We start from the raw sequence: 55,847 nt of genomic DNA, 5'->3' as shown, positions 1-55,847 counted from the left end.
CCGGCACTTCACCTTAAGACACCCGTCGCAGGCGACGCAGGACGGGCCTTCGCCCGGCCGCCGCCCGGAACCCGCGGCCTCTCCGCCCGGCCGGGCCCCTCGCCCGGATGCCGAGACCGGCGCTCCGCCGGTTCTCCGAAGCGATCGGACCCTCGCGGAACCGACGGGACACGTTCATGGACCTTTCTTCCCCCACCTTCTGGCTCTCGCTGCTGCAGATCATCTGGATCGACCTGCTGCTCTCCGGCGACAATGCCGTGGTGATCGCCCTCGCGTGCCGCTCGCTGCCGAAGGCGCAGCGCAAGTGGGGCATCCTGCTGGGCGCTGCCGCCGCGGTGGTGCTGCGCATCGTGTTCGCGCTCGCCGTCTCCGTGCTGCTGGGCGTGCCGCTGCTGAAGGTGCTGGGCGCGCTGCTCCTGTTCTGGATCGCCATCAAGCTCGCCACCGGCGAGGAGGACGACGGCCAGGAGGTGGAGGCCGCCGACACCCTGTTCAAGGCGGTGCGCACCATCGCCATCGCCGATGCGGTGATGAGCCTCGACAATGTGGTGGCTGTGGCCGCCGCCGCGCGCGGGCATGCGGAGCTGTTCGTGTTCGGCCTGCTTCTCACCATCCCGCTCATCGTGTTCGGGGCGCAGGTGCTGCTCGGCCTGCTGCAGCGCTTCCCGCTGCTCATCTGGGCCGGCGCGGCACTGCTCGGCTGGATCGCCGGCGACATGATGATGCGCGACGTGCTGGTGCTCGATGCCCTCGCTCGCCTCGATCCGGCCCTGGTGGTGGAGAACGAGCACGGCCTGCATCCGGCGGCGCTCCCTCATTATGTGGCGGGCATCGCGGGCGCCGCGCTGGTGGTGGCGGCGGGCCTCCTCCTGCGCCGCCGGGCAGCCTCCCGCGAAGCGGCCTGAACACGCTCGCGCGGTCTCAAGGCTTTGCGGCGGCGCGTGAAAAAGGGGCTCTTCCGGGTGCGCTGGGGACGCCTTCCGCTCGCATCGGCGTGCGGCCATCACTTCCGGTAATAGGCGCACGCATTTTCTTGATGCGCGTGAGTATCCGCTTCGCTTGAAAATGCTCCAGGGCTAAAGTTCAAGCCATGAACACCCGCGTCGCCCCGCTGTCCGCCCCGTCTCCGGCTCGTCCCCAGGTCCGCGCCTCCGCCTGCCCGCATGATTGCCCCTCCACCTGCGCGCTGGAGGTGGAGATAGAGCCTTCGGGCCGCATCGGGCGCGTCCGGGGCGCGAAGGACAACAGCTACACGGCGGGCGTTGTCTGCGCCAAGGTCGCCCGCTACGCCGAGCGCGCCAACCATCCCGACCGGCTCACCACCCCGCTCCTGCGCACGGGCCCCAAGGGCTCCGGCCAGTTCCGGCCCGTCTCCTGGGACGAGGCGCTGGACCGGGTGGCGCAGGCGCTGCTGGCGGCCGAGCAGGCGCACGGCGCGCAATCGGTGTGGCCCTATTACTACGCCGGCACCATGGGCCTCGTGATGCGCGACGGCATCAACCGCCTCACCCATGCCAAGGGGTATTCGCGCTTCTTCTCCACCATCTGCGTGAACCCGGCCTGGAGCGGCTATCTCGCCGGCGCTGGCCGCATCTCCGGTGCCGACGCGCGCGAGATGGCGGTGTCAGATCTCGTGACCCTGTGGGGCACCAACGCGGTGGCGACCCAGGTGAACGTGATGACCCACGCCGTGCGCGCCCGCAAGGAACGGGGCGCGAAGATCGCGGTGGTGGACGTCTATCGCACGCCCACCATGGAACAGGCGGATATTCCCCTCCTCATCCGGCCCGGTACCGATGGGGCGCTCGCCTGCGCGGTGATGCATGTGCTGTTCCGCGACGGGCTCGCCGACCGTGCCTATCTGGAGCGCTACGCCCGCGACACCGATGCGCTGGAGGCGCACCTGAAGGCGCGCGGCCCCACCTGGGCCGCAGCGCTCACCGGCCTTCCGGAGGCGGAGATCGAGGCTTACGCGCGGCTGGTGGGCACCACGCCGCGCGCCTTCTTCCGCATCGGCTACGGCGTCTCGCGCACGCGCAACGGCGCGGTGAACATGCACGCGGTGGCTTCCATCCCGGTGGTGAGCGGGGCGTGGCAGCACGAGGGTGGCGGCGCGGTGCATTCCATGTCCGGCATCTACGGCTGGAACAAGACTATGATCGAAGGGCTCGACGCGCGCGATGCCGCCGTGCGGGCGCTCGATCAGTCCCGTATCGGGCCGATCCTGACGGGGGATGGCGAGGCGCTCGCGGGCGGACCGCCAGTGAAGGCCATGCTGATCCAGAACACCAATCCCCTGGCGGTGGCGCCCGACCAGGAGAAGGTGCGCGCCGGCTTTGCCCGCGAGGACCTGTTCGTGGCCGTGCACGAGCATTTCCTCACCGACACCGCGCGCATGGCGGATATCGTTCTACCCGCCACCATGTTCACCGAGCATGACGACCTCTACCAGGCCGGCGGGCACCCCCACATCCTGCTCGGGCCGAAGCTGGTGGAGCCGCCGGGCGAATGCCGCTCCAACCATGAGGTGATCGGTGCGCTGGCGGCGCGGGTGGGCGCGGCCCACCCCGGCTTCGGCATGAGCCCGCGGGAGCTGATCGACTGGACCCTGCGGGCGAGCGGGCGCGGCACGCTCGATGCGCTGGAAACGGCGCGCTTCCTGGACGTGGCGCCGCCGTTCGCGCAGGCCCATTTCCTCGAGGGCTTCGGCCATGCGGACGGGCGCTTCCACTTCGCGGCCGACTGGGCGGGGCTGAATTTCGCGGCGCCGGGCAAGTTCGGGCCGGTGGCGGACATGCCAGCCCTGCCCGACCATTGGGCGGTGACCGAGGAGGCGACCCTTGAGCATCCCTACCGGCTGGTGACGGCGCCGGCCCGCAACTTCCTGAACTCCACCTTCACGGAGACCGCGACCTCGGCCGGGCGGGAGGGCGCGCCCTCCCTGCTCATCCACCCCGGGGATGCGGAGGCGGAGGGGATCGCGGAAGGCGACATGGTGATGGTGGAAAGCGCCCGCGGCCGGGTGCTGCTGCGCGCCCGCCTGTTCGACGGGCTGCGGCGGGGCGTGGTGGTATCCGAGCAGATCCAGCCCAACCGCGCCCACCGGGAGGGACGCGGCATCAACACCCTCACCGGCGCGGACCCGGTGGCGCCGGTGGGCGGCGCCGCCTTCCATGACAACCGCGTGCGCCTCGCCCGGGTGGAGCGCGAGGCCGGGGCGCAATAGGCCGGCGGCCGGCTGCGGGCCCTCAGCGCCGCGATCCGCGCCGGACAGGTCCGGCCCCCGCGCGCGGGGCGCGGGGGCCTTCTGGGCGGCCGGCGCGAAAAGATCGCCCGGCTGTCAGACCTTCGGCGCGATCAGCGGCTTCAGGCCGCTCTCGACCCCGGCGATCTCCACCCGCTCGCCGGCCACGTGGAGGCGGCCGGCGGCCAGCAGCTCCAGGCCCTTGGGGTAGATCACGTGCTCCTGGGTCAGCACCCGGTCGGCCAGCAGGTCCGGCGTATCGCCGGGCTCGATGGGCACCACCGCCTGGAGGATGATGGGGCCCTCGTCCATCTCCGCGCGCACGAAGTGGACGGTGCAGCCGTGCACCCGTACCCCCGCCTCCAGCGCCCGCTCATGGGTGTGGAGGCCCTTGAAGCTGGGCAGCAGCGAGGGATGGACGTTGATCATCCGGTCGCGCCAGCGTTCCACCAGCCAGGGCGTGAGCAGGCGCATGAAGCCGGCGAGGCACACGATCTCGATGCCTTCCTCCCGCAGCGTGCCGTCGAGGGCGGCATCGAAGGCGAGGCGGTCGGCGAAACCCTTGTGGTTCAGCACGCGGGTGGGGATGCCGTGGGCCTTGGCGAAGTCAAGGCCGGCGGCGTCAGCGCGGTTGGAGAGCACCAGGGCGATCTCGGCCGGGAAGTCCGGCGCGGCGGCGGCGCGCACCAGCGCCGCCATGTTGGAGCCGCGACCGGAGATCAGCACCGCCGCGCGCCTGCGGGCAGGGGCGGCGCGTTCCTGCATGGTCATGCGGTGAATCCGAAATCGGCGGCGCCGTCATAGACCACGCGGGGCGCATCGTCCGGGTGGGCCGCGGGCTCGATGGCGCCGAGGCGGAGCACGGTCTCGCCGGCATCGGCGAAGGTGTCCGCCACTTTTTCTTCCAGCTCCGCCGGCACCACCACGGCCATGCCGACGCCGCAGTTGAAGGCGCGCAGCATTTCCTCGCTCTCCACCGCGCCGGCGGTGGCGAGCCAGCGGAACACCGGCGGCACGATGAGGTTGGCAAGGTCGATGCGGGCGAGTGTGCCCTTGGGCAGCACGCGCGGCAGGTTCTCGGTGATGCCGCCGCCGGTGATGTGGGCGAGCGCCTTCACCGCCCCGGTGGCGCGGATGGCCTGCAGGGTGCTCTTCACATAGAGCCGGGTGGGGGTGAGCAGGGCCTTGCCCAGGCTCGCCTCGGGGGCGAACGGCGCCGGCGCGTCCCAGGCGAGGCCGGTGCGCTCGACGATGCGGCGCACCAGCGAATAGCCGTTGGAATGCACGCCCGCCGAAGCGAGGCCGAGGATCATGTCCCCGGGCGCGACGTTGGGCCGGGGCAGGAGGCCGTGGCGCTCCACCGCGCCCACCGCGAAGCCGGCGAGGTCGTAGTCGCCGTCGGCATACATGCCGGGCATCTCGGCGGTCTCTCCGCCCACCAGCGCGCAGCCCGATTCCCGGCAACCGCGGGCGACGCCGGCCACGATGTTCGCGCCCACGTCGGGCGCCAGCCGACCGGTGGCGAAATAGTCCAGGAAGAAGAGGGGCTCGGCGCCCTGCACCACCAGGTCGTTCACGCACATGGCCACGAGGTCGATGCCGATGGTGTCGTGCACCCCGGTCTCGATGGCGATCTTCAGCTTGGTGCCCACGCCATCGGTGGCGGCCACCAGCAGCGGGTCGGCATAGCCGGCGGCCTTCAGGTCGAAGATGCCGCCGAACCCGCCGATGTCGGCGTCCGCGCCGGGGCGGGCGGTGGCCTTCACCAGCGGCTTGATGAGATCGACGAGGCGATTGCCGGCGTCGATGTCGACACCCGCGTCGCGATAGGAAAGTCCGTCCTGAGCCATCGGGTCCTCACGGCGGGGCGGCGCCTCGGCGCGTGAGGCGGCCGCGCCCCGACCTGTTGGGCGGCAGGCGCATCTTCGCCCGCCCCCGGCGGATTAGCCGCGAACGGCCCTCAAGGCAAGGCGGCGCGCGGCGCGCACACCCGCTCCGGCGGAAAACGGCGCCAGAGGCGGCTTCGGCGGGGCGGTCCATGGAGAGCTGCCTGGCAGGCAGGGAAGGGCACTGCAGGCCCCCCGCGGCCGTTCTTCGTTACCTCCGCGCGGAGGCCCGCCCGGGAACGGTCCACCGCCTTCTCCCGCGCTGCGCGGATGACGGCGCGCTCAGGCTTTGGCTCTTCCCGCAGTGCGCCAATTCCGGTACGAAAGCACAGGCTTCCGGCGACCGCGCGGAAGGGGACCGGCCGCAGAGCCGCGGGCAAGGAGGGGCTTGTGACGGACGAGGGATCCCATCATGGCCACGAGCACCCCGAAGGGCAGGGGTGCCGTGACATTTCCCATCTCATCGAGGGTGTCCGCCACTTCAAGACGCGCTTCTACGAGGACGATCCGGAGCTGATGGCGCGCCTCGCCCAGAAGGGCCAGAGCCCGGCCACGCTCATGATCTCCTGCTCGGATTCCCGTGTCGACCCCGCGCTTTTGTCGGGCGCGCTGCCGGGCGAGCTGTTCGTGGTGCGCAACGTGGCCAATCTCGTGCCGGCCTACGCGCCGGACGATGGCCTGCACGGCACCGGCGCGGCCCTGGAATATGCGGTGCGCGACCTCGGCGTGGACCATATCGTGGTGCTCGGCCATGCCCGCTGCGGCGGCATCCAGGCCATGCTCGCCACCGCCGGCGGTGCGCGCCCGCCGCGCGAGTTCGTCGGCCCCTGGGTGGAGATGGCGCTGGCAGCGAGCCGGCTCCACATCCCCGACGAGGCGGCGGAGGGCGGCACGCGCGAGATGTCCCTCGAGCACCTGAAGCAGGTGCCCTATCTCGCCGAGCGCGCCTCGGTCCTGGGCTCGCTGGACAACCTCATGACCTATCCCTGGGTGCGCGAGCGGGTGGAGGCCGGCACGCTCCGGCTGCACGGCTGGTGGTTCGACCTCGACAGCGGCGACCTGTGGGCGACCGACGCGCCGGGCACGCCGATGCTCCCCGTCACCTAGGTCGCTTCCGCGCTTCTTCGAAGCGCGCCAGCGATCCCAGGTTCTTGGTTTGTCGCAATTCCCTTCGCGAAACCGCGCGGGGACTTGCTCTGAAGCGGCGGCGGCCCCATGCGTAAGCCGGAAAACCTCGTCTACGGCGTCAACGACGTGCCGCCGGTGCGGTTTGCGCTGCTGTCGGCGCTGCAGCAGATGGCGTTCCTCGTGGCCCTGCTGGGCGTGCCTGGCCTTGCGGCCACGCGGCTCGGCCTGAGCACCCAGCAGTTCCTGGACCTTTCTGCGACGACGCTGCTCTGCGGCGGCATCGTGGTGATTCTCCAGGGGCTCGGCCGGTTCGGGCTCGGCGCGGGGCTGTTCTATCCGCTCCAGTGCACCACCGCCGCCATCCCGGCGCTGATCTACGCCTCCTCGGCCGGGCTCAACCTCGCCCAGAACTTCACCATGGTGGCGGTGGTGGGCGTGACGCAGATCCTGTTCTCGTTCGTGATCGTGCGCCTGCGGGGCATCTTCACCATCGAGGTGGCGGGGTTCGCGGTGTTCCTGATCGGCGTGGGCCTCGGCCAACAGGGCCTGGTGCTGATCTTCAACACCCCGGTGGGGCATCCCATCGCCCATGTCGGAATCGCGGTGCTGACGCTCGCGACCCTCGTCATCCTGCATGTCTACGTGCGCAGCTGGCTGCGGCTGTTCACCAATCTCATCGGCCTCGCCGTGGGCTTCCTCGTGTCCGCGGCGACCGGCATGCTCGATCCGCAGGAGATCGAGGTGGTCCGGGACGCCTCCTGGGTGAGCTTCCCGCGCCTGCCCCTGTTCGGCTGGGACTTCCAGCTTGGCCCCATCGTTCCGTTCGTGGTCACCGGCTTCGTCTTCGCCCTGACCTCGATCGGCGTGCAGACCATCGCCCAGCGCAACAACGACCGCGACTGGAAGGGGCCGGACCTCGTCTCCATCGGCCGGGGCATCCGCGCCGAAGGGGTGATGCATGTGCTCGCCGGTGCGCTCAACGCCTTGCCCATGGTGGCCTCGGGCGGCGCGGTGGCGCTCGCTTCCGCCTCCGGCTGCACCGCCCGCACCCTCGCCTTCTGGACCGGCGGCCTGCTGATCCTGTGCTCGGTGCTGCCGAAGATCGTCGGCTTCTGGATCGTGCTGCCTGATGCCGTGACCGGCGCGCTGTTCCTGTTCCTCGCCACCTTCACCACGGTGAACGGCCTCCAGCTGGTGGCGAGCCGGGTTCTTGACGCGCGCAAGGTGCTCGCCATCGGCATGGGCTTCGTCACCGCCATGGCCTACGAGCCGCTGCGGGCGCTGATCGAGGGGCACTTTCCCGAGCTGCGCCTCATCACCTTCTCCGCCTTCGCGGTGTCGGTCCTGGTGACCGTGACGCTCATCGCCATTTTCCGCATCGGCAACAGGCGCCGGGTGGTGCGCCACTTTCCGGCCAGCGCCACCACCCACGACGAAGTGGCGGAGTTCCTGGAATCCGAGGGCGGGCGCTGGGGTGCGCGGGTCGATGTGGTCCGGCACGCGGCCCATGTGGCATGGCAGGCGATCGACCTCATCGGGCGGGATTTCGTCGATCGCGAGCACCCCATGATCGAGGTGGCCACCAGCTACAACGACGTCATCTTCGACGTGATGCTGCGCTACCAGGGTATGGCCCCGCCGCTGGCGAACCGCCCGCCCTCCGCCGAGGACCTGCTGGAAAACCCCGACCTCACCACGCAGCTTGCGGGCTACCTCCTCACCCAGCTCGCGCCCGACCTGCGCGTCCAGCGTGTCGACGGGTGCTGGGAGCTGCATTTCCGCCTGCCGGCCTGAACCTGACGTGGCGGCGCCAAGCGGGCGCCGTTTCACACCCCTCTCGCGGGCGCACGGGCCGCACCGCAGAAGGAACGTCCGTGGCGGGCTTCAATCTCGGGGACGATCGCTTCGCGGTTCGGTCCATAGCTCTCGCGCGGGCGTCCGGTGCCGCACCCGCTCACCGCGCCACGTGCTCCATCACGGGAATCTGACCCGGCGAGAGCGTGCGATCGGATTATCTTCCGGTCACTGCCCTGCAATCTGGTTTGTCCTTATCTTGGAACCAAGCCATGTTGGCCCCCGATCCCAGCCCGACGCCCCACGGGCCCGAAGCGAGGAGAGACGCATGAGCCGACCGACCCTCACCACCACCGCCGGCGCCCCTGTCGCCGACAACCAGAACGCCCTCACCGCCGGTGCCCGCGGCCCGGTGTTGATGCAGGACTACCAGCTCGTCGAGAAGCTCGCGCACCAGAACCGCGAGCGCATTCCCGAGCGCGTGGTGCACGCCAAGGGGTGGGGTGCCCACGGCACCCTCACCATCACCGGCGACATCTCCCGCTTCACCAAGGCCAAGGCGCTCCAGCCCGGCGCGCAGACGCCCATGATCGCCCGCTTCTCCACGGTCGCCGGCGAGCTGGGCGCGGCGGACGCCGAGCGCGACGTGCGCGGCTTCGCGCTGAAGTTCTACACACCGGAGGGCAACTGGGACCTCGTGGGCAACAACACGCCGGTGTTCTTCGTCCGCGACCCCTACAAGTTCCCGGACTTCATCCACACCCAGAAGCGCCACCCCCAGACCAACCTGCGCTCGCCGACCGCCATGTGGGACTTCTGGTCGCTCTCGCCGGAGAGCCTGCACCAGGTGACCATCCTGTTCTCGGACCGCGGCCTGCCGGTGGGCGTGCGGAACATGAACGGCTACGGCTCGCACACCTATTCGTTCATCAATGCCGAGAATGAGCGCTTCTGGGTGAAGTTCCACTTCAAGACCCGGCAGGGCCACCGCCACTGGACCAATGCCGAGGCCGCCGGGGTGGTGGGCAAGACCCGCGAATCCACCCAGGAAGACCTGTTCGGCGCCATCGCCCGCGGCGACTTCCCCAAGTGGACGGTACAGGTGCAGGTGATGCCCGAGCTCGATGCGGAGAAGACCTCCTACAATCCGTTCGACCTCACCAAGGTGTGGCCGCACAAGGACTATCCGGTGATCGACATCGGCGTCCTCGAGCTGAACCGCAACCCGGAGAACTATTTCAACGAGATCGAGCAGGTCGCCTTCTCGCCCTCCAATATCGTGCCCGGCGTGTCCTTCTCGCCGGACAAGATGCTCCAGGCGCGGGTGTTCTCCTATGCGGACGCCCATCGCTACCGGCTCGGCACCCATTACGAGCACCTGCCGGTGAACGCGCCCAAGTGCCCGGTGCACAATTATCATAAGGACGGCGCCATGCGCTTCTTCCCGCAGGCGAGCGGGAGCACGGACGCCTATTACGAGCCCAACTCCTTCAACGGCGCCAAGGAGGACCCCGCCTTCGCCGAGCCGCCGCTGAAGATCTCGGGCGATGCGGCCCGCTACGACCATCGCGCCGGCAATGACGACTTCAGCCAGCCGCGGGCGCTGTTCGAGCTGTTCGACGCGGCAGAGCGCGCGCGCCTGTTCTCCAATCTCGCGGACGCCATGGCGGGCATCCCCGAGGAGATCGCGGCGCGGCAGATCGCCTTGTTCGACAAGGTGCACCCGGAGTATGGCGCGGGGGTGCGCGCCGCCCGCGCCGCCAAGGCCGCGACGGCCGCCGCGGCGGAGTGATGCCGAAGGCCCCTGAGGCAGCCTCGCGGGCCTTCGGCCAAGCCAGCGCGGCGCGTGAGCGAGACCCTTCTGGCGCCGGTCGACGACCGGGGCCGAGGGTGTGAGATCACGGCCGACCATCACAGGGGATGCGCCCAGGGCGCATCCCCTTTTTCATGCCCGGAGGGTTCAGTCCTCCAGAACCTTCAGCTTGAACAGCAGGCCGGCGAGGAGCGCGCCCACGAGCGGCACCACGATGAACAGCCACAGCTGGCTCAGGGCCTTGCCGCCCACGAACAGCGCCGGGCCGATGGAGCGGGCGGGGTTCACGGACACGCCGGTCACCGGAATGAAGACGATGTGGATCATCACCAGCGACAGGCCGATGGCGAGGCCGGCGGCCTGGGTGATGCCGGCCTTGGAGGTGGAGCCGAGGATCACCACCAGGAACACGAAGGTGCCCACCAGCTCGGCCACGATGGCGGCCCCGAGCCCGTAGCCTCCGCCGTAGCCCTCGCCCCAGCCGTTCTGGCCGAGGCCGGCGGTGGCGGCATCGAAGCCGGCGAGCTTGCCCGAAGCGACGATGTAGAGAATGCCGGCGCCGGCAATGCCGCCCAGCACCTGGGCGAGCCAGTAGAGCGGCACCTCCGACGCGGGGATGCGCCCCGCCGCCCATACGCCGACGGTGACCGCCGGATTGATGTGGCAGCCGGACACGTGACCGATGCCGTAAGCCATGGACGTCACCGCCAGGCCGAAGGCAAAGGCGATGGCGAGCATGCCGATCGGCGCGCTCACATAGCCTGTCAGCACCGCCGAGCCGCAGCCGAACAGCACCAGAACCGCAGTGCCGATGAACTCGGCGACATACTTGTTCATGTCATTCCCCATGATTGCGTGGCGCATGCGATGGGTACAACGCCAAGTTGGGAGGTAAACTGAATTTGCATTGCACCGCAAGGGACCCAAAGGGGGCGCGCGGTGTCATGTCAAAACGGCTTCACCGGCCATCTTTGGGAATGAAATTGTGCTGCCTTCTCCCAGCTTGGCGGCAGACGAGAACGGACGAACATGGTACGCCTGCGCGCCCTGCGATCCGGGGTGAAGAGGACAGATCCATGACCTGGTCACCAACCCGCGGCCTGGGTGCCGCACGTGCCCGCAGCCGTCGCCCTGAGTGGCCGGTCCTGGTCGCCGCTGCCATGTTCACACTGCTCGGCGCACCGCAGGCGGGCGCCCAGCAGCCCGCCGCGGCGCCCGCCGCGAGCGCGAACGACGCCAGCGCCCCGACCCCCTGGCCGCGGACCTACGCGACCTCTGACAACGACCAGATCCAGCTCTACCAGCCCCAGATCGATGCGTGGGACGGGGACCAGATGAGCGGTCGCGCCGCCGTGGCCATCGGCTCCAAGGCGGGTGCTCCCACCTATGGCATGGTGCGCTTCACCAGCCGCGTGGCGGTGGATAAGCCCGCCGGCCTCGTCCACATCGCCAGCTTCGCCATCACCGGGGTGGAGGTGCCCACCGACCCCGGCAAGGCTGATCTTATCCGCAGCACCCTCCAGGCCCACCTGCCTCCGGAAGGGCTCACCGTGCCGCTCGACCAGCTGCAGGCGAGCTATGCCGTGAACAAGGAGCTGGCGCAGCTGAAGACCCAGCCGGTGGACAACACGCCGCCGCAGATCCTGTTCACCACCTCCAACACCGTCCAGGTGCCCGTCGCCGGGCAGCCGGTGCTGCGGCCGATCACCGGCGTGACGGGCTTCCAGCGGGTCATCAACACCCGCCCGCTCCTGCTGCTGGATCAGGCCGGCACCTACCACCTGCAGGCCGCCGGCACCTGGTATGAGGCGACCGGCCTCGACAGCAGCTGGGTGGTCACGCCCAAGCCCTCCGACGCGCTCGTCGCCGCCGCCAAGAAGGCCACGGACGAGCTGGCCGCCGCCCCCCTCCTGGGGCAGGACGGCAAGCCCGTGACGCCGCCGCCGGCCATTCTGGTGACCAGCGTGCCCACCGAGCTGATCCAGACCGAGGGCCAGCCGCAGATGCTGCCGGTGGTGGGCACCAACCTGCTCACCATGAACAATGCCGACCATGCGGTGTTCCTGGAGACCAGCACCAACACTTATTACGTCCTCATCGCCGGCCGCTGGTTCAAGGCCGCCGACCTCAAGGGGCCGTGGGCGTTCGTGCCCTCCAACGCGCTTCCGAAGGACTTCGCGAAGATCAACCCCAACGATCCGAAGGCCAACGTGCTGGTCTCGGTGGCCGGCACGCCGCAGGCGAAGGAGGCGCTCATCGCCTCCACCATCCCGCAGACGGCGACCGTGAAGCGCGACGTGCCGCTTAACGTCGTCTATGAGGGCGCCGCGCGCTTCGAGCCCATCTCCGGCACCGCGCTCGCCTATGCGGTGAACACCCCGGTGCCGGTGATCCGCTTCAACAGCCAGCGCTATTACGCGGTGGCCAACGGCATCTGGTTCGTCGCCACCTCGCCCCAGGGGCCGTGGAAGGTCACGGACGTGGTGCCGGACGCCATCTACACCATCCCCGTCTCCTCGCCGGTGCACTATGTCACCTACGTGCGCATCTACGGCAGCACGCCGGACGCGGTGGTGGTGGGCTACACGCCCGGCTACATGGGCGTGGTGCTGGGGCCCGAGGGCACCGTGGTCTACGGCACCGGCTATTCCTGCCCCGGCTATGTGGGCAGCTACTGGATCTCCTGCCCGGTCACCTACGGCCTCGGCGCCGGCTTCGCCCTCGGCGCGGCGGAAGGCTTCGCCTTCGGCTTCGCGGCCGGCTGGCCCTGGAGCACGGCGGTGGGCCCGTATTGGGGGCCCTACTGGCATCCCTGGGGCGCGGGCCCGTGGGGCGCCGCGGCGTGGGGCGCGGCGGGTGCCTGGGGGCCCGGCCCCTGGGGCGGCCACTGGGGCTACACCAACGTGAACCAGACCAACGTCTACGGCCGCTGGGGCGGCTCCGCCACGGTGAACCACGCCTGGGGCACCACCTGGAACGGCACCGACTGGGCCGGGCGTGACTGGCGCGGCACCACCGCCGGCGGCACCTCCTTCGCCGGCCGCTCGGCGGCGGCGTTCAATCCCTATTCGGGCAATTGGGCGGCGGGCCGCGAGGGGGCGCACGCCAACCCCTACACCGGCAACGAGGGCGCCTCGCGCGCCGGGGCGGTGGGCAACGCCTATACGGGCAACTGGGCGGCCGGCCGCGAGAACGTGCATGGCAACGCCTATACCGGCGCGGAGGGCGCCTCGCGCGCCGGGGCCGTCGGCAACGCCTATACGGGCAATGCCGCAGCCGGCCGTGAATCGGCGGGCTACAACCCCACCGCCGGCACCGCCCACGCCTCGCAGACCGCCGTCACCGACAACAATGGCCATGTGAACGTGGACAGCCGTGGCGTCGCCGTGGACACCCACACCAACACCGCCGCCGCCTGGAACAACGGCAACGTGATGGTGGACCATGACGGCAACGTCTACAGCCACAACGACACCGGCTGGAACCGCAACACCGGCACCGGCTGGAACCGCGTCGACAACAATGTCGACACCTCCAACCTGGACAACGAGGCGCGCGCGCGCTCCTGGGGCCAGCAGCGGGTGGACAATTTCGGCGGCGGCCAGCGTCTCGGTGGCGACGACTTCGGGGGCGGCGACCGCTTCGGCAGTGGCGGCTTCGACCGGGGCTTCGGCGGCTTTGGCGGGGGTGATCGCTTCGGCGGTGGCGGCTTCCGGGGTGGCGGCGGCTTCCGCCGCTGAGCTCCGGGCGCTGATCAAGGCACTGCCCGAGGGCATCGCCCCACCCGTGGTGCCCTGCAATCCCAGCCCGCCGCGCGGCTTAAGCCGCGCGACGGGGATCTCGCGAAGCGGCGGCGCGCATGACCGCCGTGCGGTGGCCGGCGATGCGAACCGCGTCCGCGTGCCGGCCTCTGCTTATCTGCCTGAACTTCCAGACCTCATCGTCGCCCCGGAGAGCGCGTCATGCACGAGGACCGGCCACAGGCGGATGCGGCGCAGCCCACCCTCCGCAGCTACCGGCAGCTCGCCGCCTACAACGCCTGGGCCAACGCCCGCCTCTACGATGGAGCGGCTGCGATCGGCGCGGATCTGCTTGCACGGCCCATGGGTGCGTTCTTCGGCTCCCTGATGGGCACCTTGAACCATTTGGTGGTGACGGATCGTATCTGGCTGTCCCGCCTCCTCGCCACCGGCGAGCCCCAGCCGCCGCTCGATACGGTGCTGGAGACGGACCTTTCCGCCCTGCGCGCGCTCCGCATGGCGGAGGATGCGCGCTTGGAGGCCTTCGTCGCGGGGCTCGATGCGGCGGGTCTGGACGTTCCGGTCACCTATGCCAACAGCAGCGGCCGCACTTTCACGCAGGACCGCGCCAGCGTGCTCGACCACCTGTTCAATCACCAGACCCACCACCGCGGGCAGGCGCACACGCTGCTCACCCAGCTCGGCGGGCGCGAGGCCGCGCCGTCCCTGGACCTGATCGTGTTCCAGCGAGAGCTGGCGGCGGAGCGGCTGCAGGGCCGCTGAGGCCGGGGCGGTACGCGTGCCGCAGCGGCGGCGCTTTTCCGGGAGCGGACGCGCACCTGTGGGAAGGGCGCATCGCGTCAACCTGTCGCCGGCTCAACGATCCCTGATTTATTGATCTAGATCAAAAACGCGGCCAGGATCGCGCCCATGGTCATCGTTTCCGGATGACGATTCAACATATCTTGCAAGTGGATAGTGCCATGCAGGCGGTCGCGCGCGCGTTCCTTCACGTTCCCGTAGTCGGTTGGTTCCTGAAGGACGCGATCTACGGCTTGCCGGATGCGAAATTCTATTTCGTGTTCAACCTGCTCGTCGCTTTCGGCGCTCTCGTCTACCTGTTCGGCTACCCGTTCCTCATCGTGTCCGCGCTCACCGCCACCGCCGGCATGCTGGTGTCCCTCGTGATCCTCACGGCATCGGACATGATCGGCCGCATGGGGAAGGGCCGCGCCGTCGTGGAGGCCCCCAGGGCGCGCTGAGCGCCGGGAGCATTCGGCATCCGCCGGACAGGGCGGCGTGCGCCGAGAGTTCGGGTGCAGGGCGTGGCACCATGCCTCGGCCTGAAGCCCACGCCTGAGAGGGATATCGAAAGCCCATGAGCCATGCTCATGGGCTTTCTCATGTCAGGCTTCTTCCGCGGGGGGGGGGAATGCCACCCGCGCACCCCCGAGGTCGCGGTCGCGGCGAAACGGCCCGCGCTGTCGCCGGCATCGGTCCTTGCGGGGCGCGGCGCTGCTCCGGATCTCAGTCCAGCCCGGCGATGGCGCGGGCGAAGTCACGCGCGGTGAAGGGCTGGAGGTCGTCCGCCCCCTCGCCGACGCCGATGAGGTGCACCGGCAGGCGGTGCTTGGCGGCGATGGCCACCAGGATGCCGCCGCGCGCCGTGCCGTCGAGCTTGGTCATCACGAGGCCGGTGACGCCGGCGATGCGGGTGAAGGCCTCCACCTGGGACAGGGCGTTCTGGCCCACGGTGGCGTCGAGCACCAGCAGCACCGCGTGGGGCGCGGAGGGCTCCAGCTTCTTCACCACGCGCACGATCTTCTCCAGCTCGGCCATCAGCTCGGTGCGGTTCTGCAGCCGGCCGGCGGTGTCGATGAGCAGGATGTCCGCGCCCTCGGCCCGCGCCTCGGTGAGGGCGTCGTGGGCGACGCCGGCGGCGTCCGCCCCCGGTTCCTTGGCGATGACGCGGGTGCCGGTGCGCTGGCCCCACACCTTGAGCTGGTCGATGGCTGCGGCGCGGAAGGTGTCGCCGGCGGCCAGCACCACCTTCTTGCCCTCGTGCCGCCACTGGGCGGCGAGCTTGCCGATGGTGGTGGTCTTGCCCGATCCGTTCACCCCCACCATGAGCACCACGAACGGGCGGTGCTTGTGGTCCACCACCAGGGGCTTGGCCACCGGCTCCAGGATGCGCTCCACCTCGGCCGCGATGAGGCCCTTGACCTCGTCGGGGGAGATCATCTTGTCGTGCCGGCCCTTGCCCACGGCCTCCACGATCCGCATGGCGGTCTCCACGCCCAGGTCGGCGCGGATGAGCACGTCCTCCAGATCCTCCAGCGTCTCGGCGTCCAGCTTGCGCTTGGAGACGAGGTCGGTGATGCCCTGGCCGAGGCTCGATGCCGTGCGCGCCAGCCCGGAGGCGAGGCGGGACCAGAAGCCCTTGCGAGGCGCGGGCGCGGCGGGTTCCGCCTGGGCCGGAAGCGCGGCCAGGTCTTCCACGACCTCGGGCTCCGGGCCGCTTTCCTCGGACGGTGGCGCCGGTGTCGTGGAAGCCGGGAGCACAGCTTCGGGGGAGGGGGCTCCGGCGGCCGCGGGCTCCATCGTGGGGGGCGACGCCGTGGCCGCTGATGCGTCCGGCGGGGCGATGTCGGTGTCTTGTGACGCCAGCGTCCCTGTCACGGTGGCTTCAAGCACCGGCTCCGCCGCGGAGGCTGGCTGCCTTGCCGCCTCGGCCTCCTGTTGACGCTCCGTCGCAGCGGGTGTCGCGGGGGTCGGCGCCGTGGCGGCGGCCGCTTCCGGCGGCACGAGGCCGGCGTCCCGCGAGGCCCGCGGCTCTGTCGCGGGACTTTCACGCGCCGGTTCCGCCGCGGGAGCCGGCTGGGCCTCATCCCGCGGCTCCACCGCGGCGGGCGCCGTCGGGGGTTCGGAATGTGGTTCGGGGGTGGCGGAGACGGGTTGTGCCGCGGGCGTCGCTGCGTCGTCCCAGGCGCCCGTCGCGGCGAATTGGGTTTCGTCCGCCGCTGCAGCTGCCGTCGAGGGTTCCGCCGGTGTGGGGGCTTCGCCCGCAGTTTCCCCGCTTGTGGCCTGGCCGGGCTCGGACGGCGCCATCGGCGTGTCCGCGCCGGGAGCGCCCTCGGGCGCGGCCGCTTGGTCCGGGGTCGTTCCGGCCTCGTCCGGGCGGCCCCTCAGCCAGCCCCAGAAGCCGCGCTTCTTCTTCGGCGCGTCCGGGCCCTGCGCCGGGTTCGGGTCGTTGGAGTCCTGCGGGGGGGCCTCTTGGCTCATGGGGTAACGCCGTTCCTTCGGATGGGATCAGGCCGCGAGCAGGCGCGTGCCGTCGTGGCCGGCGATGCGCACCTCCGCCAGCGTGCCGCGCGTGAGCGGCCGGGCGAGGCGCACCGGGGTGAAATGCTCCGTATGCCCGCGCCCGCCGGCTTCCACCAGCACGGCGCGTCGGCGGCCCACCTCGCCGGCGAGGTGGCCATGCAGCAGGCGGGCGCCGAGGGCGCGCAGGCGCGCGGCGCGCTCCGCCACCTCGGCGCCGGGCACCTGGGGCATGCGCGCCGCCGGCGTGCCGGGGCGGGCGGAGTAGGGGAAGGCGTGGACGAAGGCGATGCCCGCCTCTTCCAGGAACGCGAGGGTGTTGCGGAACTGGCCCTCGGTCTCGGTGGGGAAGCCGGCGATGATGTCGGCCCCCAGAACCACGTCCGGCCGCAGCCGGCGCAGGGTGGCGATGAAGGCGAGCGCCTCGGCGCCGGTGTGGCGGCGCTTCATGCGCTTCAGCACCAGGTCATCTCCGGACTGGAGCGAGAGGTGCAGGTGGGGCATCAGGCGCGGCTCCTCCGCGAGGGCGGACAGCAGATCGGCGTCCGCCTCCACCGCGTCGAGGGAGGACAGGCGCAGCCGCTCCAGCCGGGGCACCTCGCGCAGCACCGCGCGCACCAGCCGGCCGAGGCCGGGGCGCCCCGGCAGGCCGGCGCCGTAGGAGGTGAGGTCCACTCCCGTGAGCACCACCTCGCGGTGGCCGCTCTCCACCAGCCGGCGCACCTGCGCCACCACGGCGCCCATGGGCACCGAGCGCGAGGGGCCCCGGCCGAAAGGGATGATGCAGAAGGTGCAGCGATGGTCGCAGCCGTTCTGCACCTCCACGAAGGCGCGGGTGTGCCCGGCGAAGGCGTCGGCGAGATGGGGGGTCGCCTCCCGCACGGCCGAGATGTCCTGCACCTGCACCCGCGCCTCGGCGGCAAGGCCGAAGTCGAGCGTGGCGCGGGTCGCGCTCCAGGTGGCGGGCGCGGCCTTGGCGGCATTGCCGAGCACGAGGTCCACCTCGGCCATGTCGGCGAAGGTCTCGGGCTCGGTCTGGGCGGCGCAGCCGGTGACCACGATGCGCAGGTCCGGGTCGGCGCGGCGGGCGCGGCGGATGGCCTGGCGCGCCTGGCGTACGGCCTCCCCGGTCACGGCGCAGGTATTCACCACCAGCGTGCGCGAGAGGCCGGCGTCGGTGGCGGCGCGCAGCAGGCCGTCGCTTTCCAGGGCATTGAGCCGGCAGCCGAAGGTCTCGACCCGCACGGGCCCGTCGCCCTGCGCCATCAGCCGGCCTCCCCGAGCATGGCGGGGGTGAGGGCGCCTTCGAACTCGAATTCCACCGGCCCGGTCATCAGCACGTGGTCGTCGCCCGCGCGCCAGGAGATGGAGAGGTCGCCGCCGGGCAGGCGCACCCGCGCCGCGCGCCCCGTGCGCCCGGTGCGGGCGGCGCTGACGGCGGTGGCGCAGCCGGCCGTTCCGCAGGCGCGCGTGCGGCCGGCGCCGCGCTCCCACACATGGAGCAGGATGTCGTCCGGTCCCTTCAGGCTGGCGAAGGAGATGTTGGCGCGCTCGGGAAACAGGGGGTGGCGCTCCAGCGCGGCGCCGAGACCCTCCACGTCCACCGCGTCCGCGTCGGGCACGAAGAAGACAGCGTGGGGATTGCCCATGCTCACGAGGCTCGCCGGGCCGAGCGCCTCGAAGCCGGGCACCATGACGGCGGCGGTGTCGCCCACGTCGTGGGAGAGGGGGATCTCCTTCCAGCCGAGGCGCGGGGGGCCCATGTCCACGGTCACGGTGCCGTCTTCATGCACCCGGCAGTCCAGCAGGCCGGCCTCGCTCTCGAACAGGATGTGGCGGGCGCCGGTGCGCCGGGCCTCGTGGGCGGCGATGCAGCGGGTGCCGTTGCCGCAGGCGGCGGAGAGGGAGCCGTCGCTGTTGAGGATGCGCACGAAGGCGGCGGTGTCGTCCCGGCGGGGCGGGTGGAGCACCATGGCCTGGTCGAACGGCAGCACGCCGGGGCGCGCCAGCGCGCGGGCCTCGGCGGCGGTCACCTCCGCCGCGGTGTCGCGCAGGTCGAGCACCAGGATCTCGTTGCCGAGACCGTTCATCTTGACGAAGGGGCGATGGGCGAGCGCGGGCATGGGCTTTCGGCCGCCCGTCCGGGGCCGGCGGGCATCAGGGAGTGTCGACCGCACGTATATGGCGCCGAACGGCGCCGGGCGCCACCCCCCGCGCGCCGCAGGCCGGCCGCACTGTGGCCTCCAAGATGCCGAGGATCATGGTAGAAACTGCACCGTTGCCGGGCGTTCGCTGCCGGCACGGAGGACGGATGATGTCGGCTCGCGCGGCGCAGGGCGCCCCTGTTACCAAGATGATGTTCGGCGCCCTCCGGCGCCCGGCGGCCCTGCTGGCGCTCGCCCTCGCGGCGCTGCCGCTCGTCCTCGCGCCGCCGGCGCAGGCCCAGCAGCCCGCTCCGGCCCAGCCCGCCGCGCCTGCGCCCGCGCAGCCGAAGGATGATGCCCTCACCCCGCCGCCCGTGGTGGACCCCAAGCCGGTGGAGACGACGCCGATCGCGCCGCCCTCCGCGGCCTTCATTCCCGAGGAGCTGACCCTCGCCCCGGTGCCGGTGCTCGCCCTCTCCGGCCACGCCACCTGGGAGGAGGCTTACGACAAGCTCGTGGCCACCATGAAGGCCCTGGACAAGGAACTTTCCCGCCTCGGCCTCGCCCGCGCCGGCGACGCCATGGTGGTCTACACCGCCAGCGACGACCTCGGCTTCGATTTCGAGGCCCAGCTGCCGTTCTCCGGCACGACCACGCAGAAGCCGGACGGCAGCATGAAGCTCGGCGGCTCCTATGCCGGCAAGGTTTTGCAGTTTTCCCATTCCGGCTCCTTCGCCGACATGGACAACACCTACGAGCAGATCGCCAACTATCTCGACGAGAAGAACATCACCGCGGACGAGCTCTATGTGGAACGTTACCGCACCGACCTTGCCGCGACCGCACCCGACGCGCTGAAGATCGACATCCTCGTGCCGGTGCCGAAGTAGGGCCGGGGGGCGCCGCCTCCCGGCTCGCCGGCCGCGATGTGCATGGCGCATGGCGGCCGCATTCTCGCGCTTTCCTCGCGGGCGCGAATCTCCTTTGATGCGCGTAGGGTCGTACCCAGGTAAAAGCGGAGGCCATCGTGCCGCGCCTGTTCACCGCCATCGAGATCCCGCCGGACGTGGGCCAGGGCCTCTCCTTCCTGAGGGGCGGCCTTTCCGGGGCGCGCTGGATCGATCCTGAAAACTACCACGTGACGCTGCGCTTCATCGGTGACGTGGACGACGCCACCGGCCGCGACATCATGGAGATGCTCGCCGCCGTGCGGCGACCGGCCTTCGACCTGATGCTCCAGGGGCTTGACCAGTTCGGCGGGCGCAAGCCGCGCTCGCTGTTCGCGGCGGTGAAGGCTACGCCCGCCCTGGTGGAGCTGCAGGCCGAGCAGGAGCGCATCCTCCAGCGCCTGGGCCTGGGCGCCGAGGGCCGCAACTTCCGCCCGCATGTCACCCTCGCCCGCCTGCGCGACGCCTCCAGCCGGCAGGTGGCGGACTATCTCGCCCTGCGCGGGCCCTATCGCAGCGCGGTGTTCCACGTGCCGCGCTTCGTCCTGTTCTCGTCGCGGGATTCGGTGGGCGGCGGGCCTTACCTCGTGGAGGCGGCCTATCCTCTCCTCGTGTGAGGCGGGGAGAGTCCCAGTTTGGAAATGCTATTAATTGGCCGTCGCAACGCATGTTGATGTTGCGCCGCGGCGCAGAATTCATTTTCCTGACACAGGACAAGTTTCAAATGTCATCAGGTCGTCGGCGCAGTGGAGCGCGCGGTGTCCGCGCTGAATCTTGCGAGACCGATGGCCGTGACCGGGTTGCGAGCCATGACGACGTCTTCCAATACCGCTCAGTTCGCCGCTCTTGAATGGAGCATCCTGAATGGTGCCGACGGGGCGGGCGCGACGAAGAATGAGGCCCGTGTCCGCCACGGCTTCTGGAAGAAGCTGAAGCGGCAGGCCACCTACGTGCCTTTTGCCGAGGAGGCGACCGCGGCCTATTTCGCCGCCCTCGACCGCAACACGCCCATGAAGGTGCGGGCCACCCTGCTGGCCGCGCTCGCCTATTTCGTGCTGCCGGTGGATGCGTTGCCGGACGTATTCCCCGTCATCGGCTTCACCGATGACGCGGCGGTGCTGATGGCGGCCATGCGCCTCATCTCCGACCACATCAAGCCGCACCACCACGTGGCCGCCCGAGACGCGCTCGACGACATGCGCGGCCGGGCCTGACGCACGGGGTGCCGCCCGGCCCCGCGCAGTTGCCGGGCTCAGCGGGTGGTAAGCACCACCTTGCCCTTCACCCGACGGCCGGCGATCTCGCCGATGGCATCGGCGCAGCGCTGCAGCGGGAAGGTCTGGTCCACATGGGCCGAGATGCGCCCGTCGCGCGCGTGGCCGACCAGATCCTGGATGGTGTCCCTCAGCCATTTCGGATCGGCATTGGCCTTGGCGCCGAAGGCGACGCCGCGGGCATCGCAATTCTTCAGCAGCAGCAGGTTGAACGGGATCTTCGGGATGGCGCCGGCGGCGAAGCCCACCACCATGAAGCGCCCCTCCCAGCCCAGCGCCCGCAGCGCCGGTTCCGCATAGTCGCCGCCCACGGGGTCATAGACCATGTCGAGCCCGCGCGGGCCGGCGAAGGCTTTCAGGCCAGCCTTGAGGTCTTCCGCGCTGTAGTCGAGCCCCGCGTCCGCCCCGTGGGCGCGGGCGAAGGCCACCTTTTCCGGAGAGGAGGCGCAGGCGATGACGCGGGCGCCGAGGATCTTGCCGAGTTCCACCGCCGCCAGCCCCACCCCGCCGGAGGCGCCGAGCACGGCGAGGGTCTCTCCGGCCTTCAAATTTCCGCGATCCTGCAGGGCGTAGGCGGCGGTCCCGTAGGTCACGATGAGGCCGGCCGCCTTCACGAGGTCAAGATCATCGGGCACACGGGCGAGGAACTCGGCCGCCACCTTCACTTTCTCGCGCGCGGCGCCGGAGGTCATGTAGCCGCACACGCGGTCGCCGATGGAAAAGCCCTCGACGCCCGCGCCCAGGGCCGCCACATGGCCGGCGAACTCGGCGCCCGGCGAGAACGGCAGCGGCGGCTTCACCTGGTAGAGATCGCGGATGATCAGCGTGTCGAAGAAGTTGAGGCCGATGGCCGCGACCTCCACCACCACTTCGCCCGGTCCCGGCACGGGATCGGGCAGGTCCACCACCTCGAGGGCTTCCGGTGGCCCATGACGCACGCACAGAACCGCCTTCATGGCTCACGCCTCCCGCATCGGCCGCGCCCGCTCACCATTGCTTTACCCTTTCGCAAAGGGCGGACGGATAGTGTGGCCCGCCGCAGCATGTGGCGCCTGAGCGCGGGACGTTTCTGGTCTTGCTGGATTGGCGCCATGAAGTGGCGGGACACGCAAGGTCCCCGTGCCCTGATTCCCGGGACCAGGTTCGAGTTTTGCACACATTGAGGTGAGCGCGGCCGTCGGTTTAAGAAAAGGCAAGGCATGCCTGCCATCCTTGCCGGGACCGCCTCGATCGCTCACGCGGCACACAGGCTCACCCCTCAGTTTCGCCAGCCCGCACCGCCAGGAGGGATGCGGGCCGCAACGACAAGGAGAAGCTATGGCACCCCGTCGTGTCCGTCCGACGCGCCTTTCCACGCGCTCCCTGGCGCTTTTCGGCGCCTTCCTCTGCGCGGCCGTCGCGACCCCCGCTTTGGCGCAGGGGCAGTCGAAGCCCATCGCCCAGTTCGGCGACTGGAGCGTCTATGCGTCCACCTCGACGCCCAAGGTCTGCTATGCCATCTCCCAGCCCAAGACCCGCCTGCCGGTGGGGCTGAGCCGTGATCCCGCCTATTTCTTCGTCTCCACCCGGCCGGGCGAGAACGTGAAGAACGAGGTGAGCATCACCATGGGCTTCCCGCTGAAGGACGGCTCGGACGCGACCCTCTCCGTGGGCTCGTTCACGCTCCAGCTCTACACCAAGGACAAGGGCGCCTGGGTGCGCAACGTGGCCGACGAGACCAAGCTCGTGGACGCCATGCGCAAGGGCAAGGACCTCACCGTGGTGAGCACCTCGGTGAAGGGCAACCAGACCACCGACAAATACTCCCTCTCCGGCATCGGCCAGGCGCTGGACCGCGCCACCCAGGAGTGCAAGTAGCCGGCGCTCCGCCGCGGCGGCGCCCCAATCGGCTGGTTGAAGACGTCTCCCGCCCGCCGTGCCTGTGGAAAGGCGCGGCGGGAACGCTTATGTGTGACGTCATGACCAGCGCTTCCGACACCGTATCCGCCCCTGCCGCCCCCTGCGCCCCTTCCGGTGCCGACGAGGGCCGGCCGGCGCTGCCCTCGCTCGTGGGTCTCGACCGGGCGAAGCTCGCCGGGGCGCTGGCCGCCATCGGCGTGCCCGAGCGCGAGCAGCGCATGCGCGTCAACCAGCTCTGGCACTGGATCTACCTGCGCGGCGCCACCCATTTCGAGGAGATGACCAACGTCTCCAAGCACCTGCGCGCCCGCCTCGAGGAGCGCTTCACGCTGGCGCGGCCCGAGATCGTGATGGAGCAGGTCTCTCAGGACGGCACCCGCAAGTGGCTGCTGCGCTTCCCCGCCGACCAGCCCGGCGAGAAGCCCCACGACATCGAGACCGTCTACATCCCCGAGAGCGACCGCGGCACGCTCTGCGTCTCCAGCCAGGTGGGCTGCACCCTCAATTGCGCCTTCTGCCACACCGGTACCCAGCGTCTGGTACGTAACCTTACCGCCGCCGAGATCGTGTCCCAGGTGATGGTGGCGCGCGACCGGCTGGGCGACTATCCCGGCCGTGATCGCGCGGTGGCCCCCGGCCTGCCCACCGAGGGCGACCGCCTCGTCACCAACATCGTCTTCATGGGCATGGGCGAGCCGCTCTATGCCTATGACAGCGTGAAGGAAGCCATCGAGATCCTGTCCGACGGCGACGGGCTCGGCCTCGGCAAGCGGCGCATCACGGTGTCCACCTCGGGCGTGGTGCCGGAGATCGAGCGGCTGGGCGCGGAGGTGGGGCCCATGCTCGCCATCTCCCTCCACGCTGTGCGCGACGACCTGCGCGACGTGCTGGTGCCCATCAACAAGAAGTATCCCATCAAGGTGCTGATGGAGGCCTGCCGCACCTATCCGGCCGCCTCCAACGCCAAGCGCATCACCTTCGAGTACGTGATGCTGAAGGGCGTGAACGATTCGCCCGCCGATGCGCGCGCCCTGGTGAAGCTGCTGGAAGGGGTGCCGGCCAAGATCAACCTCATCCCCTTCAACCCCTGGCCGGGCACGCAATACGAATGCTCCGACTGGGACACCATCGAGCGCTTCTCGGACATCGTGTTCCGCGCCGGCTACGCGAGCCCGGTGCGCACCCCGCGCGGGCGGGACATCCTGGCCGCCTGCGGGCAGCTCAAGAGCGAGAGCGAGAAGCTCTCCGCCCGTGAGCGCCTCGCCTACCGCGCCATGGCCGCCTCCGCCGAAGCGGCGGAATAAGCCGGGCCGCGCCGAAGCGGCGAAGTCATCCAGGTGCGCCGCGCGTCTGCGGTGCGGCCGAAGGAGGGGCACATGCTGGACCATGTGGGCATCACCGTCGCCGACCTGGAGCGCGCGCGCTCTTTCTATCGCGCCGCCCTGGCGCCGCTGGGGCTCTCCATCGCCATGGAGGTGAGCGCGGCCGAAACCGGCGGCCACGCCGCCATCGGCTTCGGCGCCGGCAAGCCGGAGTTCTGGATCTCCGGCGGAGCGGGGCGTGCCGTGCCCCTGCACGTGGCCTTCACCGCGCCGGACCGGGCGGCGGTGGACGCGTTCCATCGGGCGGCGCTCGCTGCCGGCGGGCGCGACAATGGCGCGCCGGGCCTGCGGCCCCATTACCACTCCGACTATTACGCCGCCTTCGTGCTGGGCCCCGACGGCACCAATGTGGAAGCCGTCTGCCACCGGCCGGCATGAGGCGCCATGGATCCCGTGGATTCCCTCGTCCGCCTTCTCCTGCGCCTGATCCTGGTGCCGCTCGGCTATCTCTGCGCGGTGCTGGCGGGTGCGGCGGTGATCCTCGTCGGCGAATGGCGCATCGGCACCCTGTTCGATACGCCGCAGCCGGAGGAGGCGGCGCTGGGGCTGGTGGTGGCCGTGGTGGCGGCGGGCACGCTGGTGGCGCTGCTGGTGTCGGCCATGTGGCTGGTGGCGGCGGCGGGCATCCTGTTCTCCGAGCTGTTCGCGGTGCGCTCCTGGATGTTCCATGCCGCCAACGGCGCGGTTTCCGCCTGGATCGGCGCGCAGATGCTCGCATCGGACGCTCAGGCGAACGCGGTGGTGCACGATCCCTTCTACGTGGCGGCTGCGGGCCTTGCCGGGGGGCTGGCCTACTGGCTGGTCGCCGGGTGCACCGCCGGCTTCTTCAAGCCGGTGCTGCGCCGTCCCGCGGAGCGCGCCGCCCGCCTGCCGCCGCCGGAACCTCCGCCCCCGCCGCCCGGCGCGGCCTGAGGGACGCCAACAATCCTTTGATTCTCGCCGCCGTTCCCGCTAAGCCTGCCCGCGAGCCGGCCAGATCATGACACATCCTTTCGCATCCCCCTCCCTCGCCGACCTGCGCGCCGAGATCGACCGCATCGACGAGACCATGCATCGCCTCCTGATGGAGCGCAGCGAGATCATCGACCGGCTGGTGCGCGTGAAGCGTACCCAGGGCGCCGAGGGCGGTTCCGCTTTCCGTCCTGCCCGCGAGGCGGACATGATGCGCCGGCTGGTGGAACGCCACCACGGCCTTCTGCCCCTCGACACGGTGGAGAGCATCTGGCGCGTCATCATCGCCACCTTCACCTATGTGCAGGCGCCTTACGCCGTCCACGCCGACCTTGCCGTGGGCGAGCCGGCCATGCGCGACAGCGCGCGCTTCCACTTCGGATTCACCGTGCCGTTCGTGCCGCACATGGGCGCGAGCGGGGTGATCGAGGCGGTGGCCGCCTCGCGCGGGGATCTCGGCCTGCTGCCCGCCACCGTGGGCGCCACCCCCTGGTGGACCGCCCTCGAGGCCGATGGCGCGCCGAAGATCATCGCTCGCCTGCCGTTCGTGGAGCGGGCGGACCACCCCGCCGCGCTGCCGGTGTTCGTGGTGTCCCATCCCATTCTCGACGCCGCGGTGACCGAGGTGCGCGTGCATTCGGTGCGCGTTTCCGGCTGGAGCGCGCGGGCGGGCCATGCCCTGCCGGCCTTCGCCGAGACGCTGATCGCCCCCGACGACGCCCTCGACGGCGCGGCGCTGCTGGTCTCGCTGCCGCCCGGCCGCGGCATCGCAGAGGTGCTCGCCGCCCTGGAGGGTGCCGGAGCCGGCATCCGCGGCGTGCGCGAGGTGGGCAGCCACGCCGCCGTCCACCAAGTGCAATCGTGACCTGAAAGCGTGATATGGCTCCCGCGCGACGGCCCTTTCGTGGGCCGTCGGCCGAGACGAGTCCTGGAGTTCCCTGAAATGTCCCCCGTGCTGACCGACCCCGCCGCGCCCTCCCGTCCGCAGCCACGCCCCGGCGTGCTCCAGATCGAGGCTTATGTGCCGGGCAAGAGCCATGCGCCGGGGGTGGAGAAGGTGTTCAAGCTCTCCTCCAACGAGACCCCGCTCGGCCCCAGCGCGAAGGCGGTGGAGGCGTTCGCCACCGCCGCCGGCAACCTGCAGGACTACCCCGACGGCTCGGCCCACCTGCTGCGCGAGGCCATCGCCCGCGCCGAGGGCCTCGACGCCGCGCGCATCATCTGCGGCGCCGGTTCGGACGAGCTGCTGAACCTCGTGGCCCACACCTTCGTGGGGGATGGCGACGAGGTGATCTTCTCCCAGCACGGCTTCCTCGTGTACCGCATCGCCACGCTGGCGGCCGGCGGCGTGCCGGTGGTGGCGCCGGAAGTCGACCTGACTACCGATGTCGACGCCATCCTCGCCAGGGTGAGCGCGCGCACGCGGGTGGTGTTCGTCGCCAATCCCAACAATCCCACCGGCACCTACCTGCCCTTCAGCGAGGTGCGCCGCCTGCACGCCGGTCTGCCGCCCAACGTGCTGCTCGTGCTCGACGCGGCCTATGCCGAATATGTCCGCCGCAACGATTTCGAGACCGGGCTCGAACTGGCCCTCTCGGCCGAGAACGTGCTGATGACCCGCACCTTCTCCAAGATCCACGGCCTCGCGGCGCTGCGCATCGGCTGGGCGGTGGGCCCGGCCCCCGTCATCGACGCCATGAACCGGGTGCGCGGGCCCTTCAACATGAACGCGCCGGCCCTGCTCGCGGGCGCCGCCGCCATCGCCGACGCCGCCCATGTGGAGCGCTCGGTGGCCCATAATGCCCAGTGGCTGCCCTGGCTCACCGCCGAGATCGAGAAGCTCGGCCTCAACGTGACGCCCTCGGTCGCCAACTTCCTGCTCATCCATTTCCCGCCGGTGCCGGGCCGCACGGCGAAGGAGGCGGACGCCTTCCTCACCCGCCGCGGCCTGATCCTGCGCTCGGTGGCATCCTACGGCCTGCCCGACGCCCTGCGCATGACGGTGGGCACGGAGGAGGCGAACCTGAAGGTGGTCGCCGCGCTCAAGGACTTCCTGGAAGGAAAGCCGGCGTGAGCGCCCCCCTGGTGCAGCGCCTCGCTGTCATCGGCGCCGGCCTCATCGGCTCGTCGGTGGCCCGCGCGGCGCGCGAGAAGGGCCTCGCGCAGGCCGTCGTGGTGTCCGACCGCGACGCGGCCGTGCGCCGCCGGGTGGCGGAGCTGGGCTTCGCCCATGAGGTTGCGGAAAGCGCCGCGGAGGCCGCGCGCGAGGCTGATATCGTCATCGCCTGCGTGCCGGTCGGCGCCTCCCGCGCGGTGGCGGCCGAGGTGGGGCCGGAGCTGAAGGCCGGTGCCATCCTGTCCGATGTCGGTTCCGTGAAGGGCGCGGTGGTGGAGGCCATGGCGCCCCATGTGCCGCCCCATGCCCATCTGGTGCCGGCCCATCCGGTGGCGGGCACGGAATTCTCCGGGCCCGATGCCGGCTTCGCCAGCCTGTTCGAGAACCGCTGGTGCATCGTCACCCCGCCCGCCGGCGCCGATCCGGAGGCGGTGGAGCGGCTTGCGGCCCTGTGGCGGGGCATGGGCGCGAACGTGGAGTTCATGAGCGCCCAGCACCACGACCTGGTGCTCGCCATCACCTCCCACGTGCCCCACCTCATCGCCTACAATATCGTGGGCACGGCGGCGGAGCTGGAGGAGACCCTGGCCTCGGAGGTCATCAAGTTCTCCGCCGGCGGCTTCCGCGACTTCACCCGCATCGCCTCGTCGGACCCCACCATGTGGCGCGACGTGTTCCTCTACAATCGCGAGGCGGTGCTGGAGATGCTCGGCCGCTTCACGGAGGACCTCACCGCCCTCCAGCGCGCCATCCGCTACGGCGACGGCGACACGCTGTTCGCGCACTTCACCCGCACCCGGGCCATCCGCCGCTCCATCATCGAGCAGGGGCAGGAGACCGCCGCGCCCGACTTCGGCCGCCGTGCTGCGGAGAAGCCCAAGCACGAGCAGAGCTGACCGCGCGCCGGCCCGCGCAGAGAGGCAGGCCGCGCCCGGCACCCGAGCGCGGCTTTTTTCTTGCGCGCCGCGCCGGGGTCGGCTATCACGGCGGCTCCTGAGCGCAACCGCCGAGAGCTGAGCCCCGTGTCGTCCCGCACGACCAAGACTGCCGCCTCTGCAACCCGGACCATCAAGGTTCCCGGGAACAACGCTCTTATTCTGCGCGCGCTTCTCCTCCTTAGCCGCCCCTGAGGGCCGGCCGGGCCATGCCTGGGCGCTCAGGGGACCTGATCCGCCGCCGGAATAACACCCGGCGCCCGTTTCGGCTTATGATCCGGCATCTTCCGCGCCCATGACCTCCCCGAGGGAGGCGGCGCCGCCGGAATGCGAGAAGGACCGTTCCGATGACCGACACCGCTTCCACCGCCTCCGTGACCGCCACGCCCGCGACCGCCACGGAAAAGGACCGCGTCATCATCTTCGACACCACCCTGCGCGACGGCGAGCAGTGCCCCGGCGCCTCCATGACCCTGGAGGAGAAGCTGCAGGTGGCCGAGCTGCTCGACGACATGGGTGTCGATGTGATCGAGGCGGGCTTCCCCATCGCCTCCATCGGCGATTTCGAGAGCGTGTCGGAGATCGCGCGCCGCTCCAAGCGCTCCGTCATCGCCGGCCTCTCCCGCGCCGCCCTGAACGACATCGACCGCTGCGCCGAGGCGGTGAAGCACGCCGCGCGCGCGCGCATCCACACCTTCCTCTCCACCTCGCCGGTGCACATGAAGTACAAGCTCCAGAAGGAGCCGCACCAGGTGCTGGAGATGATCGTGGCCTCGGTCTCGCGCGCCCGCAACCACGTGGACGACGTGGAGTGGTCGTCCGAGGACGGCACCCGCACCGAGATAGACTTCCTCTGCCGCTGCGTGGAGGCCGCCATCGACGCCGGCGCCACCACCATCAACATTCCCGACACCGTGGGCTACACCACCCCGGCCGAGTACCAGGCTTTGTTCCGCACCGTGATCGAGCGGGTGCCCAACTCGGACAAGGCGGTCTTCTCCGCCCATTGCCACGATGATCTCGGCATGGCCGTGGCCAATTCGCTGGCCGCCCTGGCCGGCGGCGCGCGGCAGATCGAGTGCACCCTCAACGGCATCGGCGAGCGGGCCGGCAATGCGGCGCTGGAGGAGGTGGTGATGGCCATCGACACCCGCTCAGATGCCTTCCCCTACCGCACGGGCATCAACACTCGCATGCTCACCCGCGCCTCCAAGCTGGTGTCGGCGGTCACCTCGTTCCCCGTGCAGTACAACAAGGCGATCGTGGGCCGGAACGCCTTCGCCCACGAAAGCGGCATCCACCAGGACGGGATGCTCAAGCACACCCAGACCTACGAGATCATGACTCCCGAGAGCGTGGGCGTTTCCAAGACCTCGCTGGTGATGGGCAAGCATTCCGGCCGCGCCGCCTTCCGCGACAAGCTGAAGACCATGGGCTACGAGCTGGGCGAGAACGCCCTGAATGACGCCTTCGCGCGCTTCAAGGACCTCGCCGACCGCAAGAAGGTGGTCTACGACGAGGACATCGAGGCGCTGGTGGACCAGGGCATCGTGGCCGCCAACGAGCGCATCCGCCTCATCTCCCTCTCCATCATCGCCGGCACCCATGGCCCCCAGCGCGCCACCATGAAGGTGGAGGCGGACGGCGTGGTGAAGACCGAGGAGGCGGAGGGGAACGGCCCGGTGGATGCCACCTTCAACGCCATCAAGGCGCTGGTGCCCCACACCGCCAAGCTGGAGCTCTACCAGGTCCATGCAGTGACCGAGGGCACCGATGCCCAGGCGGAGGTGTCCGTGCGCCTGGAGGAGAACGGCAAGGTGGTGACCGCCCGCGCCGCCGATCCCGACACGCTGGTGGCCTCCGCCCGCGCCTACATCTCGGCCCTCAACAAGCTGCAGACGAAGCGCCAGAGCGTGAACCCGCAGACTGCCGTGGGCTGACGCGCGCCGCGCCGCCCCACCGCGAGACTGCCGACGCCCGGCCTTGGCCGGGCGTTTTCTTTTGGGGCAGGGTGCCGGCCCTGGAGTGATGCCAAAGGTCGCGCGGCGCTTGTGTGAGACCCGCCGGGGCCGCGCGAGGGCCGGCGTCGGCAGCGTGATTCGCCCCCCCCGGCGCACCAGCCCTGTGCCGGCGCCAACGGGCCGGCGGCGACCTGCACCGGCGCGCCCTGCCGCGAATTCGCTTTACCCGCGCGGGCGCTGGGCGCGGGGGCGGCCGGGGCCGTCCTCGGGCGCGGGGATGAATTCGTCATGGTCGGTGGGAATGAGGTCGAAGCGGCCCTGCCGCCACGCCTCCCGCGCCGCGTCGATGCGCTCCAGGCGGGAGGAGACGAAGTTCCACCAGATGTAGCGTGGGCCCTCCAGCGCGGCGCCGCCGAGCAGCAGCACCCGCGCCGGCCCGCGCGCCCGCGCATGGGTGGAAAGGCCGTTGCGGATCACCAGCATCCGCCCCGTGGGGAAGGGCGTGCCGTCCACCTCCACCTCGCCTTCGAGGATGAACAGCGCGCGCTCCTCGTGCTCCGCATCGAGCGGCAGCGCGGCGCCATCGGCAAGGCGCGCGTCCACGTAGACAGTGGGGGAGGCGAGCGGCACGGGGGAGGCGGCGCCAAAGGCGGAGCCCATGATGATCCGCGCCGAAACGCCGCCATCCTCCAGCAGCGGCAGCTCGGCGGCGCCGGCGTGGAAGAAGTCCGGCGCACCCTCCTCCCGCGCCTCGGGCAGCGCGAGCCAGAGCTGGACGCCGGAAAGAAGCCCGCCCTGCGCCTTCACTGCCGCATCGTGGCGTTCTGAGTGCACGATGCCGCGCCCGGCGGTCATGAGGTTCACGGCGCCGGGGGTGATGACCTGCGCACTGCCCAGGCTGTCGCGGTGAATCATCTGCCCGTCGAGCAGATAGGTGACGGTGGCGAGGCCGATATGCGGATGGGGGCGTACATCTTCGGCCTGGTGCGGGCCGAAGCGCACGGGGCCCATGCGGTCGAAGAAGATGAAGGGGCCGATCATCTGCCCCTGGGCGGAGGGCAGCACGCGGCCCACCTCCATGCCGCCGATATCGCGGCTGCGGGGCACGAGGACGGTTTCCACCGCCGCGCAGCCGGCGGCATCGCCGGGCGCGGGATCGGGACAGGGAACGAAGCTCATGGGCGGCACCTCCGGAGGGCGGGGCAGCGCGCCGGCCGCGAAACGGCGGCGCGGACGGGTAAATAGGGGGTGATGCGTTGCGGCGTGGTGGTCCGTGTCGCGGGCGGCCGGCACGTCTTTCTCGCTGCGGCGAACCGGCGTAGGAGTGCCGGCGCCCCACTCAGAACCGCGGATCTCCCGATGTCCCCAGACCTTGCCACCCGAACCTACATTGAAGCGCGGCTTGCCAATGACGGGCCGAGCATGACGCTCGCCTACATGTTCTGGCTGTTCCTGGGGCTATTTTCGGCCCATCGCTTCTACCTTGGCAAGACCGGCACGGCGATCCTGCAGATCGTGTCCTATTTCTTCGTGATCGGCGTCATCTGGTTCATCGTGGATGCCTTCCTGCTGCCCGATCTCGTGCGGGCGCGGCAGGAGGAGATTCGCCGCCGCATCGCCGGGCAGATCCTGGCCTGACGCCACCGACCGGTGGGCTGACCCAAGGATTTTGCGCCACGTCCACCTGGAGACCGTACGCCCCCGCTGGGGGAAGTCCGCGCGGCGCCGGTTGCCGCGGGGGCCCGATGGCGACGTGCCATGAAAAAAGCCCGGCCGCGGGGCCGGGCTTTTTTCATGGTCGGGCGGAGGGGCGGGTTCAGGCCGCCCTGCTCACGCGGTTCTTCAGGCCATCTCGCTCACGCCCTTGCGCTCGTTGCGCTTGCGTTCGTTGGGATCGAGGTAGCGCTTGCGCAGGCGGATGGACTTCGGCGTCACCTCCACCAGCTCGTCGTCCTGGATCCAGGCCAGGGCGCGCTCGAGCGTCATGCGGATCGGCGGGGTCAGGCGCACAGCCTCGTCCTTGGAGGTGGTGCGGATGTTGGTGAGCTTCTTGCCCTTGAGCACGTTCACTTCCAGGTCGTTATCCCGGTTGTGGATGCCCACCAGCATGCCCTGATACACCTTCCAGCCCGGCTCGATGATCATCGGGCCGCGGTCTTCCAGGTTCCACAGGGCATAGGCCACCGCCTCGCCCTGCTCGTTGGAGATCAGCACGCCGTTCACCCGGCCGGCGATCTCGCCCTTGTAGGGGGCGTAATCGTGGAACAGGCGGTTCATGATGGCGGTGCCGCGGGTGTCGGTGAGCAGCTCCGACTGGTAGCCGATGAGGCCGCGGGTGGGGGCGTAGAACACGAGGCGCTGGCGATTACCGCCGGAGGGGCGCATCTCGATCATCTCGGCCTTGCGCTCGCTCATCTTCTGCACGACGGTGCCGGAATATTCCTCATCCACGTCGATGAGGACTTCCTCGATGGGCTCCAGCACGTTGCCGCTGGCCTCGTCCTTCTGGAACACAACGCGCGGACGCGACACGGCGAGCTCGAAGCCCTCGCGGCGCATGGTCTCGATCAGCACCGCGAGCTGGAGTTCGCCGCGGCCGGACACGAAGAAGGAATCCTTCTCCGTGGATTCCTCGATCTTGAGCGCCACATTGCCTTCGGCCTCGCGGAACAGGCGGTCGCGGATGACGCGGCTCGTGACCTTGTCGCCCTCGGTGCCGGCCAGCGGGCTGTCGTTCACGATGAAGGTCATGGTGACGGTGGGCGGGTCGATGGGCTGGGCGGCCAGCGGCTCGGTCACTTCGGGCGCGCAGAAGGTGTCGGCGACGGTGCCCTTGGACAGGCCGGCGATGGCGACGATGTCGCCCGCGACGCCTTCCTCGATGGGCTGGCGCTCAATGCCGCGGAAGGCGAGGATCTTGGACACGCGGCCCTGCTCCACCAGGGAGCCGTCCTGCGCCAGCACCTTGATCGCCTGGTTCGGCTTCAGGGTGCCGGAGGTGATGCGCCCGGTGAGCATGCGGCCGAGGAAGGGGTTGGCTTCCAGCAGCGTGCCGATCATGCGGAACGGGCCCTCATGCACGGTCGGCGCAGGCACGTGCTTCAGCACGAGGTCGAACAGGGGGGCCATGCCCTGGTCCTGCGGGCCCTCGGGGCTGTCGGCCATCCAGCCGCTGCGGCCGGAGCCGTAGAGGATGGGGAAATCGAGCTGCTCGTCGGTGGCGTCGAGCGCCGCGAACAGGTCGAACACCTCGTTGATCACCTCGGTCGGCCGGGCGTCGGAGCGGTCCACCTTGTTGATGGCGACGATCGGCTTCAGGCCGATCTTGAGCGCCTTGCCGACCACGAACTTGGTCTGCGGCATGGGGCCCTCGGCGGCGTCCACCAGCACGATGGCGCCGTCCACCATGTTCAGGATGCGCTCCACCTCGCCGCCGAAGTCGGCGTGGCCGGGGGTGTCGACGATGTTGATGCGGGTATCCTTCCACACCACCGAGGTGGCCTTGGCGAGGATGGTGATGCCGCGTTCCTTTTCCAGGTCGTTGGAATCCATCACGCGCTCGGCCACGCGCTGGTTCTCGCGGTAGGAGCCCGACTGCTTGAGAAGCTCGTCCACCAGGGTGGTCTTGCCGTGGTCGACGTGGGCGATGATGGCGATATTGCGCAGCTTCATGGGCTTCCAGCACCAAAACGCGAGACCGAGTTCCTCGGGCCCGCCAGAGAAAGGGGAAAGTTGCGCTGCAAAATACACACAAAGGGCCGAAGATCAATGCGCGGCTGGCATTCATCGGCGCGGGGTGGCATCTCGGGCCCGGGCGCGGCCGCGTCTTTCGGGAGGAGTCATGCAGCTCGGCGAGATCGTGTTCGGCCTTCTGGTGAGCGCCATCACCATTGCCATGCAGGCGGTGCTCACGGTCGCACTGGTGCGGGCCCTGCAGAAGCGCGCCCATCGCCGCGTGAAGGAACACTCCCTGCCCACCCTGCTCGCGGTCATGAGCGGCACCGGCGTGGCGCTGACGCTCGGGCACTTCCTCCAGGCCATGGTCTGGGGGGTGCTTTATGTGGTGGTGGGCGCGGCCCCGGCCCAGGTCGCCTTCTATCTGGCGCTGGAGAACTTCACGACCCTCGGCTACGGCGATGTGCTGCCCGCCCACGAATGGCGGCTGCTCGGGCCCATCACCTCCTGCAACGGCCTGCTGCTGTTCGGCTGGTCCACGGCGCTGCTCTACGCGGTGCTGAACCGCGCCATCCAGACGCTGCGGCTGTTCTGAGAGGCGGTCTTCGCCGCCGGGGCCTTGCGCCCCGGTTGCGGCTCAACTAAAAAACGAGCGCTCGCTCGTAATTTGAGGTGGGCGTTATTGCGCCGCAAGATGTTTCGGCCGGTCGGTCCGAACCCGCGGCATGGGCCGGAGGCGGGCGCGCCGTCCCGGTGAAAGCGGAGGCACGCCATGGATTTCGCCATCTCCCCAGAGCTCGATGCGCTCCGCGCGCGCATCGCCGATTTCGTGGCCGGGGAGATCCTCCCCCACGAGGCCGACCCCGCGGCTTATGACGCCCACGAGAACATCCGGCCCGACCTGCTGGCGGCCCTGCGCGCCAAGGCTCGCGCCGCCGGCCTGTGGTGCCTGCAGCTGAAACGGGAGAACGGCGGGCTCGGTGTCGGCCGGGTGGGCATGGCGGTGTGCTACCCGCAGATGAACCGCTCCATCTTCGGGCCGGTGGTATTCAATTCCGCCGCGCCCGACGACGGCAACATGATGATGTTCGAGGCGGTGGGCACGCCGGACCAGAAGACGCGCTGGCTCGTCCCCATCGTCGAGGGGAAGGTGCGCTCGGCCTTCGCCATGACCGAGCCCCACCCCGGTGGCGGCTCCGACCCCGGCATGATGCTCACCCGCGCCGAGGCGCAGCCGAACGGCGCCTACCGAATTTATGGCCGCAAGTGGTTCATCACCGGGGCGGAGGAGGCGGCGCACTTCACCGTCATCGCCCGCACCTCGGACGATCCGCGCACCGGCCTCACCGCTTTCGCCTTCCACCGCGATGCGCCGGGCTGGCGCATCGTGCGGCGCATCCCCATCATGGGGCCGGAGGAGCACGGCGGCCATTGCGAGCTGGAGTTCGACGGCTTGGAGATCCCGCCGGAAGACATCCTGCTGGGTGTCGGCAAGGGGCTGAAGGTCACGCAGATCCGCCTGGGCCCGGCGCGTCTCACCCATTGCATGCGCTGGCTGGGGCTCGCCGCCCGCTGTGTCGAGATCGCGCGGGAATATGCCGCCGAGCGCCAGGGCTTCGGCGTGCGGCTGGCGGACCGGGAGAGCGTGCAGCTCATGCTGGGGCGGCTCGCCATGGAGATCGAGATCGGCCATTTGCTGGTGATGAAGGCGGCCTGGGAGCTGGATCGCGGCGGGCTCGCCCGCAAGGAGGTGTCCATGGCCAAGATCCAGGCCGCCAACACGCTGCACCAGGCGGCCGACACCGCCATCCAGATCAACGGCGCGCGCGGCTATTCCAAGGACACGGTGCTGGAGTGGGTCTACCGCTACGCTCGGCAGGCGCGGCTGGTTGATGGCGCCGACGAGGTACACCGCATGGTGCTGAACCGCTTCCTGGACAAGGAGCAGGGCGACTTCTGGCGCTGGCCGGTGGCGGGAGGGGCGGCATGAGCGCCGGCTTCGATGTCGCCGCGCTCGATGCGTGGCTGAAGGCCCGTGTGGACGGCCTTCGCGGCGCGCCGCGCCTCTCGGCCATCGCCGGCGGGCAGTCCAACCCCACCTTCTTCGTGGATTATGACGGGCGCGCCCTGGTGCTGCGCAAGCAGCCGCCGGGGGATCTGCTGCCTTCGGCCCATGCGGTGGACCGCGAATACCGCATCATCCGCGCGCTGGCAGGCACCGGCGTGCCGGTGCCGCCCGCGCTCGCCTATTGCGCGGAGCGGGAGGTCATCGGCACCCCCTTCTACGTGATGGAGAAGGTGGAGGGGCGGGTGTTCCACGACTGCACCCTGCCGGGCGTGCCGCGAGAGGAACGGGCTGCCATGTACACGGCCATGGCGCGTACCCTCGCCGCCTTCCACAATGTGGACCACGTGGCCGTCGGCCTCGCCGATTTCGGAAAGCCCGGCAACTATTTCGCCCGCCAGATCGGGCGCTGGAGCCGGCAGTGGGCACTTTCGCGGACGCGCGAGGACGCGAACATCGAGCATCTGGTGGCGTGGCTGCCGGCGCACATCCCCGCCGACGACACCACCAGCCTCGTGCACGGTGACTACCGCATTGGCAACCTCATGTTCCACCCCACCCGGCCCGAGGTGGTGGCGGTGCTGGACTGGGAGCTCTCCACCCTCGGCCATCCGCTGGCGGACCTCGCCCACTGCGCCATGGCCTGGGTGTCGCAGCCGGACGAGTACGGCGGCATCGCGGGGCTCGATCTCGATGCCCTCGGCATTCCCGTGCTTCCCGCCTTCGTGGCGGAATATGATGCGGTCGCGCGCCATGGCCAGGCGTTGACCGACTTCCACATGGCCTTCGCTTTGTTCCGCTGGGCGGTGATCTTCGAGGGCATCGCCGCCCGCGCCAGGGCGGGCAACGCCAATGACGCCAACGCCGCCGACACCGGCCGCCTCGCCGCCGCCTTCGCCCGTCGCGCGGCCGCGCTGACGGGCGCCTGAGCCAGGCCGCGCGGGGGCATTGCGCGGCGGGGCGCGGAGGGGTATGGAGAAAAACCAAACAATCGTTTGATACAGTCGCATGACAGGCTCGCGGCGGTTGCCGAAGACCGCTGTGGGCTGCATCGGGAAGGCGCCCGGAGGGCATCCCTCGGGCCGAAAGGAACAGGGCATGGAGCGATTGGCGGTCATCGGCGCCGGCCTCATGGGCGGCGGCATCGCGCTCGACGCGGCGCGCCACGGGCTGGAGGTCGCGGTTTTCGACCAGCGGCCGGACGGCTTCGAGAAGCTGAAGGCCCGCGCCGCCGGCGTCTATGCCCGTTGGGTGAAGAACGGCCGCATGGCGCAGGCCGATGCCGATGCCGCCCTCGCGCGTCTTCTGCCCGCCGCCGATCTCGCGACCGTCGGCGCCGCCGACGTGGTGGTGGAGGCGGTGTTCGAGGATCTCGCCGTCAAGCGCGCGCTGTTCGCGCAGCTGGAAGGGCATCTCGCCCCCGGCGCCATCCTCGCCACCAACACCAGCGCCCTGAAGGTGGGCGATCTCGCCGAGGGCTTCACCTTCGCGCCGCGCTTCCTGGGGCTGCACTATTTCAGCCCGGCGGAAGTCTCGCCCCTGGTGGAGGTGGTGCGCTCGGCGGCTACCGCGGAGGCGACGGTGGAAAAGGCGCTCGCCTTCCTGCGGCACACCCGCCGCACGCCGCTGCCCTGCAAGGACCGGCCGGGCTTCGCCATCAACCGCTTCTTCTGCCCCTATTACAACGAAGCGGTCCGCATCGTGGAAGACGGCGTCGCCGGCACGGCGGACGTGGACCAGGTGGCGCAGGAGCGCCTGGGGGCCGCGGCTGGCCCGTTCACGGTGATGAACCTCGTGCGTCCGGCGGTCTCCGCCCACGCCATGGAAAACCTCGCCGCGCTCGGGCCCTTCTACGCCACCGCGGGCCTGCTGAAGACCCAGGCGGAAACGGGGGCCGACTGGCCCCTCGACGGCCGGGTGCCCGGCGCCGATCTCGACCGCGTCGAGCAGCGCCTGCTGGGCGCCCTGGCGCTGCCGGCGCTGGAACTGCAGGCCGAGGGCGTGGCCGCGCCGGAAGCGGTGGACCAGGGCGCCACGATGGCGCTGAAGTTCAAGGAGGGTCCCTTCGCCCTCATGCGCCGCTATGGTGCCGCAACCGTCGAGGCGGCGGTGCGCGGCCTCTGCGCGCGTGACGGCCACCCGCTGCCGGCCCTCGCGCCGATGGCGGCGGCCTGATCCGAAGGCCCGTGGGCGTGGCTCTCGGGCCTTCGGTCGAGCCCGCGCGGCACTTGAGTGAAATGAACCGGCGCCGGTCGAGGACCGGGGCCGATGGCGTGAGGCCTGCGCCGCAGGTCTGCGCGTTTTTTCGATGCCGGGCGTCAGCGCCCACCCCACAGGTTTCCGGGAGGAGCCCACCATGAGCAACGCCGAAGTCTTCATCGTTTCCGGCGCCCGCACGCCCATCGGCGATTTCGGCGGCGCGCTGAAGGACATTCCCCCCACCGCCCTCGGCGCCCATGCCGCCAAGGCGGCCATCGCCCGCGCCGGCATCGCCGGCGCTGATGTCGGCCACACGGTGGTGGGCAACGTCATCCACACCGAGGCGCGCGACATGTACATCTCGCGCGTGGCGGCCATGGAGGCGGGCGTGCCCAAGGAAACGCCCGCCCTCACCGTGAACCGCCTGTGCGGCTCGGGCCTCCAGGCCATCGTCAACGCCACCCAGATCCTGAGGCTGGGCGATGCGGAAATCGCGCTCGCCGGCGGCGCCGAGAGCATGAGCCGCGGCGGCTACCTCATGCCCGCCGCCCGCTGGGGCCAGCGCATGGGCTCCACCACCGCGGTGGACATGATGGTGGGCGTGCTCACCGATCCGTTCGGCCACGGCCACATGGGCGTCACCGCCGAGAACGTCTCCGAGCGCTACGGCGTCTCGCGCGAGGAGCAGGACGCCGCCGCGGTGGAGAGCCATCGCCGCGCCGCCGCCGCCATCGCCGCCGGCCATTTCAAGGACCAGATCGCCCCGGTGGAGATCACCACCCGCAAGGGCACGGTGGTGTTCGACACCGACGAGCACGTGCGCGCCGACGTGAGCACGGCGGACATGACCAAGCTGCGCCCCGTTTTCAAGAAGGACGGCACGGTGACCGCCGGCAACGCCTCCGGCATCAACGACGGCGCCGCCATGGTCATCCTCGCCACCGGCGAGGCGGTGAAAGCCAAGGGCCTGAAGCCCATGGCGCGGCTCGTTTCCTACGGCCTCGCGGGGGTCGATCCCTCGGAGATGGGCATGGGCCCGGTGCCGGCGGTGAAGATCGCCCTCGCCAAGGCCGGCCTTTCGCTTGATGCCATCGACCTCATCGAGTCCAACGAGGCGTTCGCCGCCCAGGCCTGCGCGGTGAGCCGCGCGCTCGGCTTCGACCCGGCCAAGGTGAACCCCAATGGCGGCGCCATAGCCCTCGGCCATCCGGTGGGCGCCTCCGGCGCCGTGCTCACGGTGAAGGCCATCTACGAGCTGCAGCGCACGGGCCAGCGCTATGGCCTCATCACCATGTGCATCGGCGGCGGCCAGGGCATCGCCGCCATCGTCGAGCGGGTCTGACGCCTCTCGGTTCCGGAGCCGAAGGCCTGCGCTGCTCTCGCGGGTCTTCGTCCCAGCCGGCATGCGCTGGAGCGGGGTCCGCCTGGAGCGCCTTCGAGCGAAGTACGGCCGGTTCGCGTGAAGAAAGCGCGCTAACTCAGGAAACCAGGGCGTTTCGCTGATGTCATGAAACGGGGAATGGCTTCAGCCCCGGTGGAAAACCGAGGCCGAAGGCATAAGCCCTCCGCGAAGGTCCGGCGCATCCGGGCCTGAGCTGGCGGTCGGCGCGGGACGGGGCGCGCCGGCTGCCGCGGAGGGGAAGGGGGCGGGCGGGCTTTGGCGCGCTCAGCCTCCGGCCGGCGCCTTGCTGCCCTGCGCCGCCGTGCGTCGCCGGCGGGCGGGCTTGGGTGCCTCTCCCGCCTGCGGCACGGCGGGCGCGGCCTCGCCGGTGGCGTCCGCCGCTGATGGCGGGCTCCGCCGGCCCGGCGCCTTGGCGCGTGGCGCCACCGATCGTGGCGCCAGAGCCGCGAGCACGAAGTCGCTCACCCGCGCGGCATAGGTGGCGGCGTTCACGCCGCGCTTCCTGTACTTGCCGCGCTTCACGTACCAGTCCTGCAGCAGCGGCTTGATGAGGGTGGCGGTGAAGCCGGTGTCGGCCACCGCGAAGCATCCGGTGCGCACGCCGTCTTCCAGCACCTGCGCGAACATGCGCTCGGTGGCGAGCTCGCTCTCCACCGCCGCCTTGCGCGCGGGGGCTGGAAAGGCCTTCGCCTCCATGTAGGCGAACACGAACCAGGGCTGCATGGCCTCCGAGAGGGAGACGTGGGTGGCGATGAGCCAGGAGAGGTGCCGGGCGGGATCGGCGCGCACCTCCGCCGGCACCGCGCCCAGCGCCTCGGTGACGGCGTCGGCTACCTGCTCCAGGATCATGAGCAGCAGGGTGTCCTTGCCGTCGAAATAGGAATAGAGCCCACCCATGCTGATGCCCGCCGCGCGGGAGAGGTCCCGCAGGGTGGTGGCGTGGAAGCCCTGCCGGTTGGAGAGGGTGAGCACCGCCTCGACGATGCGGGCGAGGTTGGCCACCGCCACATGGGGCTTCTGCACCTTGATGGTGTCGCGGTGGCGCTCGTAGATGCGTCCGCACAGGGCGTTCAGGGTATGATCCGCGCCCGCGGCGGCCCGCCGCTCCTCGCTCAATGTCGCTCTCCCCCGCCGCTTATGCCGGTCGGCCGGCCCGCTGCCGTTTCACAAGGCCGATCGTGGGAATGACACGCCCGGCGGTGGAAAAGTCAAGCGAGCGTTCGTTCGGCAATGCGGCAAATCGGGCGTTCGGCAGCGGTGCGTCCTCCCGGCAGGGGGTGCGCTCCGTGTTGCGGCGCGTTCCGCCGGCGACCGCACGAAAGCGGGCGGGGCAGCCTTCGCCGCCCCGCCCGCGCATCATGGCCGGGCGCGCCGCCAGGGGCGGTGCGCCGCAGCGGATCTCAGAGCCCGACCTCGAACTTTGCGGCGGTCTTGGCCTTCACCTCGTCGAGCGAGACGCCCGGCGCCAGCTCCTTCAGCACCAGCGTGCCGCCGCGCTTGGTGAACTCGAACACGGCAAGGTCGGTGATGACGAAGTCGGTCACATGGGTACCGGTGAGGGGGAGCGTGCAGCGCTCCACCAGCTTCGGCGCGCCGGACTTCTCCACATGCTCCATGAGCACGATCACTTCCTTGGCGCCGGCCACCAGGTCCATGGCGCCGCCCATGCCCTTCACCATCTTGCCCGGCACCATCCAGTTGGCGATGTCGCCGTGCTCGGACACCTGCATGGAGCCGAGGATGGACAGGTCCATGTGACCGCCGCGGATCATCGCGAACGAATCGGCGCTGGAGAAGTAGGCGGTCTCCGGCACCTCGGTCACGGTCTGCTTGCCGGCGTTGATGAGGTCGGCATCCTCGTCGCCCTCATAGGGGAAGGGGCCGATGCCGAGCATGCCGTTCTCGCTCTGGAAGGTCACGGTCATGCCGGGGGGCAGGGCGTTGGCCACCAGGGTGGGGATGCCGATGCCGAGGTTCACGTAGAAGCCGTCGCGGATCTGCTGGGCGGCGCGGGCCGCCATCTGGTCACGGGTCCAGGCCATCTCACTTCACCTCTTCGCGCTTGCGGGTGGTCACCTTCTCGATCCGCTTCTCGGCGTCCTTGCTGACGACGATCCGATCGACGTAGATGCCGGGCGTGTGGATGTGATCGGGATCGAGCGCGCCGACCTCCACCAGTTCCTCCACCTCGGCCACCGTGATCTTGCCGGCGGTGGCCATCATCGGGTTAAAGTTGCGGGCGGTCTTGCGGTAGACGAGGTTGCCCGCCTTGTCGGCCTTCCACGCCTTGACGATGGAGAGGTCCGCGTGGAGCGCGGTCTCCAGCACGTACATGTGGCCGTCGAACTCGGCGGTGGGCTTGCCCTCGGCGATGATCGTGCCGTAGCCGGTCTTGGTGTAGAAGGCCGGGATGCCGGCGCCGCCGGCGCGGATGCGCTCGGCCAGCGTGCCCTGGGGGTTGAATTCCAGCTCCAGCGCGCCCTCGATATAGAGCTTCTCGAACAGCTTGTTCTCGCCCACGTAGGACGAGACCATCTTCTTGATCTGGTCGTTGGCGAGCAGGATGCCGAGGCCGAAGTCGTCAATGCCGCAATTGTTCGAGATCACCGTGAGGTGCCGGGGGCCGAGGTCGCGAATGGCCGCGATGAGATTCTCGGGAATGCCGCAGAGCCCGAAGCCGCCGGCCATGATGGTCATGCCGTCGGCAAGGATGCCGTCGAGAGCACTTTTCGCGTCGGCGAAAACCTTGTTACGCATCGATGAAGTCCCTCCGTGGAGCCGGTTTTCCCCCGATCAGTTCGGCGGCCTCGCCGGCGAAGGCAACCGTGACCCGCTTCATCTGTCTCGCGACATGCGCGGACACTCCCCTGGAACCGGCGCCCCAAGGGCGCGGTGAGCTCTCGACGATCACCGAGGAAGGACCCTCCGGACCCGTGGGGTCGCGCCCGCGCGCCGTGGCGAATGGCGGCGGTCTGGGTGTTTCGTAATGCGCGCCGCCGGTCATGCCAAGGGGCTGATGGACCACAGGGCGCAGGAAGTGGGGAAAGCCGGAGAATCAGGCGGAATGCTGCATTGCGGCAGGCGGTCGGGCCTCGCCGCATCTGCCGCAGGGGAGGGGAGCAGGACGTGAGGCGCGTTCCAGGGCATCGCCGCCCGTCTTTGTCCCAGCGGCACGGCGCACCCTGGAGGAGGGGCGGGATTATTTTTCCGCCGTAGGGCGTCACCGCCGAGGGGGCTCTCGGATCGGGGCGGTCCGCGAGTGCTTGCCCTTTCCTCACGGTGCGCGAACGGCGCCCCGTCCGGGCGCTCGTGCTGCGCCCGCGCCGCAAACCGTCGGCGGCGTTGCCCGCGTCGGCTCTCTATTTATGCCGCTTCTTGCCCCCGTGGGCCTCGCTCTTTGGCGTCTCCTCGGGGTGGCAGATGGTGGCGGGCGTGTTGCGGACCATGGAGGGCGGGTCACTGGCCGGAAAGCTCTGGTCCAGCTCCTCGTCGAGCTGGCGGGCGAGGGAATCGGGGGTGCGGCAGGCTTCGCCGCCCATGGGCTGGGGCGCGCTTGCCGGAGGCGCCGCGCCTTTGGACTTGGAAGCGGGGTTGGAGGCGTGGCTGTGGGCCTTGGACATGACGGTCTCCCTGGCTGCCCCTGCGCACGTACGCTGCATGGGGCCTTGCCGCCACAACGCCCGTCCGCCGCGCCGCGTTCCCCGCCTCGGCTCACGCCTTGAGGAGCACCGCCGCCGGGAAGTCCGCCAGCGCCACGGCGAGGTCGAGATGGCCCTCTGGAGCCTCCACTGAGCGGCCTGTGAGCGCATCGCGGTAGGGGCCGCCGACGGGCAGCGCCGCGCAGGTGCCGGCCCATCGTTCCGGGGATACCCGCGGCAGGGCGCCGTTCGGCTCCAGGAGGCCGAACGCGAGGCGGGTCACCACGGTGACGAGCGTGGCGCCGCGCAGCCGGCGGGCGAAGGCCAGGATGTGGCCCGCGTTTGCGCCCGCCACCGTGAGCGGCAGGTAGTCCCCCTCGCGGAACAGCGCGGGCTCGGCGGCGCGCAGGTGCAGCAGCCGCGCCAGGGTGGCCTGCTTCACGCGGCCGTCGTGGGCGCTGTCCAGCAGCAGGTCCGGCCGTATGTCAGCGGCGGGGGCGCCGCGCGCGAAGGGAGCCGGCGCGCGGGCGGCATCGGTCTCGCCCAGGCTGTAGTCCCAGAATTCGGTGCCCTGGACCAGCTCGGGAATGCCCGGCACGGTGCACTTGAGCACCACCTGTGACAAGGCGTTGATCATCCCCGCGCGGGCGATGCGCGGTACGATGGCGGCGATGCTCCGCCGCGCGGGCAGTCCCTCTGGGCCCTCCACCAGGGCGGCGAGGAAGGCCTCGCAGGCCGCCTCATAGGCGGGATCGCCGCTCTCCGGCCCGGTGCGCAGGCGGGCGTCGCGCAGCAGCTTCAGCCACCACGCCCGCAGTCGCTCCTGGAGGTCGCCGAGGCCGAGCGCATCATCGGGCCGCAGCGCTGGCGGCCAGGTGGCGAGAATGCCCTGGAACAGCATGGACGCATCGGCCGGTGCGGGCGCGACCCCTTCCGCCAGGCGGGCGCGCAGGGGGCGGGAAAGGTCCATGAGCCCGCGCAGCATCTCGTCCCACACCCGCGGCGCCGCGCTCAGCACGGCGAGCCGCATGCGCGCATCCTCTCCGAGCCGACGGCCGGACGTGGCGGTGATTGCGTCCGGGCTGTGGGCAGCGCGGGCCGCCATGCGGGCATGGAAAGCCTCTGGTGCAAGGCCCATGAGGGTGGGGTCGGAGCCCGTCTCGTTGCGGGAGATGAGACGGCCATATCGCGAGAGCAGCATCTCGTCGGTCGCCACCCGGTCGAGGGCGGCGGTGAGCTGCTGGAACAGGGCGATGGCGTGCTCGCGGGCGCCGGCCTGCTCGAAATCGCCGACGGCGCGCGGCGCCTCGCCGCCGAGCCAGCCCGCGATGCGGTCTGCCGCCGGCTGGTCGAGGGGCGAGAGCCGCCGCCGCGCGCGGGCGAGGGCCGCCGCGAACAGGGCGGCGTCGGTTTCGTCGAAGCCGTCGAGCCCGGCATAGGTGCGGCGGACGGGAAGCGCCACGGCCAGCTCGCAGGCCACGCGGCGGATGGCGGCGGGCGTGGTGTCGCGGCTGGCGGGATCGGCGGCGGCCACTTCGTGCAGGGCGAGCACGGCCGCATCGAGCCGGGCGCCGAACTGCGCGTCCAGCGCCTGTCGGCGGGTGGCGGCACGCAGGTCGCCGAAGCGCTGCCGCTCGCCGGTGGTGGAGATCCAGATGTCGGACAGGGGCGTGCCGCCCGCGGGATCGTGCAGCACGGCCGAAAGGGCGTCCTGCGCTTCCGCGCCGGCGGTGCCTGCGACACTCCAGCCGGCCCGCGGCATCCCGCCCGCCGGCGCAGCGGCGGCAGCGAGATAGGGCACGGGAAGCCCGGCGGGCCGCTGGCCGGCGGCCGTCTCCAGCTTCAGCCGGAGGCGGCGGGCGTAGCCGATGGGGTCCGCCAGGAGATCCCATTGCCGGATGACGAAGCCGTCTACGAGGCCCTCGCCAAAGAGGCGCAGGAGGGTGGCGTGGGTCGCATCAAACACATCCGGCCGCTCGACGCGGATGGCCGCGAGCGTGCCGTGGCGCGGGTGGCGGCTCCAGTTCAGCGCATCGGCGGCGGTGCCCCACCAGGCGAGGCGGTAGGCCTGGCGCTCCAGCAGGCGGTGCATGCGCTCCGCGCCGCCGGCGATGCGCGAATCGAACGCGCCGGCGGCGGCGGTGACGATGGTCCGCCCTTCCGGCGCCGCGGCCGCGTCCGCGAGCGCGCGGCGCGCGGCCTCCGCCTGCTCCAGATCGGGCCGCAGCCGGGACAGCCGCGCGAAGGGGGCGGCGAGGGGGGCGGCATCGGAAAGGCCAGAGGCCTCCAGAACCGTCGCGTAGTCCAGCGGCGAGATCGGGAAGGCGTGGTCGCGGTGGCGCACCAGGAACGCGCCGCGGGCCCCCTCGAAGGCGAGCTGCAGGCCGCCCGCCGTGAGCACCTCGCCATAGGGGTGGTCGAGGAAGGGGAGCAGCGCCTTGTTGCGCAGGGTGGGGTCCGCGCCACGCCAGTCCACGTCGAACCAGTGCGCGCGCGCGCCGTCGCGCCCCCACTCCAGGAGTTCCCTCCAGGCGGCATTGTCGTCGCCGCCCACGGCCATGAAGGCGGGGGCGATGTCGAGGATGAGGCCCATGCCCCGGCGGCGCAGGGCTGTCGCGAGGCGCCGCAACGCCTCCTCCCCGCCGAGGCGGGGGGCGATGGCGTCATGGTCCACCACCCCGCCGGGCAGGCCGGGGCGGCTCGCCAGCACGGGCGAGGCGGCAAGGTGGCTGAGGCCGAGATCGGCGAAATGGTCCACGAGGCCCACCGCCGCGTCCAGCGGGAAGCCCTGGTCGAAGCGGAGGCGGACGATGCCGCGCGGCGTGCTCATGCCAAGCCTCCCGCATGCGGGAGGGACGGGCATTTGGCCGGCTTCAGGCGCGTTGCGCCGCAGATCCGGGGGGCGTGCCGCGCGTGCCCAGCCGCGGCGCGGGGGCGCTTCCGGCCGGCGCAGGCGGGTTCGTCCAGCAAGGGCCGGCTATCCGTGCGGTGGAGGGTGGGGAAACCGGCTGCGCACGCGGCTGCCGCGCGGCATGCTTCGCCACCCGGCGCCATCAATGACGGCGTGGCGACACCGCGAAACCCTGGACCCCTCACCGTTCCGCCCCCTCGCCTCGGTGGTCCGGCTGCCCGTCCCACCCGCGCCGTCTCCTGTCCCGGCCCGTCGCGAGCTTAGTGGCTTTTCGACCCGCGTTGAATCGCGAAAGCGGCCGGCCCGGCGCGACATGGACTCGTTCTTAACGGCGACGGCCGCCGGAGCTGTCTCCGGCGGCCGTCCATGTTTCCCGCTGCGTCTCCGGCCTGGGTCCGGAGGCGCGCTGCGCGACCTCAGTGGCCGAAGGCCTTCACCACGTCCTCGGTGACCTTCTTGGCGTCGCCGAACAGCATCATGGTGTTGTCGCGGAAGAACAGCTCGTTCTCCACGCCGGCATAGCCGGCCGACATGCCGCGCTTGATGAAGAGCACGGTCTTGGCCTTTTCCACGTCCAGCACGGGCATGCCGTAGATGGGCGATTGCGGGTCGGTCTTGGCCGAGGGGTTGGTGACGTCATTGGCGCCGATGACGAAGGCGACGTCGGCCTGAGCGAACTCGGAGTTGATGTCCTCCAGCTCGAACACCTCGTCGTAGGGCACCTGCGCCTCGGCGAGCAGCACGTTCATGTGGCCGGGCATGCGGCCCGCCACCGGGTGGATGGCGTACTTCACCTCCACGCCTTCCTCCTTCAGGAACTCAGCCATCTCGCGCAGGGCGTGCTGGGCCTGGGCCACCGCCATGCCGTAGCCGGGCACGATGATGACCTTCTCGGCGTTGCGCATGATGTAGGCCGCGTCGTCCGCCGAGCCCTGCTTCACCGGCCGGTCGTCACCCTTGCCGCCCGCGCCGGCCGCGGCGGAATCACCGCCGAAGCCGCCGAGGATGACCGAGATGAAGGACCGGTTCATGCCCTTGCACATGATGTAGCTGAGGATGGCGCCCGAGGAGCCCACCAGCGCGCCGGTGATGATGAGTGCGGTGTTGCCCAGGGTGAAGCCGATGCCGGCCGCCGCCCAGCCCGAGTAGGAGTTCAGCATCGACACCACCACCGGCATGTCTGCGCCGCCGATGGGGATGATGAGCAGGCCGCCGAGCACCAGCGACAGGATGGTGATGATCCAGAACAGCGCGATCGAGCCGGTGTTCACGAACGCGATGACGAGGATGATCAGCAGCAGGCCGAGGCCGCCGTTGATGAAGTGGCGCATCGGCAGGATGATCGGCTTGCCGCTCATGTTGCCGTTGAGCTTGGCGAAGGCGATCAGCGAGCCGGTGAAGGTGATGGCGCCGATGGCCACGCCCAGCGACATCTCGATGAGGCTCGCCCCGTGCAGGTGGCCGGGATCGCCGATGCCGAAGGCGCGCGGCGCGTAGAGCGCCGCCGCCGCCACCAGCACCGCCGCGAGGCCGACCAGCGAGTGGAAAGCCGCGACCAGCTGCGGCATGGCGGTCATGGCGATGCGCTTGGCCACCACGGCGCCGATGCCGCCGCCGATGCCGATGCCGGCGATCACCAGCACCCAGCCCACCGCGTCCGCCGGGGGCTGGAGCGCCAGGGTGGTGAGCACGGCGATGGCCATGCCCGCCATGCCGAACAGATTGCCCCGCCGCGAGGTGGTGGGGTGCGAGAGGCCGCGCAGCGCCAGGATGAAAAGGACGCCCGCGACAAGGTAGAGCGCGGCCGCGATATTGATGTTCATATCGTGGGCCTCACTTCTTCTTCGAGTACATGGCGAGCATGCGGCTGGTCACCATGAACCCGCCGAAGATGTTCACCGATGCGAGGATGAGGGCGATGAAGCCGAAGATGCGCGCCCACCAGGCGTGCGAGGCATCGCCCACGGTGGTCACGCCCACGGCGAGCAGGGCGCCCACCACGATCACGGAGGAGATGGCGTTGGTGACGCTCATGAGCGGGGTGTGGAGCGCCGGGGTCACCGACCACACCACGTAATAGCCCACGAACACCGCCAGCACGAAGATGGACAGGCGGAACACGAACGGGTCGATGGCCCCGCCGGTGGCGGCGCTGGCCGCCGCGCCGAGGGCGGTGGCCGCCTGGTCGGCGTAGATCTGGGCCGCTTCGGCGGCCTGGCGGGCGATCTCGGCAGCGGCGCGCGCCTGGACTGCGGCATCTGCCGCGGCTTGGGCTGTCACGGGATTCATCACGCGGCTCCCTCGGTCTTCGGGATGAAGTTCGGATGCACGACGGCGCCGTCGCGGGTGAGCAGGGTGGCCTTCACCAGCTCGTCGTCCCACTTGACCGCCAGCGTCTTGGCCGACTTGTCCACCATGGTCTCAAAGAAGTTGTAGAGGTTCTTCGCGTAAAGCGGAGAGGCGGAAGCCGCGAGCCGGCCCGGCACGTTGTGATGACCGATGATCTTCACGCCGCCGATTTCCACCACCTGCCCGGCGACGGAGCCTTCCACGTTTCCGCCGCGCTCCACCGCGAGGTCCACCACCACCGAGCCGGGGCGCATGGAGGCCACCATCTCAGCGCTCAGCAGGCGCGGCGCAGGCCGGCCGGGAATGAGCGCCGTGGTCACCACGACGTCCTGCTTCTTGATGTGCTCGGCCACCAGCGCCGCCTGCTTGGCCTGGTATTCGGCGGACATGGGCTTGGCGTAGCCGGTGGCGCTTTCGGCCTGCTTGAACTCCTCGTCCTCCACCGCGATGAACTTGGCGCCCAGCGAGGCCACCTGGTCCTTGGAGGCGGGCCGCACGTCGGTGGCGGTCACGATCGCCCCGAGGCGGCGCGCGGTGGCGATGGCCTGCAGGCCCGCCACGCCGGCGCCCATGACAAACACGCGGCCCGCGGGAACGGTGCCGGCGGCGGTCATCATCTGCGGGAAGGCGCGCCCGAACTCGTAGGAGGCGTCGATGATGGCACGATAGCCCGCGAGATTGGCCTGGGAGGAGAGCACGTCCATCACCTGGGCGCGGGTGATGCGGGGCATCAGCTCCATGGCGAAGGCGCTGATGCCGGCCTTCGCCATGGCCGCGAGCGCGGCCTCATGGCCGTGCGGGTCCATGATGGCGAGCACGATGGTGCCCGGTGTATACAACGAAAGTTCGGCTTCCTCGGGACGCCGCACTTTGAGTACCACTTGAGCACCGGACAGGGCGTCGGCCGTCGATGCGGCAATGGTGGCGCCGGCCGCGACGTATTCGGCATCGAGGATGCCGGATTTGAGGCCCGCGCCGCTCTCGACGGCGACATCGCCACCGAGGGCCACGAGACGCTTCACCGTATCCGGGGTTGCACCAACCCTCGGCTCGCCGAGGTCAGCCTCGGCGACGACAGCGATTTTCATCTGAGATGTCTCCAGTGCTCCGGGCTTTTCAAAGGCTCAGAGGAGGAAGATCCACATAAGGACGAGCACGGCGGCGACCGTCGCGGTTGCCCATTTGGCGAGCGCCGTGAATAGAGCATATGAACGCAGGTGCTCGGCAAAGTTATTGCCGTTGGCGGTGGCGTGCTCGATCGTCGCATGTTCCGCCATTTTATTCTCCCTGAGCGCACAGCCTCTACGGGCTTTAACGGAGCCTCCGACATCTGGCAACCGCTGTCGGAAGCGTACTTCAGCGTACAATGGAGTAACGCTTTCCGCCAAGGCGCGATCAGCCCCGGAAGCGGCTTTTCGTTTCACTGTTCTTGTTTTGTTCGTGGCGTGGTGTTAGCGTTTGATTCATGAACATCGATGCGCCCCAGCTCGTACTTACGCCTGCCCCGCCTCCCGAGGCTGAGGGCGCGTCGCGTCGGCGTGGCACGCGGCGCGCATTGGCCGAAAAAGGGGCGGCGCCGATCCTGCCGGCGGCGGCCAAGCCCCGGCCGTCGGGAAGGACCTCCGCCAAGCGTGTCACGGGTCGCCTGGGCGAGGATAAGGCCGAAGTCGCGCGCGTGTCCGCCGAGGCCTCCCGGATCGCGACGGCGGATGGGGGCGGGGTGGGCCAGCCGGCTGCGCCCGCTGCCTCCGCCCGCGTCGAGGCGCAGGTGGAAGAGGGGCGGCGGCGGGGCCGGGGCGCGGTCTCCAATGCAGCCGGGCGGTTCGAGCCGGCGGCGCGGGTGCGCTTCGACGACGGCTGGCAGCAGCTGGAAGACCTGCCCCCCTTCCGCACCGAGGTGACCGAGGAGCGCGCCCGCACCGTCATCACCCGCAACCAGTCACCGGACGTCGGCTTCGACCGCTCCATCAATCCATACCGCGGCTGCGAGCATGGCTGCGTCTACTGCTTCGCGCGGCCCACCCACGCCTATCACGGCCTGTCGGCGGGGCTCGATTTCGAGACCAAGCTATTCGTGAAGCCCGACGCGCCGGAGCTGCTGGCGCGGGAGCTCTCGCACCCCGGCTACCAGCCGCGGACCATCGCCATGGGCACCAACACCGACCCCTACCAGCCCATAGAGAGGCAATACCAGGTCACGCGCCGCATCCTGGAGGTTCTGCGTGACTTCGGCCATCCGGTGGCCATCGTCACCAAGTCAGGGCTGGTGGCGCGCGATATCGACATCCTCGCGTCCATGGCGGAGAAGGGACTGGCGAAGGTGGCGGTGTCGCTCACCACGCTCGATCCGCACCTCTCGCGCATCATGGAGCCGCGCGCCGCGAGCCCGCAGCGCCGGCTCGGCACCATTCAGCGGCTGAGCGAGGCGGGCATCCCCACGGCGGTGATGACGGCGCCGCTCGTTCCCGCCCTCAACGACATGGAGCTGGAGCGCCTGCTCGACGCCGCCAAGGCCGCCGGCGCGCGGGAGGCGGGCTACGTGCTGCTGCGCCTGCCGCTGGAGGTGGCGGACCTGTTCCGCGAATGGCTCGTCACCCATTTCCCGGACAAGGCCCGCCACGTGCTGGCCCTGCTCCAGCAGATGCGCGGCGGCAAGGACTATGATTCCACCTTTGGCGGCCGCATGCGCGGGGAAGGGCCCTATGCCTGGACCCTCGGCCGCCGCTTCGAGATCGCCGCGCGCCGGCTCGGGCTCGACGGGCGCCGCGCCAAGCTCTCCACCGCCCATTTTCGCCGGCCGAAGCCGATGGGCGAGCAGCTCTCCCTGTTCGATTGAGGATCCGTATGTCGCCTGACGTACCCTTCCGCCTGCATCTGGTGACCCTCGGCGTCGCCGATCTCGCCCGCGCCTGCGCCTTCTATGCCGGCATGGGGCTGGAGCGGCGGGACGCGGCGGCAACTGGGGTTGCCTTCTTCCTCGCTGGCCACGTGGTGCTCAGCCTCTATCCGCGCGACAGGCTGGCGGAGGATGCTGCCCTCGATGCGGGCGGGGAACTTCCGGCTTTCCGGGGCCACACCCTGGCTTGCAACGTCGCCGAAGCGGAGGCGGTGGCGACCGTGATCGCGCGGGCGGTGGCGGCCGGCGGCAAATGCGTGAAGCCGGCGCAACCGGTGTTCTGGGGCGGCACGAGCGGGTATTTCGCCGATCCGGACGGCCATCTGTGGGAAGTGGCGCACAATCCCTTCTTTCCGTTCGACGGAGAGGGGCGGTTGACGGTGCCGCGCTGAGGCGCCGTTCGGTGGGATTGGCGCGAAAATTGCTTGTGGTGTGGTCGTGAGGCGATGCCCCGGCGCGCCCGCCGCTCGCCGGCCGGGTGTGCCCGGGTGCTCCGCCAGTCCCTTCAAGGCGCTGCCGGGCGCCGGAACAGAGGCCGCGTGATGCCGCTCTACGGCTTTCATTGTCAGGATTGCAACACGGACAGCGAACTGCTGGTCGGCTTCTCCGACACCCCAGTGTGTCCGAAGTGCGGGGGCCGGAAGCTCGATCGCCTGATGTCGCGCATCGCTCCCGAGGCGAAGCTGAAGGCCGCCGCCAAGATCTGGCGCAAGCAGGCCGAGCGGGAGGGGAACCTCAGCAATTTCAACAAGGCCGAGCGGGGCACCTGATCCGCGCGGGCATGGCGCCGCCGGGGAGGCGCGCTCATGGCGCCGGGGAGGCGCGCTCATGGCGCCGCGCCCCGGGGCAGGCTTGCCGGCCGCCGCGCGACCCGGCGTCCCAAGCGGGCGGGCATGGACGGCGGCGCCGTCTCCTTCTAGAAGGCCGGGGAACCCCGGTTCGCCGCCGCTTCGCGCCCGGCCGCCGGGAGGGGCGTAGCGCGGAGGAGCGAAGTTGGCGCAGGACATGGTGCGGGAAGAGCACCGCCGAAGCCTCGGTACCGCCGCGCTGCATGGCCTCGGCTTCCTCATTCTCACCGCGCTGCTGACGGTGCTGATCGTCGTGCAGCAGCGTGCGGCGGGGGCTTACACGGCCGAGTTCTCCGCCACCGGCCCCGAGGAGGCGGGCCACGTGGTGACCGGGCTCATGGTCGCCGACTACCTTGCTGCGGGCCTGCCCGCGCCGGTCGCTTTCATCGGCGACTATGGCCTGCACTTTCCGCGCGTGGTGCTCGGCCTCTTCCCGCCCCTGTTCTACCTGCTCGAAGGCCTGTGGCTGACCCTGCTGGAGCCATCGACTCCCGCGGTGCTGCTCCTGCCCGCCGCCCTGGCCGCCCTGCTGGTGGCGAGCGCGGGGTGGGCGGCGGCGCGGCGCCTTGGCCCCCTGCCAGGGGTGGCCGTGGGCGCGGTGCTCATGGCGCTGCCGCCCCTGCGCGAGGCGACGCTGGTGGTGGGGCTCGATCTGCCGCTGGCCCTGCTCACGCTGTGGGCGGGCCTCGCCTATGCCGGCTTCCTCCATCGCCCGGACCGGGGTCGCGCTCTGCTTTTCGGTGTGCTGGCAGCCGCCGCGATCCTCACAAAGCTGACGGGTGTCGCCCTGCTGCTGCTGCCGCCGCTCGCGGTGCTCCTCACGAGGCGGTTCGCGCTGCTGCGGCGTGGCGCCTTCTGGCTACCGCTGCTGCCGATTGTCGTGCTCGCGGGCCCGTGGACCATCGGAACCCTCCCCATGGTGCAGGCCGCCGCGCGGGGGGCATCGGCGGTCCCCGCCTTCGGCGCGCAGGCGAGGCTGGTGGCGGAGGGGCTGGGTGCCGTGCTGGCGGTGCTGGCGGCGGCGGGCGTCGTGCTCGTGACGCGCGGCGCATGGCGTGGTCGGGCGGGTGACCTGCTGCCGGCGGTGTTGGCCGCCCTGGTGCTGGCCTTCGTCGCCGCTCTCCTCATCCTGGCGCGCGGGTTCGGACTGCCGCCGAGCGGCGCAGCATCCTGGCTACCGCTCTATGCGCCGCTGGTGATGCTCGCGGCGGCGGGCGGGCTGCGCCTCGTGGGGCTGGCGACCAGTGGCTGGCACACCCTCGCCGGGCTGCTGGTGGCGCTGGTCATGCTGCTTGCGGCCATGCCGGGGCTGATGAGCGCGATCGCGAAGCCGGCGCTGGGGCTCGACGCGGTGGCGCAGACCTTCCTGGCCGATACTAGCCGCCCGCCGGCGCTGCTGGTGGTGGCGGGGGCGGAGGGAGAGGGCGCGCTGGTGGCGGCCGTGGCCCAGCGTGACCGCGCGCTGAAGAGCTTCGTGGTGCCGGCGCGGACGGCATTCACTGTGCGCGGGCCCGGGCCTGCGGCCGGGGCGCCGCTTTACGAAACCCCGGAAGAACTGATGATCGGGCTCGACCGCCTCGGCGTCGGCTACGTCGCCGTGGCGGAAGGGGGCGATGCCTGGCTGCGCGAGCGCCTGGAGGCGGCGATCGCTGCGCATCCGGAGCGGTTCCGGAGCCTCGGCAGCTTTCCACGGCCCGGTGGTGCGGAGGAGGCGCGGCTGTTCGCCCTTCTCCCGGCGCCCGCCCCGGCGCCATAAGAGCGCCGCAGGAATGGCCGAAGGCGAGACTTTCCGCCACCACGCGCCGTCGCCGTCGAGCTTCGCCGGGCTGAGGCGATGGTCGGTGGGCTCCGTCCATGGGCAGATGGGGTGCGGGGCGGCAGCAGGAGAAGGCGCATGAGCGAGCAGCAACCGCAGGCCGAGCGATCCGGACGCCGCAGGGCGCCGGAGCCGCTGGTGTTCGCAGGCCGGTTCGCCCGCGTACCTGGCCTGCATTGGCTCAACCATGCGCGCTACGCGGTGCTGGACCGCATCTACCGCACGCGCCGGGCGCCGGGCCAGGACGAGGTGGTCCGTCGGCTGCGGGAGCGGAACGCGGACACCCTCGCCATCACCATCGCCTACAATGTGCCGGAGGCGGTGGCGCTGCTGGCGGATTCCATGGCGCGCTTCCTGCCCGGCACGCCTCTCCTGGTGTGCGACAATTCCACCGAGCCGGAGGCGCGCGCGGCCCATGCGGCGCTCGCCGCGGAGCGGGGCCTTGCCTATCTTTCTCTGCCCCGGGCGCCGTTTGTGCGCGCGCGCTCGGCGCGCTCCCACGCGGCGGCGGCCAACTGGGTGTTCCACAATATCGTCCGCCCCGTGCGCCCCAAGGCGTTCGCCATGCTCGACCATGATCTGGTGGCGCTGGAGCCCATGGACCTCTCGGCCACCGTGGCGCGCCAGCCGGTCTATGGCGTGAAGCGCGGCAGCACGCGGGTGAAGGCGTGGTACCTGTGGCCGGGCTTCAGCGTGTTCCACGGCAGCCTCGCCGGCACCGCGCTCGATTTCGGCCCCGATCGCCTGCTCGGCACCGACACCGGCGGCCGGAACTGGTACGCGCTCTACCGTGATCTCGATCCAAAGGCCTTGGCATGGCCGCGGGCGCGCACCGTCTCGGTGCCGGAGGTGGATGGCGGCTGGAGCGAGCCGAAGATGCTGGTGGACGGCTGGCTGCATGTGGGCGGCGCCAGCTATCGCGGTGGGGTCAGCGCGCTTGATGCGGTGCGCCGCGCCTTCGATGCGGACCCGGAAGGTCTCGTCGGCCGGCTGAAGGACGTGAAGCCGCACGGCTGAGGCCATTGGCTCCTTGCCGCGGCCTGTGGGCCTGGGGCCCGCTCTTTTTGAACTTGTGGTCGGATGCCGGTGAAGACCAGAGCCGAGGGCCGCCGCCATTGGCGCGAGAAACAAAAACGCCGCCGGATGGCCGGCGGCGTGGAGAATGCGAGAGGCGGGGCTGCCCCGCCCTCGGGATCACTCGGCGGCGGTGGGGGCAGCGCCCTTCTTCACCTTGCCGTCGGCGCCGCGATCCTGGCGCTCGGCGATACGGGCGGACTTGCCGCGGCGGTCGCGCAGGTAATAGAGCTTGGCGCGGCGCACCTTGCCGCGGCGCACCACCTTGATCGAATCGATCAGCGGCGAATAGACCGGGAACACGCGCTCCACGCCTTCGCCGTAGGAGATCTTGCGGACGGTGAAGCTCTCGTTCAGGCCGCCGCCAGAGCGCGCGATCACGACGCCCTCGTAGGCCTGCACGCGGGTGCGGTCGCCTTCGACCACCTTCACGTTCACG

General features: G+C 70.5%; 49 protein-coding genes (1 of these 49 cut by a window edge). 30 read left to right on the top strand and 19 right to left on the bottom strand.

Annotation, left to right across the window (positions count from 1 at the left end):
* The first annotated feature begins 176 nt into the window (after positions 1 to 176).
* Together V5F61_RS14810 and V5F61_RS14805 are read left to right on the top strand one after the other, a co-directional pair.
* Positions 177 to 905: a TerC family protein gene (locus V5F61_RS14810; protein ID WP_393988653.1), complete on the top strand. Its 729-nt coding sequence runs from the start codon at positions 177 to 179 to the stop codon at positions 903 to 905.
* Between the two features lie 185 nt (positions 906 to 1,090).
* Positions 1,091 to 3,226 (top strand): molybdopterin oxidoreductase family protein, encoded by a 2,136-nt coding sequence (locus V5F61_RS14805; RefSeq protein ID WP_393988654.1) that lies wholly within the window; start codon positions 1,091 to 1,093, stop codon positions 3,224 to 3,226.
* Positions 3,227 to 3,340: 114 nt separating this feature from the next.
* Here the strand turns inward: V5F61_RS14805 and purN are convergent, their stop codons facing one another.
* Together purN and purM are read right to left on the bottom strand one after the other, a co-directional pair.
* The gene (purN, locus tag V5F61_RS14800) at positions 3,341 to 4,015 is read right to left on the bottom strand and encodes a phosphoribosylglycinamide formyltransferase (RefSeq protein WP_393988655.1); all 675 of its coding nucleotides are present in this window, start codon (positions 4,013 to 4,015) and stop codon (positions 3,341 to 3,343) included.
* On the bottom strand, positions 4,012 to 5,094 hold the full coding sequence (purM, locus tag V5F61_RS14795) for a phosphoribosylformylglycinamidine cyclo-ligase (RefSeq protein WP_393988656.1): 1,083 nt from the start codon (positions 5,092 to 5,094) through the stop codon (positions 4,012 to 4,014). The genes purN and purM overlap by 4 nt, the downstream gene beginning before the upstream one ends.
* Positions 5,095 to 5,520: 426 nt before the next feature.
* Between purM and V5F61_RS14790 the strand changes: the two genes are divergently transcribed.
* From V5F61_RS14790 to V5F61_RS14780, 3 genes are all read left to right on the top strand, one after another.
* Positions 5,521 to 6,237: a carbonic anhydrase gene (locus V5F61_RS14790; RefSeq protein ID WP_393988657.1), complete on the top strand. Its 717-nt coding sequence runs from the start codon at positions 5,521 to 5,523 to the stop codon at positions 6,235 to 6,237.
* A 108-nt stretch (positions 6,238 to 6,345) separates the two neighbouring features.
* Positions 6,346 to 8,052, top strand: coding sequence for a solute carrier family 23 protein (locus V5F61_RS14785; protein WP_393988658.1), 1,707 nt, complete (start codon positions 6,346 to 6,348; stop codon positions 8,050 to 8,052).
* A gap of 328 nt (positions 8,053 to 8,380) precedes the next feature.
* Complete coding sequence (locus V5F61_RS14780; protein ID WP_393988659.1) at positions 8,381 to 9,844, top strand: catalase; 1,464 nt, start codon at positions 8,381 to 8,383, stop codon at positions 9,842 to 9,844.
* Positions 9,845 to 10,012: 168 nt separating this feature from the next.
* Here V5F61_RS14780 and aqpZ read toward each other — a convergent pair whose 3' ends face one another.
* On the bottom strand, positions 10,013 to 10,702 hold the full coding sequence (gene aqpZ, locus V5F61_RS14775) for an aquaporin Z (protein WP_393988660.1): 690 nt from the start codon (positions 10,700 to 10,702) through the stop codon (positions 10,013 to 10,015).
* Positions 10,703 to 10,941: 239 nt separating this feature from the next.
* Between aqpZ and V5F61_RS14770 the strand changes: the two genes are divergently transcribed.
* The 3 genes from V5F61_RS14770 to V5F61_RS14760 all read left to right on the top strand — a co-directional run bounded on the left by V5F61_RS14770 (position 10,942) and on the right by V5F61_RS14760 (position 14,867).
* Positions 10,942 to 13,605 carry a carbohydrate-binding family V/XII gene (locus tag V5F61_RS14770; protein WP_393988661.1) on the top strand — a complete coding sequence of 888 codons (2,664 nt, stop codon included), beginning with the start codon at positions 10,942 to 10,944 and terminating at the stop codon, positions 13,603 to 13,605.
* A gap of 222 nt (positions 13,606 to 13,827) precedes the next feature.
* A complete protein-coding gene (locus tag V5F61_RS14765; protein ID WP_393988662.1) occupies positions 13,828 to 14,388 on the top strand; it encodes a DinB family protein in 561 nt (186 codons plus the stop codon).
* A gap of 200 nt (positions 14,389 to 14,588) precedes the next feature.
* On the top strand, positions 14,589 to 14,867 hold the full coding sequence (locus V5F61_RS14760; protein ID WP_393988663.1) for a hypothetical protein: 279 nt from the start codon (positions 14,589 to 14,591) through the stop codon (positions 14,865 to 14,867).
* Between the two features lie 265 nt (positions 14,868 to 15,132).
* Here the strand turns inward: V5F61_RS14760 and ftsY are convergent, their stop codons facing one another.
* The 3 genes from ftsY to dapF all read right to left on the bottom strand — a co-directional run bounded on the left by ftsY (position 15,133) and on the right by dapF (position 19,049).
* Positions 15,133 to 16,713 (bottom strand): signal recognition particle-docking protein FtsY, encoded by a 1,581-nt coding sequence (ftsY, locus tag V5F61_RS21255; RefSeq protein WP_445329451.1) that lies wholly within the window; start codon positions 16,711 to 16,713, stop codon positions 15,133 to 15,135.
* Positions 16,714 to 16,914: 201 nt separating this feature from the next.
* Positions 16,915 to 18,192, bottom strand: coding sequence for a tRNA (N(6)-L-threonylcarbamoyladenosine(37)-C(2))-methylthiotransferase MtaB (mtaB, locus tag V5F61_RS14750; RefSeq protein WP_393988665.1), 1,278 nt, complete (start codon positions 18,190 to 18,192; stop codon positions 16,915 to 16,917).
* Positions 18,192 to 19,049, bottom strand: coding sequence for a diaminopimelate epimerase (gene dapF, locus V5F61_RS14745; protein ID WP_393988666.1), 858 nt, complete (start codon positions 19,047 to 19,049; stop codon positions 18,192 to 18,194). Before dapF ends, mtaB begins: the two co-directional genes overlap by 1 nt.
* A gap of 188 nt (positions 19,050 to 19,237) precedes the next feature.
* Here dapF and V5F61_RS14740 point away from each other — a divergent pair, with 188 nt between their 5' ends.
* From V5F61_RS14740 to V5F61_RS14730, 3 genes are all read left to right on the top strand, one after another.
* A complete protein-coding gene (locus V5F61_RS14740; protein WP_393988667.1) occupies positions 19,238 to 19,960 on the top strand; it encodes a GyrI-like domain-containing protein in 723 nt (240 codons plus the stop codon).
* A gap of 137 nt (positions 19,961 to 20,097) precedes the next feature.
* Entirely contained in the window at positions 20,098 to 20,634 is a 537-nt protein-coding gene (gene thpR, locus V5F61_RS14735) for an RNA 2',3'-cyclic phosphodiesterase (RefSeq protein ID WP_393988668.1), read from the top strand.
* A 192-nt stretch (positions 20,635 to 20,826) separates the two neighbouring features.
* Entirely contained in the window at positions 20,827 to 21,231 is a 405-nt protein-coding gene (locus V5F61_RS14730) for a YkvA family protein (protein ID WP_393988669.1), read from the top strand.
* 38 nt (positions 21,232 to 21,269) lie between these two features.
* Here the strand turns inward: V5F61_RS14730 and V5F61_RS14725 are convergent, their stop codons facing one another.
* Complete coding sequence (locus V5F61_RS14725; protein WP_393988670.1) at positions 21,270 to 22,247, bottom strand: NADPH:quinone oxidoreductase family protein; 978 nt, start codon at positions 22,245 to 22,247, stop codon at positions 21,270 to 21,272.
* Between the two features lie 361 nt (positions 22,248 to 22,608).
* Here V5F61_RS14725 and V5F61_RS14720 point away from each other — a divergent pair, with 361 nt between their 5' ends.
* The 8 genes from V5F61_RS14720 (at position 22,609) to V5F61_RS14685 (ending at position 30,514) form a co-directional block, all read left to right on the top strand.
* The gene (locus tag V5F61_RS14720) at positions 22,609 to 23,148 is read left to right on the top strand and encodes an invasion associated locus B family protein (RefSeq protein WP_393988671.1); all 540 of its coding nucleotides are present in this window, start codon (positions 22,609 to 22,611) and stop codon (positions 23,146 to 23,148) included.
* 101 nt (positions 23,149 to 23,249) lie between these two features.
* The gene (gene rlmN, locus V5F61_RS14715; protein WP_393988672.1) at positions 23,250 to 24,494 is read left to right on the top strand and encodes a 23S rRNA (adenine(2503)-C(2))-methyltransferase RlmN; all 1,245 of its coding nucleotides are present in this window, start codon (positions 23,250 to 23,252) and stop codon (positions 24,492 to 24,494) included.
* Between the two features lie 72 nt (positions 24,495 to 24,566).
* The gene (locus tag V5F61_RS14710) at positions 24,567 to 24,950 is read left to right on the top strand and encodes a VOC family protein (protein ID WP_393988673.1); all 384 of its coding nucleotides are present in this window, start codon (positions 24,567 to 24,569) and stop codon (positions 24,948 to 24,950) included.
* Positions 24,951 to 24,956: 6 nt separating this feature from the next.
* Positions 24,957 to 25,484 carry a hypothetical protein gene (locus V5F61_RS14705; protein ID WP_393988674.1) on the top strand — a complete coding sequence of 176 codons (528 nt, stop codon included), beginning with the start codon at positions 24,957 to 24,959 and terminating at the stop codon, positions 25,482 to 25,484.
* Between the two features lie 67 nt (positions 25,485 to 25,551).
* A complete protein-coding gene (locus V5F61_RS14700) occupies positions 25,552 to 26,388 on the top strand; it encodes a chorismate mutase (protein ID WP_393988675.1) in 837 nt (278 codons plus the stop codon).
* Between the two features lie 78 nt (positions 26,389 to 26,466).
* Entirely contained in the window at positions 26,467 to 27,597 is a 1,131-nt protein-coding gene (hisC, locus tag V5F61_RS14695; RefSeq protein ID WP_393988676.1) for a histidinol-phosphate transaminase, read from the top strand.
* A complete protein-coding gene (locus V5F61_RS14690) occupies positions 27,594 to 28,535 on the top strand; it encodes a prephenate/arogenate dehydrogenase family protein (protein ID WP_393988677.1) in 942 nt (313 codons plus the stop codon). The genes hisC and V5F61_RS14690 overlap by 4 nt, the downstream gene beginning before the upstream one ends.
* A gap of 386 nt (positions 28,536 to 28,921) precedes the next feature.
* Positions 28,922 to 30,514: a 2-isopropylmalate synthase gene (locus V5F61_RS14685; RefSeq protein WP_393988678.1), complete on the top strand. Its 1,593-nt coding sequence runs from the start codon at positions 28,922 to 28,924 to the stop codon at positions 30,512 to 30,514.
* Between the two features lie 243 nt (positions 30,515 to 30,757).
* Here V5F61_RS14685 and V5F61_RS14680 read toward each other — a convergent pair whose 3' ends face one another.
* Positions 30,758 to 31,714, bottom strand: a complete 957-nt coding sequence (locus tag V5F61_RS14680; RefSeq protein WP_393988679.1) for a pirin family protein — start codon at positions 31,712 to 31,714, stop codon at positions 30,758 to 30,760.
* 180 nt (positions 31,715 to 31,894) lie between these two features.
* Between V5F61_RS14680 and V5F61_RS14675 the strand changes: the two genes are divergently transcribed.
* A complete protein-coding gene (locus V5F61_RS14675; protein ID WP_393988680.1) occupies positions 31,895 to 32,173 on the top strand; it encodes a TM2 domain-containing protein in 279 nt (92 codons plus the stop codon).
* Between the two features lie 204 nt (positions 32,174 to 32,377).
* Here the strand turns inward: V5F61_RS14675 and typA are convergent, their stop codons facing one another.
* Entirely contained in the window at positions 32,378 to 34,207 is a 1,830-nt protein-coding gene (gene typA / locus V5F61_RS14670) for a translational GTPase TypA (RefSeq protein WP_393988681.1), read from the bottom strand.
* A 169-nt stretch (positions 34,208 to 34,376) separates the two neighbouring features.
* Between typA and V5F61_RS14665 the strand changes: the two genes are divergently transcribed.
* From V5F61_RS14665 to V5F61_RS14645, 5 genes are all read left to right on the top strand, one after another.
* A complete protein-coding gene (locus V5F61_RS14665) occupies positions 34,377 to 34,805 on the top strand; it encodes an ion channel (protein ID WP_393988682.1) in 429 nt (142 codons plus the stop codon).
* 177 nt (positions 34,806 to 34,982) lie between these two features.
* Complete coding sequence (locus tag V5F61_RS14660; protein ID WP_393988683.1) at positions 34,983 to 36,200, top strand: acyl-CoA dehydrogenase family protein; 1,218 nt, start codon at positions 34,983 to 34,985, stop codon at positions 36,198 to 36,200.
* Positions 36,197 to 37,204 (top strand): phosphotransferase family protein, encoded by a 1,008-nt coding sequence (locus tag V5F61_RS14655; protein WP_393988684.1) that lies wholly within the window; start codon positions 36,197 to 36,199, stop codon positions 37,202 to 37,204. The genes V5F61_RS14660 and V5F61_RS14655 overlap by 4 nt, the downstream gene beginning before the upstream one ends.
* Before the next feature lie 169 nt (positions 37,205 to 37,373).
* A complete protein-coding gene (locus V5F61_RS14650) occupies positions 37,374 to 38,450 on the top strand; it encodes a 3-hydroxyacyl-CoA dehydrogenase (RefSeq protein WP_393988685.1) in 1,077 nt (358 codons plus the stop codon).
* A gap of 181 nt (positions 38,451 to 38,631) precedes the next feature.
* Positions 38,632 to 39,816: an acetyl-CoA C-acyltransferase family protein gene (locus tag V5F61_RS14645; RefSeq protein ID WP_393988686.1), complete on the top strand. Its 1,185-nt coding sequence runs from the start codon at positions 38,632 to 38,634 to the stop codon at positions 39,814 to 39,816.
* 324 nt (positions 39,817 to 40,140) lie between these two features.
* On the opposite strand, the gene V5F61_RS14640 is transcribed toward V5F61_RS14645, so the two are convergent.
* From V5F61_RS14640 to V5F61_RS14600, 9 genes are all read right to left on the bottom strand, one after another.
* Positions 40,141 to 40,992: a TetR/AcrR family transcriptional regulator gene (locus V5F61_RS14640; protein WP_393988687.1), complete on the bottom strand. Its 852-nt coding sequence runs from the start codon at positions 40,990 to 40,992 to the stop codon at positions 40,141 to 40,143.
* A gap of 284 nt (positions 40,993 to 41,276) precedes the next feature.
* Positions 41,277 to 41,918, bottom strand: a complete 642-nt coding sequence (locus V5F61_RS14635; RefSeq protein WP_393988688.1) for a CoA transferase subunit B — start codon at positions 41,916 to 41,918, stop codon at positions 41,277 to 41,279.
* A 1-nt stretch (position 41,919) separates the two neighbouring features.
* Positions 41,920 to 42,633, bottom strand: a complete 714-nt coding sequence (locus tag V5F61_RS14630; RefSeq protein WP_393988689.1) for a CoA transferase subunit A — start codon at positions 42,631 to 42,633, stop codon at positions 41,920 to 41,922.
* Between the two features lie 602 nt (positions 42,634 to 43,235).
* Positions 43,236 to 43,496 (bottom strand): hypothetical protein, encoded by a 261-nt coding sequence (locus tag V5F61_RS14625; RefSeq protein WP_393988690.1) that lies wholly within the window; start codon positions 43,494 to 43,496, stop codon positions 43,236 to 43,238.
* A 91-nt stretch (positions 43,497 to 43,587) separates the two neighbouring features.
* Positions 43,588 to 46,344 (bottom strand): malto-oligosyltrehalose synthase, encoded by a 2,757-nt coding sequence (gene treY, locus V5F61_RS14620; RefSeq protein WP_393988691.1) that lies wholly within the window; start codon positions 46,342 to 46,344, stop codon positions 43,588 to 43,590.
* Positions 46,345 to 46,841: 497 nt separating this feature from the next.
* A complete protein-coding gene (locus tag V5F61_RS14615) occupies positions 46,842 to 48,248 on the bottom strand; it encodes an NAD(P)(+) transhydrogenase (Re/Si-specific) subunit beta (protein ID WP_393988692.1) in 1,407 nt (468 codons plus the stop codon).
* A gap of 10 nt (positions 48,249 to 48,258) precedes the next feature.
* Positions 48,259 to 48,714, bottom strand: coding sequence for a proton-translocating transhydrogenase family protein (locus V5F61_RS14610; protein WP_393988693.1), 456 nt, complete (start codon positions 48,712 to 48,714; stop codon positions 48,259 to 48,261).
* A complete protein-coding gene (locus V5F61_RS14605; RefSeq protein WP_393988694.1) occupies positions 48,714 to 49,862 on the bottom strand; it encodes a Re/Si-specific NAD(P)(+) transhydrogenase subunit alpha in 1,149 nt (382 codons plus the stop codon). The genes V5F61_RS14610 and V5F61_RS14605 overlap by 1 nt, the downstream gene beginning before the upstream one ends.
* 36 nt (positions 49,863 to 49,898) lie before the next feature.
* Positions 49,899 to 50,051, bottom strand: a complete 153-nt coding sequence (locus tag V5F61_RS14600; RefSeq protein ID WP_393988695.1) for an aa3-type cytochrome c oxidase subunit IV — start codon at positions 50,049 to 50,051, stop codon at positions 49,899 to 49,901.
* Between the two features lie 443 nt (positions 50,052 to 50,494).
* On the opposite strand from V5F61_RS14600, the gene V5F61_RS14595 reads away from it, so the two are divergent.
* The 5 genes from V5F61_RS14595 to V5F61_RS14575 all read left to right on the top strand — a co-directional run bounded on the left by V5F61_RS14595 (position 50,495) and on the right by V5F61_RS14575 (position 55,351).
* Positions 50,495 to 51,610, top strand: coding sequence for a PA0069 family radical SAM protein (locus V5F61_RS14595; protein WP_393988798.1), 1,116 nt, complete (start codon positions 50,495 to 50,497; stop codon positions 51,608 to 51,610).
* An 8-nt stretch (positions 51,611 to 51,618) separates the two neighbouring features.
* Positions 51,619 to 52,062 carry a VOC family protein gene (locus V5F61_RS14590; protein WP_393988696.1) on the top strand — a complete coding sequence of 148 codons (444 nt, stop codon included), beginning with the start codon at positions 51,619 to 51,621 and terminating at the stop codon, positions 52,060 to 52,062.
* A gap of 150 nt (positions 52,063 to 52,212) precedes the next feature.
* Positions 52,213 to 52,440, top strand: a complete 228-nt coding sequence (locus V5F61_RS14585) for an FmdB family zinc ribbon protein (protein ID WP_393988799.1) — start codon at positions 52,213 to 52,215, stop codon at positions 52,438 to 52,440.
* A 223-nt stretch (positions 52,441 to 52,663) separates the two neighbouring features.
* Positions 52,664 to 54,274, top strand: a complete 1,611-nt coding sequence (locus V5F61_RS14580; RefSeq protein WP_393988697.1) for a hypothetical protein — start codon at positions 52,664 to 52,666, stop codon at positions 54,272 to 54,274.
* A gap of 138 nt (positions 54,275 to 54,412) precedes the next feature.
* A complete protein-coding gene (locus V5F61_RS14575; RefSeq protein WP_393988698.1) occupies positions 54,413 to 55,351 on the top strand; it encodes a hypothetical protein in 939 nt (312 codons plus the stop codon).
* Positions 55,352 to 55,528: 177 nt separating this feature from the next.
* On the opposite strand, the gene rplS is transcribed toward V5F61_RS14575, so the two are convergent.
* Positions 55,529 to 55,847: the 3' portion of a 50S ribosomal protein L19 gene (rplS, locus tag V5F61_RS14570; RefSeq protein ID WP_393988699.1), read on the bottom strand. The gene runs 92 nt beyond the window's last position; the window shows 319 of its 411 coding nt (coding positions 93–411); the start codon falls outside the window, past its right edge; it ends in the stop codon at positions 55,529 to 55,531.

Source organism: Xanthobacter sediminis, from assembly GCF_043195015.1.
In the GTDB taxonomy this organism is placed as follows: Bacteria; Pseudomonadota; Alphaproteobacteria; order Rhizobiales; family Xanthobacteraceae; genus Xanthobacter.
The sequence above is the reverse complement of the archived record's forward strand: the minus strand, read 5'-3'. Positions and strand labels throughout refer to the sequence as shown.

What these genes read in the sequence shown, in the direction of transcription:
- V5F61_RS14810 (WP_393988653.1), top strand. Translation starts at nt 177, where the DNA reads ATGGACCTTTCTTCCCCCACCTTCTGGCTCTCGCTGCTGCAGATCATC.
- V5F61_RS14805 (WP_393988654.1), top strand. Translation starts at nt 1,091, where the DNA reads ATGAACACCCGCGTCGCCCCGCTGTCCGCCCCGTCTCCGGCTCGTCCC.
- purN (WP_393988655.1), bottom strand. Translation starts at nt 4,015, where the DNA reads ATGACCATGCAGGAACGCGCCGCCCCTGCCCGCAGGCGCGCGGCGGTG.
- purM (WP_393988656.1), bottom strand. Translation starts at nt 5,094, where the DNA reads ATGGCTCAGGACGGACTTTCCTATCGCGACGCGGGTGTCGACATCGAC.
- V5F61_RS14785 (WP_393988658.1), top strand. Translation starts at nt 6,346, where the DNA reads ATGCGTAAGCCGGAAAACCTCGTCTACGGCGTCAACGACGTGCCGCCG.
- V5F61_RS14780 (WP_393988659.1), top strand. Translation starts at nt 8,381, where the DNA reads ATGAGCCGACCGACCCTCACCACCACCGCCGGCGCCCCTGTCGCCGAC.
- aqpZ (WP_393988660.1), bottom strand. Translation starts at nt 10,702, where the DNA reads ATGAACAAGTATGTCGCCGAGTTCATCGGCACTGCGGTTCTGGTGCTG.
- V5F61_RS14770 (WP_393988661.1), top strand. Translation starts at nt 10,942, where the DNA reads ATGACCTGGTCACCAACCCGCGGCCTGGGTGCCGCACGTGCCCGCAGC.
- V5F61_RS14765 (WP_393988662.1), top strand. Translation starts at nt 13,828, where the DNA reads ATGCACGAGGACCGGCCACAGGCGGATGCGGCGCAGCCCACCCTCCGC.
- V5F61_RS14760 (WP_393988663.1), top strand. Translation starts at nt 14,589, where the DNA reads ATGCAGGCGGTCGCGCGCGCGTTCCTTCACGTTCCCGTAGTCGGTTGG.
- ftsY (WP_445329451.1), bottom strand. Translation starts at nt 16,713, where the DNA reads ATGGCGCCGTCCGAGCCCGGCCAGGCCACAAGCGGGGAAACTGCGGGC.
- mtaB (WP_393988665.1), bottom strand. Translation starts at nt 18,192, where the DNA reads ATGGCGCAGGGCGACGGGCCCGTGCGGGTCGAGACCTTCGGCTGCCGG.
- dapF (WP_393988666.1), bottom strand. Translation starts at nt 19,049, where the DNA reads ATGCCCGCGCTCGCCCATCGCCCCTTCGTCAAGATGAACGGTCTCGGC.
- V5F61_RS14740 (WP_393988667.1), top strand. Translation starts at nt 19,238, where the DNA reads ATGATGTCGGCTCGCGCGGCGCAGGGCGCCCCTGTTACCAAGATGATG.
- V5F61_RS14730 (WP_393988669.1), top strand. Translation starts at nt 20,827, where the DNA reads ATGACGACGTCTTCCAATACCGCTCAGTTCGCCGCTCTTGAATGGAGC.
- V5F61_RS14725 (WP_393988670.1), bottom strand. Translation starts at nt 22,247, where the DNA reads ATGAAGGCGGTTCTGTGCGTGCGTCATGGGCCACCGGAAGCCCTCGAG.
- V5F61_RS14720 (WP_393988671.1), top strand. Translation starts at nt 22,609, where the DNA reads ATGGCACCCCGTCGTGTCCGTCCGACGCGCCTTTCCACGCGCTCCCTG.
- rlmN (WP_393988672.1), top strand. Translation starts at nt 23,250, where the DNA reads ATGACCAGCGCTTCCGACACCGTATCCGCCCCTGCCGCCCCCTGCGCC.
- V5F61_RS14710 (WP_393988673.1), top strand. Translation starts at nt 24,567, where the DNA reads ATGCTGGACCATGTGGGCATCACCGTCGCCGACCTGGAGCGCGCGCGC.
- V5F61_RS14705 (WP_393988674.1), top strand. Translation starts at nt 24,957, where the DNA reads ATGGATCCCGTGGATTCCCTCGTCCGCCTTCTCCTGCGCCTGATCCTG.
- V5F61_RS14700 (WP_393988675.1), top strand. Translation starts at nt 25,552, where the DNA reads ATGACACATCCTTTCGCATCCCCCTCCCTCGCCGACCTGCGCGCCGAG.
- hisC (WP_393988676.1), top strand. Translation starts at nt 26,467, where the DNA reads ATGTCCCCCGTGCTGACCGACCCCGCCGCGCCCTCCCGTCCGCAGCCA.
- V5F61_RS14685 (WP_393988678.1), top strand. Translation starts at nt 28,922, where the DNA reads ATGACCGACACCGCTTCCACCGCCTCCGTGACCGCCACGCCCGCGACC.
- V5F61_RS14680 (WP_393988679.1), bottom strand. Translation starts at nt 31,714, where the DNA reads ATGAGCTTCGTTCCCTGTCCCGATCCCGCGCCCGGCGATGCCGCCGGC.
- V5F61_RS14675 (WP_393988680.1), top strand. Translation starts at nt 31,895, where the DNA reads ATGTCCCCAGACCTTGCCACCCGAACCTACATTGAAGCGCGGCTTGCC.
- typA (WP_393988681.1), bottom strand. Translation starts at nt 34,207, where the DNA reads ATGAAGCTGCGCAATATCGCCATCATCGCCCACGTCGACCACGGCAAG.
- V5F61_RS14665 (WP_393988682.1), top strand. Translation starts at nt 34,377, where the DNA reads ATGCAGCTCGGCGAGATCGTGTTCGGCCTTCTGGTGAGCGCCATCACC.
- V5F61_RS14660 (WP_393988683.1), top strand. Translation starts at nt 34,983, where the DNA reads ATGGATTTCGCCATCTCCCCAGAGCTCGATGCGCTCCGCGCGCGCATC.
- V5F61_RS14655 (WP_393988684.1), top strand. Translation starts at nt 36,197, where the DNA reads ATGAGCGCCGGCTTCGATGTCGCCGCGCTCGATGCGTGGCTGAAGGCC.
- V5F61_RS14650 (WP_393988685.1), top strand. Translation starts at nt 37,374, where the DNA reads ATGGAGCGATTGGCGGTCATCGGCGCCGGCCTCATGGGCGGCGGCATC.
- V5F61_RS14645 (WP_393988686.1), top strand. Translation starts at nt 38,632, where the DNA reads ATGAGCAACGCCGAAGTCTTCATCGTTTCCGGCGCCCGCACGCCCATC.
- V5F61_RS14635 (WP_393988688.1), bottom strand. Translation starts at nt 41,918, where the DNA reads ATGGCCTGGACCCGTGACCAGATGGCGGCCCGCGCCGCCCAGCAGATC.
- V5F61_RS14630 (WP_393988689.1), bottom strand. Translation starts at nt 42,633, where the DNA reads ATGCGTAACAAGGTTTTCGCCGACGCGAAAAGTGCTCTCGACGGCATC.
- V5F61_RS14625 (WP_393988690.1), bottom strand. Translation starts at nt 43,496, where the DNA reads ATGTCCAAGGCCCACAGCCACGCCTCCAACCCCGCTTCCAAGTCCAAA.
- treY (WP_393988691.1), bottom strand. Translation starts at nt 46,344, where the DNA reads ATGAGCACGCCGCGCGGCATCGTCCGCCTCCGCTTCGACCAGGGCTTC.
- V5F61_RS14615 (WP_393988692.1), bottom strand. Translation starts at nt 48,248, where the DNA reads ATGAACATCAATATCGCGGCCGCGCTCTACCTTGTCGCGGGCGTCCTT.
- V5F61_RS14610 (WP_393988693.1), bottom strand. Translation starts at nt 48,714, where the DNA reads ATGAATCCCGTGACAGCCCAAGCCGCGGCAGATGCCGCAGTCCAGGCG.
- V5F61_RS14605 (WP_393988694.1), bottom strand. Translation starts at nt 49,862, where the DNA reads ATGAAAATCGCTGTCGTCGCCGAGGCTGACCTCGGCGAGCCGAGGGTT.
- V5F61_RS14600 (WP_393988695.1), bottom strand. Translation starts at nt 50,051, where the DNA reads ATGGCGGAACATGCGACGATCGAGCACGCCACCGCCAACGGCAATAAC.
- V5F61_RS14590 (WP_393988696.1), top strand. Translation starts at nt 51,619, where the DNA reads ATGTCGCCTGACGTACCCTTCCGCCTGCATCTGGTGACCCTCGGCGTC.
- V5F61_RS14585 (WP_393988799.1), top strand. Translation starts at nt 52,213, where the DNA reads ATGCCGCTCTACGGCTTTCATTGTCAGGATTGCAACACGGACAGCGAA.
- V5F61_RS14575 (WP_393988698.1), top strand. Translation starts at nt 54,413, where the DNA reads ATGAGCGAGCAGCAACCGCAGGCCGAGCGATCCGGACGCCGCAGGGCG.